This is a genomic window from Kitasatospora sp. NPDC004289, from assembly GCF_053602875.1.
The window spans coordinates 1-56,964 of the sequence record NZ_JBSGEL010000029.1; the positions used below are offsets into that span (position 1 = coordinate 1).

At 72.7% G+C, this 56,964-nt stretch carries 49 protein-coding genes and 3 tRNA genes (1 of these 52 only partly in view); 16 read left to right on the forward strand and 36 right to left on the reverse strand.

Annotation, left to right across the window (positions count from 1 at the left end; genetic code table 11):
* The 3 genes from ACWEPF_RS20570 to pdhA all read right to left on the reverse strand — a co-directional run.
* The coding region (locus tag ACWEPF_RS20570) for a biotin/lipoyl-containing protein (RefSeq protein ID WP_452173715.1) at positions 1 to 417 on the reverse strand (417 nt) is incomplete at its 3' end.
* A gap of 7 nt (positions 418 to 424) precedes the next feature.
* Positions 425 to 1,426 carry an alpha-ketoacid dehydrogenase subunit beta gene (locus ACWEPF_RS20575; protein ID WP_345288873.1) on the reverse strand — a complete coding sequence of 334 codons (1,002 nt, stop codon included), beginning with the start codon at positions 1,424 to 1,426 and terminating at the stop codon, positions 425 to 427.
* Positions 1,423 to 2,562, reverse strand: coding sequence for a pyruvate dehydrogenase (acetyl-transferring) E1 component subunit alpha (gene pdhA, locus ACWEPF_RS20580; protein ID WP_380149518.1), 1,140 nt, complete (start codon positions 2,560 to 2,562; stop codon positions 1,423 to 1,425). The genes ACWEPF_RS20575 and pdhA overlap by 4 nt, the downstream gene beginning before the upstream one ends.
* A gap of 189 nt (positions 2,563 to 2,751) precedes the next feature.
* On the opposite strand from pdhA, the gene ACWEPF_RS20585 reads away from it, so the two are divergent.
* Positions 2,752 to 3,240: an Lrp/AsnC family transcriptional regulator gene (locus tag ACWEPF_RS20585; RefSeq protein ID WP_452173674.1), complete on the forward strand. Its 489-nt coding sequence runs from the start codon at positions 2,752 to 2,754 to the stop codon at positions 3,238 to 3,240.
* Between the two features lie 148 nt (positions 3,241 to 3,388).
* Here the strand turns inward: ACWEPF_RS20585 and ACWEPF_RS20590 are convergent, their stop codons facing one another.
* Together ACWEPF_RS20590 and ACWEPF_RS20595 are read right to left on the reverse strand one after the other, a co-directional pair.
* On the reverse strand, positions 3,389 to 3,931 hold the full coding sequence (locus tag ACWEPF_RS20590) for a DinB family protein (protein ID WP_452173675.1): 543 nt from the start codon (positions 3,929 to 3,931) through the stop codon (positions 3,389 to 3,391).
* Positions 3,932 to 3,956: 25 nt separating this feature from the next.
* A complete protein-coding gene (locus ACWEPF_RS20595; RefSeq protein WP_345288869.1) occupies positions 3,957 to 4,538 on the reverse strand; it encodes a TetR/AcrR family transcriptional regulator in 582 nt (193 codons plus the stop codon).
* Between the two features lie 109 nt (positions 4,539 to 4,647).
* Here ACWEPF_RS20595 and paaN point away from each other — a divergent pair, with 109 nt between their 5' ends.
* Complete coding sequence (gene paaN / locus ACWEPF_RS20600) at positions 4,648 to 6,348, forward strand: phenylacetic acid degradation protein PaaN (RefSeq protein ID WP_452173676.1); 1,701 nt, start codon at positions 4,648 to 4,650, stop codon at positions 6,346 to 6,348.
* Positions 6,349 to 6,395: 47 nt separating this feature from the next.
* On the opposite strand, the gene ACWEPF_RS20605 is transcribed toward paaN, so the two are convergent.
* The gene (locus tag ACWEPF_RS20605) at positions 6,396 to 7,622 is read right to left on the reverse strand and encodes a bifunctional glycosyltransferase family 2/GtrA family protein (RefSeq protein ID WP_345288866.1); all 1,227 of its coding nucleotides are present in this window, start codon (positions 7,620 to 7,622) and stop codon (positions 6,396 to 6,398) included.
* Between the two features lie 120 nt (positions 7,623 to 7,742).
* On the opposite strand from ACWEPF_RS20605, the gene ACWEPF_RS20610 reads away from it, so the two are divergent.
* Positions 7,743 to 9,215 carry an FAD-dependent monooxygenase gene (locus ACWEPF_RS20610; RefSeq protein WP_452173677.1) on the forward strand — a complete coding sequence of 491 codons (1,473 nt, stop codon included), beginning with the start codon at positions 7,743 to 7,745 and terminating at the stop codon, positions 9,213 to 9,215.
* Between the two features lie 179 nt (positions 9,216 to 9,394).
* Here ACWEPF_RS20610 and ACWEPF_RS20615 read toward each other — a convergent pair whose 3' ends face one another.
* Positions 9,395 to 10,117, reverse strand: coding sequence for a TetR/AcrR family transcriptional regulator (locus ACWEPF_RS20615; RefSeq protein ID WP_345288863.1), 723 nt, complete (start codon positions 10,115 to 10,117; stop codon positions 9,395 to 9,397).
* A gap of 134 nt (positions 10,118 to 10,251) precedes the next feature.
* On the opposite strand from ACWEPF_RS20615, the gene ACWEPF_RS20620 reads away from it, so the two are divergent.
* Both ACWEPF_RS20620 and ACWEPF_RS20625 read left to right on the forward strand, forming a co-directional pair.
* Positions 10,252 to 11,748 carry an MFS transporter gene (locus tag ACWEPF_RS20620; protein WP_452173678.1) on the forward strand — a complete coding sequence of 499 codons (1,497 nt, stop codon included), beginning with the start codon at positions 10,252 to 10,254 and terminating at the stop codon, positions 11,746 to 11,748.
* Between the two features lie 303 nt (positions 11,749 to 12,051).
* Positions 12,052 to 13,353 (forward strand): peptidoglycan-binding protein, encoded by a 1,302-nt coding sequence (locus ACWEPF_RS20625; RefSeq protein WP_452173679.1) that lies wholly within the window; start codon positions 12,052 to 12,054, stop codon positions 13,351 to 13,353.
* Between the two features lie 7 nt (positions 13,354 to 13,360).
* On the opposite strand, the gene ACWEPF_RS20630 is transcribed toward ACWEPF_RS20625, so the two are convergent.
* The 5 genes from ACWEPF_RS20630 to ACWEPF_RS20650 form a co-directional block, all read right to left on the reverse strand.
* Positions 13,361 to 14,029, reverse strand: coding sequence for a TrmH family RNA methyltransferase (locus ACWEPF_RS20630; RefSeq protein ID WP_452173680.1), 669 nt, complete (start codon positions 14,027 to 14,029; stop codon positions 13,361 to 13,363).
* Positions 14,026 to 16,152, reverse strand: a complete 2,127-nt coding sequence (locus ACWEPF_RS20635; RefSeq protein ID WP_452173681.1) for an FUSC family protein — start codon at positions 16,150 to 16,152, stop codon at positions 14,026 to 14,028. The genes ACWEPF_RS20630 and ACWEPF_RS20635 overlap by 4 nt, the downstream gene beginning before the upstream one ends.
* Before the next feature lie 10 nt (positions 16,153 to 16,162).
* Positions 16,163 to 17,305: an HTTM domain-containing protein gene (locus ACWEPF_RS20640; protein ID WP_452173682.1), complete on the reverse strand. Its 1,143-nt coding sequence runs from the start codon at positions 17,303 to 17,305 to the stop codon at positions 16,163 to 16,165.
* Positions 17,302 to 17,928, reverse strand: coding sequence for a DUF5819 family protein (locus tag ACWEPF_RS20645; protein WP_452173683.1), 627 nt, complete (start codon positions 17,926 to 17,928; stop codon positions 17,302 to 17,304). The genes ACWEPF_RS20640 and ACWEPF_RS20645 overlap by 4 nt, the downstream gene beginning before the upstream one ends.
* A gap of 71 nt (positions 17,929 to 17,999) precedes the next feature.
* A complete protein-coding gene (locus tag ACWEPF_RS20650) occupies positions 18,000 to 19,127 on the reverse strand; it encodes a rhodanese-like domain-containing protein (RefSeq protein WP_452173684.1) in 1,128 nt (375 codons plus the stop codon).
* Positions 19,128 to 19,341: 214 nt separating this feature from the next.
* Between ACWEPF_RS20650 and ACWEPF_RS20655 the strand changes: the two genes are divergently transcribed.
* On the forward strand, positions 19,342 to 22,125 hold the full coding sequence (locus ACWEPF_RS20655; protein ID WP_452173685.1) for a SpoIIE family protein phosphatase: 2,784 nt from the start codon (positions 19,342 to 19,344) through the stop codon (positions 22,123 to 22,125).
* 153 nt (positions 22,126 to 22,278) lie between these two features.
* On the opposite strand, the gene ACWEPF_RS20660 is transcribed toward ACWEPF_RS20655, so the two are convergent.
* Both ACWEPF_RS20660 and ACWEPF_RS20665 read right to left on the reverse strand, forming a co-directional pair.
* A complete protein-coding gene (locus ACWEPF_RS20660; protein ID WP_345290556.1) occupies positions 22,279 to 23,034 on the reverse strand; it encodes a hypothetical protein in 756 nt (251 codons plus the stop codon).
* A gap of 236 nt (positions 23,035 to 23,270) precedes the next feature.
* Entirely contained in the window at positions 23,271 to 25,058 is a 1,788-nt protein-coding gene (locus ACWEPF_RS20665; protein ID WP_452173716.1) for a phosphatidylglycerol lysyltransferase domain-containing protein, read from the reverse strand.
* Positions 25,059 to 25,377: 319 nt separating this feature from the next.
* Here ACWEPF_RS20665 and ACWEPF_RS20670 point away from each other — a divergent pair, with 319 nt between their 5' ends.
* Positions 25,378 to 26,049, forward strand: a complete 672-nt coding sequence (locus ACWEPF_RS20670) for a response regulator transcription factor (RefSeq protein ID WP_345290555.1) — start codon at positions 25,378 to 25,380, stop codon at positions 26,047 to 26,049.
* Positions 26,046 to 27,215: a sensor histidine kinase gene (locus ACWEPF_RS20675; RefSeq protein WP_452173686.1), complete on the forward strand. Its 1,170-nt coding sequence runs from the start codon at positions 26,046 to 26,048 to the stop codon at positions 27,213 to 27,215. The genes ACWEPF_RS20670 and ACWEPF_RS20675 overlap by 4 nt, the downstream gene beginning before the upstream one ends.
* 107 nt (positions 27,216 to 27,322) lie before the next feature.
* On the opposite strand, the gene ACWEPF_RS20680 is transcribed toward ACWEPF_RS20675, so the two are convergent.
* A tRNA-Leu gene (locus ACWEPF_RS20680) sits at positions 27,323 to 27,406 on the reverse strand.
* 376 nt (positions 27,407 to 27,782) lie between these two features.
* Between ACWEPF_RS20680 and ACWEPF_RS20685 the strand changes: the two genes are divergently transcribed.
* From ACWEPF_RS20685 to pknB, 6 genes are all read left to right on the forward strand, one after another.
* Positions 27,783 to 28,652: a DUF3662 and FHA domain-containing protein gene (locus ACWEPF_RS20685; RefSeq protein ID WP_345290553.1), complete on the forward strand. Its 870-nt coding sequence runs from the start codon at positions 27,783 to 27,785 to the stop codon at positions 28,650 to 28,652.
* Positions 28,653 to 28,662: 10 nt separating this feature from the next.
* Complete coding sequence (locus ACWEPF_RS20690) at positions 28,663 to 29,178, forward strand: FHA domain-containing protein FhaB/FipA (protein ID WP_345290552.1); 516 nt, start codon at positions 28,663 to 28,665, stop codon at positions 29,176 to 29,178.
* A 50-nt stretch (positions 29,179 to 29,228) separates the two neighbouring features.
* A complete protein-coding gene (locus tag ACWEPF_RS20695; RefSeq protein WP_452173687.1) occupies positions 29,229 to 30,647 on the forward strand; it encodes a PP2C family protein-serine/threonine phosphatase in 1,419 nt (472 codons plus the stop codon).
* A gap of 103 nt (positions 30,648 to 30,750) precedes the next feature.
* A complete protein-coding gene (locus ACWEPF_RS20700; RefSeq protein ID WP_452173717.1) occupies positions 30,751 to 32,313 on the forward strand; it encodes an FtsW/RodA/SpoVE family cell cycle protein in 1,563 nt (520 codons plus the stop codon).
* Complete coding sequence (locus ACWEPF_RS20705; RefSeq protein WP_449797542.1) at positions 32,310 to 33,773, forward strand: peptidoglycan D,D-transpeptidase FtsI family protein; 1,464 nt, start codon at positions 32,310 to 32,312, stop codon at positions 33,771 to 33,773. Before ACWEPF_RS20700 ends, ACWEPF_RS20705 begins: the two co-directional genes overlap by 4 nt.
* Positions 33,774 to 34,060: 287 nt before the next feature.
* Positions 34,061 to 36,133, forward strand: a complete 2,073-nt coding sequence (gene pknB, locus ACWEPF_RS20710; RefSeq protein WP_452173688.1) for a Stk1 family PASTA domain-containing Ser/Thr kinase — start codon at positions 34,061 to 34,063, stop codon at positions 36,131 to 36,133.
* Positions 36,134 to 36,190: 57 nt separating this feature from the next.
* Here pknB and ACWEPF_RS20715 read toward each other — a convergent pair whose 3' ends face one another.
* The 6 genes from ACWEPF_RS20715 to ACWEPF_RS20740 all read right to left on the reverse strand — a co-directional run bounded on the left by ACWEPF_RS20715 (position 36,191) and on the right by ACWEPF_RS20740 (position 40,393).
* The gene (locus ACWEPF_RS20715; RefSeq protein ID WP_452173689.1) at positions 36,191 to 36,676 is read right to left on the reverse strand and encodes a hypothetical protein; all 486 of its coding nucleotides are present in this window, start codon (positions 36,674 to 36,676) and stop codon (positions 36,191 to 36,193) included.
* 5 nt (positions 36,677 to 36,681) lie between these two features.
* A complete protein-coding gene (locus ACWEPF_RS20720; protein ID WP_452173690.1) occupies positions 36,682 to 37,425 on the reverse strand; it encodes a class E sortase in 744 nt (247 codons plus the stop codon).
* A gap of 24 nt (positions 37,426 to 37,449) precedes the next feature.
* Complete coding sequence (locus tag ACWEPF_RS20725; RefSeq protein ID WP_452173691.1) at positions 37,450 to 38,628, reverse strand: class E sortase; 1,179 nt, start codon at positions 38,626 to 38,628, stop codon at positions 37,450 to 37,452.
* 4 nt (positions 38,629 to 38,632) lie between these two features.
* Positions 38,633 to 39,295 carry an aminodeoxychorismate/anthranilate synthase component II gene (locus ACWEPF_RS20730; RefSeq protein ID WP_345290545.1) on the reverse strand — a complete coding sequence of 221 codons (663 nt, stop codon included), beginning with the start codon at positions 39,293 to 39,295 and terminating at the stop codon, positions 38,633 to 38,635.
* Positions 39,296 to 39,390: 95 nt separating this feature from the next.
* On the reverse strand, positions 39,391 to 39,567 hold the full coding sequence (locus ACWEPF_RS20735; RefSeq protein WP_345290544.1) for a hypothetical protein: 177 nt from the start codon (positions 39,565 to 39,567) through the stop codon (positions 39,391 to 39,393).
* Positions 39,568 to 39,637: 70 nt separating this feature from the next.
* Entirely contained in the window at positions 39,638 to 40,393 is a 756-nt protein-coding gene (locus ACWEPF_RS20740; protein ID WP_345290568.1) for a DUF881 domain-containing protein, read from the reverse strand.
* 165 nt (positions 40,394 to 40,558) lie between these two features.
* Here ACWEPF_RS20740 and crgA point away from each other — a divergent pair, with 165 nt between their 5' ends.
* Positions 40,559 to 40,813: a cell division protein CrgA gene (gene crgA / locus ACWEPF_RS20745; RefSeq protein ID WP_345290543.1), complete on the forward strand. Its 255-nt coding sequence runs from the start codon at positions 40,559 to 40,561 to the stop codon at positions 40,811 to 40,813.
* A 289-nt stretch (positions 40,814 to 41,102) separates the two neighbouring features.
* Here crgA and ACWEPF_RS20750 read toward each other — a convergent pair whose 3' ends face one another.
* A complete protein-coding gene (locus ACWEPF_RS20750) occupies positions 41,103 to 42,005 on the reverse strand; it encodes a rhomboid family intramembrane serine protease (protein WP_452173692.1) in 903 nt (300 codons plus the stop codon).
* A gap of 54 nt (positions 42,006 to 42,059) precedes the next feature.
* Entirely contained in the window at positions 42,060 to 42,581 is a 522-nt protein-coding gene (locus ACWEPF_RS20755; protein ID WP_345290541.1) for a peptidylprolyl isomerase, read from the reverse strand.
* A 191-nt stretch (positions 42,582 to 42,772) separates the two neighbouring features.
* Between ACWEPF_RS20755 and ACWEPF_RS20760 the strand changes: the two genes are divergently transcribed.
* Positions 42,773 to 43,600 (forward strand): DUF5324 family protein, encoded by an 828-nt coding sequence (locus ACWEPF_RS20760; RefSeq protein WP_452173693.1) that lies wholly within the window; start codon positions 42,773 to 42,775, stop codon positions 43,598 to 43,600.
* A 67-nt stretch (positions 43,601 to 43,667) separates the two neighbouring features.
* Here the strand turns inward: ACWEPF_RS20760 and ACWEPF_RS20765 are convergent.
* The 13 genes from ACWEPF_RS20765 to dnaA form a co-directional block, all read right to left on the reverse strand.
* Positions 43,668 to 43,740 (reverse strand) — tRNA-Ala (locus tag ACWEPF_RS20765).
* Between the two features lie 85 nt (positions 43,741 to 43,825).
* Positions 43,826 to 43,954, reverse strand: coding sequence for a DLW-39 family protein (locus ACWEPF_RS20770; protein ID WP_014137031.1), 129 nt, complete (start codon positions 43,952 to 43,954; stop codon positions 43,826 to 43,828).
* Between the two features lie 199 nt (positions 43,955 to 44,153).
* Positions 44,154 to 44,459 carry a DUF6191 domain-containing protein gene (locus ACWEPF_RS20775; RefSeq protein WP_345290567.1) on the reverse strand — a complete coding sequence of 102 codons (306 nt, stop codon included), beginning with the start codon at positions 44,457 to 44,459 and terminating at the stop codon, positions 44,154 to 44,156.
* 80 nt (positions 44,460 to 44,539) lie between these two features.
* Positions 44,540 to 44,613: transfer RNA gene (locus ACWEPF_RS20780), tRNA-Ile, on the reverse strand.
* 16 nt (positions 44,614 to 44,629) lie between these two features.
* Positions 44,630 to 45,991, reverse strand: a complete 1,362-nt coding sequence (locus tag ACWEPF_RS20785) for a cyclopropane-fatty-acyl-phospholipid synthase family protein (RefSeq protein ID WP_345290539.1) — start codon at positions 45,989 to 45,991, stop codon at positions 44,630 to 44,632.
* A gap of 189 nt (positions 45,992 to 46,180) precedes the next feature.
* Complete coding sequence (locus ACWEPF_RS20790; RefSeq protein ID WP_449797535.1) at positions 46,181 to 46,912, reverse strand: DUF3566 domain-containing protein; 732 nt, start codon at positions 46,910 to 46,912, stop codon at positions 46,181 to 46,183.
* Positions 46,913 to 47,050: 138 nt separating this feature from the next.
* Positions 47,051 to 49,636, reverse strand: coding sequence for a DNA gyrase subunit A (gene gyrA, locus ACWEPF_RS20795; RefSeq protein WP_452173694.1), 2,586 nt, complete (start codon positions 49,634 to 49,636; stop codon positions 47,051 to 47,053).
* Between the two features lie 50 nt (positions 49,637 to 49,686).
* Entirely contained in the window at positions 49,687 to 51,687 is a 2,001-nt protein-coding gene (gyrB, locus tag ACWEPF_RS20800) for a DNA topoisomerase (ATP-hydrolyzing) subunit B (RefSeq protein WP_345290536.1), read from the reverse strand.
* A 273-nt stretch (positions 51,688 to 51,960) separates the two neighbouring features.
* Positions 51,961 to 52,470 (reverse strand): DUF721 domain-containing protein, encoded by a 510-nt coding sequence (locus tag ACWEPF_RS20805; RefSeq protein ID WP_402294081.1) that lies wholly within the window; start codon positions 52,468 to 52,470, stop codon positions 51,961 to 51,963.
* 153 nt (positions 52,471 to 52,623) lie between these two features.
* Entirely contained in the window at positions 52,624 to 53,757 is a 1,134-nt protein-coding gene (gene recF, locus ACWEPF_RS20810; RefSeq protein ID WP_452173695.1) for a DNA replication/repair protein RecF, read from the reverse strand.
* A 59-nt stretch (positions 53,758 to 53,816) separates the two neighbouring features.
* Positions 53,817 to 54,692: a phosphogluconate dehydrogenase (NAD(+)-dependent, decarboxylating) gene (gene gnd, locus ACWEPF_RS20815; protein WP_345290533.1), complete on the reverse strand. Its 876-nt coding sequence runs from the start codon at positions 54,690 to 54,692 to the stop codon at positions 53,817 to 53,819.
* Positions 54,693 to 54,839: 147 nt separating this feature from the next.
* Positions 54,840 to 55,970: a DNA polymerase III subunit beta gene (gene dnaN, locus ACWEPF_RS20820; RefSeq protein WP_345290532.1), complete on the reverse strand. Its 1,131-nt coding sequence runs from the start codon at positions 55,968 to 55,970 to the stop codon at positions 54,840 to 54,842.
* 982 nt (positions 55,971 to 56,952) lie between these two features.
* Positions 56,953 to 56,964, reverse strand: partial view of a chromosomal replication initiator protein DnaA gene (gene dnaA, locus ACWEPF_RS20825; RefSeq protein ID WP_452173696.1) — the 3' portion only. The gene runs 2,055 nt beyond the window's last position; 12 of the gene's 2,067 nt are visible here — the last part of the coding sequence; its start codon lies off the right edge, out of view; its stop codon occupies positions 56,953 to 56,955.

Below are 56,964 nucleotides of genomic sequence, written 5' to 3' on the forward strand. Positions count from 1 at the left end.
GGAGCCGAGCAGGAGCAGCAGCACCGGGAACACCCCCGCCCCGATCGGCACCGCGGCCCCCGCACCGACCCGGGCCCGCCGCGCACCGGCCGGCCGCTCGGCCACCCCGTACCCGACCAACGGCCGCTCCACCGCCGGCTCCTGCTCGGCCAGCGGCTGCGGGCCCTCGCCCGGCGCCACCGCGACCGTCACCAGCGGGGACCCGACCGGGATCTCCTCGCCCTCGGCACCGAACCGGGCCGTCACCACCCCGCCGTACGGGCAGGGCACCTCGACCACCGCCTTGGCGGTCTCCACCTCCACCACGGGCTGGTCCACGGCGATCACCTCGCCGACCTCCACCAGCCAGCGGACCACCTCGGCCCCGGTCAGCCCCTCGCCCAGGTCGGGCAGGGTGAACTCGCGCACCACCGGCATCATCTGGTCAGTCCTCCCACTGCAGCCGCGCCACCGCGTCGAGGATGCGGTCCACACCCGGCAGGTGGTGGTGCTCCAGCATCGGCGGCGGGTACGGGATGTCGAAGCCGGTCACCCGGAGCACCGGGGCCGCCAGGTGGTGGAAGCACTTCTCGGTCAACCGCGCGGCGATCTCCGCACCGGCACCGCCGAAGCCGGAGGCCTCGTGCACCACGACCGCCCGCCCGAGCGAGCGCACCACCTGACAGGCCGTCGCCTCGTCGAAGGGCACCAGCGAGCGCAGGTCCAGCACCGCCAGGTCCCAGCCCTCGGCCTTCGCCGCCTCGGCCGCCTCCAGGCAGACCGGCAGCGAGGGCCCGTAGGTCACCAGCACCGCCGAGGTGCCGGGGCGGCGCAGCACCGCGCGGCCGATCGGCTCCACCGCGGCGGCGGTGTCCAGCCGGTCCTTGCCCCAGTAGAGCCGCTTGGGCTCCAGGAAGACCACCGGGTCGTCGGAGGCGATGGCCTCGCGGAGCAGCCCGTAGGAGTCGGCCACGGTGGCCGGGGTGACCACGTGCAGGCCGGGGGTGTGGGCGTAGTACGCCTCGGAGGAGTCGCTGTGGTGCTCGACCCCGCCGATGCCGCCGCCGTACGGGATGCGGATGGTGATCGGCAGCGGGAGCTTCCCGGCGGTGCGGTTGCGCATCTTGGCGACGTGCGAGAACAGCTGCTCCATCGCCGGGTAGGCGAAGGCGTCGAACTGCATCTCGACCACCGGGCGCAGCCCGTACATCGCCATGCCGACGGCGGTGCCCAGGATGCCGGCTTCGGCCAGCGGGGTGTCCAGGCAGCGGTCCGGGCCGAACTCGGCGGTCAGGCCGTCGGTGATCCGGAAGACGCCGCCGAGCTGACCGACGTCCTCGCCCAGCACGTGCACCGTCGGGTCCTCGCGCATGGCGTCCCGGAGTGCGGTGTTGAGCGCCTGGGCCATGGTGCGGGTCTGGGCCCCGGTGGTGGTGGCGGTGGTCATCGAGAGTGCTCCTCGGCGGCCAGCTCGGCGGCCAACTGATCGGCCTGCTCCCGCAGTTGCTGGGTGGGCTCGGCGTAGACGTGGGCGAACAGCGACATCGGGTCGAGCGTCGCGTCGGCGTGGAACTCGCTGCGCATCCGGGCGGCCAGCGCCTCGGCGGCCTCGGCGGCGTCCCGGGCCAGCGCGTCCTCCATCAGGCCGGCCTCGCGGAGCTGACGCTCGATCAGCAGGATCGGATCGTGGTCCCGCCAGGCGGCGATCTCCTCCTCCTCGCGGTACCGGGTGGCGTCGTCGGCGTTGGTGTGCGCCTCGATCCGGTAGGTGACCGCCTCGACCAGGGTCGGGCCGCCGCCGGAGCGGGCCCGCTCGACCGCCTCGGTGAGCACGGTGTGCATGGCCAGCGCGTCGTTGCCGTCCACCAGCCGGCCGGGCAGGCCGTAGCCGACGGCCTTGTGGGCCAGGCTGGGCGCGGCGGACTGCCGGGTGAGCGGGACGGAGATGGCGTAGCCGTTGTTCTGCACCAGGAAGACCACCGGGGCGTTCAGCACGGCGGCGAAGTTCAGCGCCTCGTGGAAGTCGCCCTCGCTGGTGCCGCCGTCGCCGAGCATGGCCAGCGCGACGGTGTCGTCGCCGCGAAGCCGGGCCGCGTGCGCCAGGCCGACCGCGTGCGGGGCCTGGGTGGCGAGCGGGGTGGAGAGCGGGGCGGTACGGGTGGCCCGGGGGTCGTAGCCGGTGTGCGCGTTGCCGCGCAGCAGGGTGAGCGCCTCCAGCGGGTCGACGCCCCGGCTGACCACGGCCAGGGTGTCCCGGTAGCTGGGGAAGAGCCAGTCGTCCTGACGGAGCGCCAGCGCGGCGGCCACCTGGCAGGCCTCCTGGCCGGTGGAGGCCGGGTAGACCGCGAGGCGGCCCTGCTTGGTCAGCGTGGTGGCCTGCTGGTTGTAGCGGCGGCCCGCGACCAGGCGGCGGTAGAGCTCGGTGAGCAGCAGCGGCTCGGCCTTCTCGGCGGCCGGGGTGCCCAGCATCCGGTAGGGCTCGTGGTCCGGCAGCAGCGGAGCCGGGTCGATCCGCGGGCCGGAGGCGCCGGGGCGCCAGCCGGGTACGTCGCCGGCCAGGTGTCGGTGGTCGAGAACGGTCATCTCGGGCACCTCCAGAGGGTGGGGGAGGGTGCGGCAGGGGCGGGGTCATGCCGGTGGTGCACGAGGGGTGGCAGGGCTGGTCGCCGGAGCGCCCTCTCCCTACCGATTGTTCGGTTGTCCGTTCAATCTGGCCACAGCTGTGCCGTAGTGGTGGACAATCGGCCCGAACAGCAGTCTTCTGGTGACAGCATGTCCACAGCGGGAGGGTCGGGGGCCGTGTCCACTGAACAGACGTCCAACCTGGACCGGATCGACCGGTCCATCCTGCGGCTGCTCCAGCAGGACGGACGGGCCTCGATACGCTCGGTGGCCGAGCGGGTGCACGTCTCCCGGGCCAACGCCTACGCGCGGATCTCCCGGATGGTCGAGGACGGCGTGATCCGCGGTTTCTCCGCCAGGGTCGACCACGAGCGGGCCGGGCAGGGCGCCTCCGCGTACATCACCCTGAAGATCGTGCAGAACTCCTGGCGGACCGTCCGCGAGCAGCTGCTCGCCCTCCCCGGTGTGGCGCACATCGCCCTGGTGGGCGGCGAGTTCGACGTGCTGCTGCTGGTCCACACCGCCGACAACCGGGCCCTGCGGGAGCTGGTCCTCGGCCAGATCCAGAACATCCCGCAGGTGCTCGCCACCCAGACCCTGCTGGTCTTCGAGGAGACCGACCAGGTACCGCCGGTCTAGGACACCGCTTGCGCCCCGCAGGGGCGCGGGGAACTGCGCGCGGGGGAACGGCAACACGTGCAACTGGCTCGCGTGCCCCGATCTCACGCTGGTCCGCCTTCCGATTCGCGCAGTTCCTCGCGCCCCCGGGGTGGCCGCGGCGCGGCTGTCAGTAGCCGGTGGTGCCGTCGAGGCGTTCGCGGAGGAGGTCGGCGTGGCCGTTGTGGCGGGCGTACTCGGCGAGGGTGTGGATCAGGATGCGGCGCAGCGAGATCGGCTGCCCGGAGGCGCGGTGGGTACCGGTGACGTCGAGCGAGGCGGCCTCGGCGGTGATCCGGCGGGACTCCGCGACCTCGGCGCGCCAGGCCTCGACGGCCTCGGCCACGCTGCCGTCCAGGTGCTCGAAGTCCTGGTCCGGGTCCTCGTCGGAGTAGTACAGGAGCGGCAGCTCCTCCCCCGCGAACTGGATCCGGAACCACCAGCGTTCGACGCCGGTGAGGTGGCGCAGCAGGCCGTGCAGGCTCAGGGTGGAGGGCTCGACCGGCAGCGTGGAGAGCTCGGCGTCGGTCAGGCCGGCGCACTTGAGCAGGAAGGTCTCCCGGTGCCAGTCCAGGAACGCGGTGAGCAGTTCGCGCTCGGAGCCGGTGAGCGGCAGCGGCTCGCGCGGGTCGGCGGCGAGCGGCGGGGCGAGGTGTGCGGGCATCTCGGTCATGCCCGCAGCCTGCCACCCCCCACCGTCAGCCGCGGAGCCCGTCGAAGGCCAGGTGGACCAGTGCCTCGGCCACCCCGTCGGTGTGCTTGCCGCCGGGCCGGTACCACTCCACGATCGAGTTGATCATCCCGAACAGCAGCCGGGTGGCCAGCCGGGGCTCCACGTCCGAGCGCAGCTCCCCCGCGGCCACCGCCTCGCGGACCAGCTCGGCCACCTGGTGGTCGAACTCGCGCCGCCGCTCCAGTGCCCACTGCTCGGTCGCGGTGTTCCCCCGGACCCTCAGCAGCAGCGTGACGTACGGGAGTTCGGTGATCAGCACCTCGGCGGTGCGGCGCACCACGTGCTCCAGCCGGTCCACCGCACGGCCCGTCAGCGCCTCCGGCTCGGCCAGGATGCCGAACAGCGCGTCCAGCGCGCGGCCGACGGCGAGCTTCAGCAGCTCCTCCTTGCCGCGCACGTGGTGGTAGATCGAGGACTTGGAGATCCCGGCGGCCCGGGACAGGTCCTCCATCGAGGTGCCGTCGTACCCGCGCTCGTTGAAGACCCCGACCGTGACGGCGAGCAGCGAGTCGACGGTGTAGGCGGTGCGGGTGGTGTTCTCGGCCATGTGAACGAGTATCACCCGTGCGCCCCCGGGTCACTCCACCGCCCCATTGACCCGACCGATCGTTCGGTTACCCTGAGGGGTGACCAGTCCGCCCCAAAAGGAGCGCGTCATGACCGCAGCGGCCAGCCACCCCGTCGTCGCCGAGCTGATCGAACGTCACCAGGCCACCCTCACCAGTGCGGTGGAGGCCACCAGGTCCCGCGACTACTGGTCGCCGTACCCGGAGTTCCCCAAGGCGTACGGCGAGACCGGGCAGGCCGACGGGCAGGCCGCCTTCGAGGCGCTGCTCGGCACCTCGCTGACCCTGGAGGGGCAGCCCGGCGACGGCTCCACCGTCGGCGGCGAGACCTCCCCGTACGGCCCGGAGCTGGGCGTTCGCTACCCGAAGGCCGAGGCCGAGGCGCTGATCGGCGCCATGGAGCTGGCCCGTCCCGCCTGGGCGGCGGCCGGGCCCGAGGCCCGGGCGGCCGTCAGCCTGGAGATCCTGGCCCGGATCAACGCGCGCTCGCACGAGTTCGCCCACGCCGTGATGCACACCACCGGCCAGGCGTACGGGATGGCCTTCCAGGCCGGCGGCCCGCACGCGCAGGACCGCGGTCTGGAGGCGGTGGCCTACGCCTACGTCGAGCAGACCCGGCTGCCCGCCCAGGCCCAGTGGACCAAGCCGCAGGGCAAGCGGGACCCGCTCTCGATGGTGAAGGACTTCGTGCCGGTGCCGCGCGGCCTCGCGCTGCTGGTCGGCTGCAACACCTTCCCGACCTGGAACGGCTACCCCGGCCTGTTCGCCTCGCTGGCCACCGGGAACCCGGTGCTGGTCAAGCCGCACCCCCGGGCCGTCCTGCCGCTGGCGCTCACCGTGCAGGTCGCCCGCGAGGTGCTGGCCGAGGCCGGCTTCGACCCGAACCTGGTCACCCTGGCCGCCGAGGACGAGGGCGGCACGCTGGCCGCCACCCTGGCCGTGCGCCCGGAGATCAAGCTCATCGACTACACCGGCTCCACCCAGTTCGGCGACTGGCTGGAGGAGAACGCCAAGCAGGCGCTGGTCTACACCGAGAAGGCCGGCGTCAACTCGGTGGTCGTCGAGTCCACCGACAACTACCGCGGCATGCTCGCCAACCTGGCCTTCGCGCTCTCGCTCTACAGCGGCCAGATGTGCACCACCCCGCAGAACGTGCTGATCCCGCGCACCGGCGTGCGCACCGACGAGGGCGGCAAGTCCTACGACGAGGTGGCCGCCGACCTGGCCCACGCGATCGAGAAGCTGCTCGGCGACGACGCCCGGGCCGCCGCCATCCTGGGCGCCGTGGTCAACCCCGGCGTGCTGGGCCGCAGCACCCGGGCCGCCGACGGCGAGTACGGCGAACTGGCCCTGGCCCCGCGGGCGGTGGCCTCCGAGGAGTTCCCCGGCGCGACCATCCGCACCCCCGCGCTGGTCAAGGTGGACGCGGACAAGCCGGACGACCGGACCGCCTTCGCCGGCGAGTGCTTCGGCCCGGTCTCCTTCCTGGTCGCGGTCGAGTCCGCCGAGGCCGCGGTGGAGCTGCTGGCCCGCACCGTGCGCGAGCAGGGCGCGATGACCGCCTCCGCGTACACGGTGGACGCCGAGGTGGAGGCCGCCCTGGTCGCCGCCGCCCTGGACTCCGGGGTCTCGCTCTCGCTCAACCTCACCGGGGGCGTCTACCCGAACCAGACCGCCGCCTTCTCCGACCTGCACGGCACCGGCGCCAACCCGGCGGCCAACGCGGCCTACTGCGACGGCGCCTTCGTGGCCTCGCGCTTCCGCACCGTCGAGGTCCGTCGCCACAACTGACCGGTCCGCCGGCCCCGGAGCCCTGCACGGCTCCGGGGCCGGCGCCCTCACCTCCCCTGACGACGGCGGGGGTTGAAGACCCAGACCCGCAGCAGCACGAAGCGCACCAGCGTGGCCAGCGCGTTGGCCCCCACCAGGGCGGCCAGTTCGGCCGGGTGGGAGGCGCCGTCCGGCAGCAGGGCGATGGCGCCGCTGCTCAGCGCCAGGCCGATCAGGAAGGCGGCACCGCCCTCGACCTGGTGCTTCAGGGCGTCCTGACTCCCCGTCACGCCGAAGGTGAAGCGGCGGTTGAGCGCGGTGTTGCCGACCGCCGTGACGGCCAGGGCGAAGGCGTTCGCCCAGAAGGCGGGCGCGAGTTGACGGGTCAGCAGGTAGAGCAGCAGATAGGCCAGGGTGGACAGGGTGCCGACCACCGCGAAGCTGGCCAGCTGCCAGCCGAGTGCGGCCGGCATCCGGGCCTGCCGGACCCTGGTCGGCAGCTGCTCCGCCCGCTCGGCACCGCTCAGCGAACGGCGCGCCACCCGGACCATGCCCCGCAGGTCGTCCAGCGCGGTGCGGACGATGTCCACCCGGCTGTCCGGGTCGTCCACCCAGTCCACCGGCACCTCGTGGATGCGCAGCCCGGACCGCTCGGCCAGCAGCAGCAGTTCGGTGTCGAAGAACCAGGCGTTGTCCTCGACCGAGCCCAGCAGCCGCTGCACCACCTCGGTCCTGGCCGCCTTGAAGCCGCACTGGGCGTCCGAGAACTTGGCCGCCATGGTGGCCCGCAGCAGCACGTTGTAGGTGCGCGAGATGAACTCCCGCTTGGCGCCCCGCACCACCGCCGAACCGCGGTGCAGCCGGCTGCCGATGGCCAGGTCGCTGTGGCCGGAGAGCAGCGGGGCGACCAGCGGGAGGAAGGCCTCCAGACCGGTGGAGAGGTCCACGTCCATGTAGGCCACCACATCGGCCTCGCTGGCGCCCCAGACCTGACGGAGCGCCCGGCCCCGGCCCTTGAGGTCCAGGTGCACCGCGCGCACCCCGGGCAGCTCGGCGGCCAGTCCGGTGGCCGCCTCCCAGGTGCCGTCCGTGCTGGCGTTGTCCGCCACGGTGATCAGGAACGGGTAGGGGAAGGTCTCGGAGAGGTAGTCGTGCAGCGTACGGACGCACTTCTCCACCGTGTGCTGCTCGTTGTAGACCGGGACGACCACCTCGACCAGCTTGGTCCGGGTCGGGGTGGCGCTGGCGGGAGCGGGGCCGACCACGGTCGTGCCCCGAGCTGCGGGCTCAGTCATGTCAGTGAGATTCACAGGGACTGATGGGCCCGCGATGATGGAAGGCTGAGAGGAAGCTTAGAAGGCCCGGGCAGTGTGCGGGCCCGGCTCGAACGCTGGTCCGATCAACGGGAGATGGGCATGTCCGAGAAGCAGCTGGCATCCGATGTGGTGGTGGTCGGCGCGGGCCCGACCGGGCTCCTGCTGGCCGGGGACCTGGCCACCGCCGGGCTGCGGGTGACGGTGTTGGAGAAGCGGACCACCGAGTCCAACCTCACCCGGGCCTTCGCCGTGCACGCCCGCACCCTGGAACAGCTGGACGCCCGCGGCCTGGCCGACGAGCTGATCGCCACCGGCACCACCCTGGACCACCTGCGGCTGTTCGGCGGCCTGGAGGCCCGGCTGGACCGGCTGCACTCCCGCTTCCCGTTCGTCCTGATCACCCCGCAGTACAACGTCGAACGGCTGCTCCAGGAGCGGGCGGTGAAGGCCGGGGCGGTGATCGTCCGGGGCGCCGAGGTCTCCGACCTGCGGCAGGACGGGCAGCGGGTCGAGCTGGACACCCGCGACGGCCGGACGTACACCGCCGCCTACGCGGTCGGCACCGACGGCGTCCGCTCCGCCGTCCGCGACCTGCTGGGCATCCCCTTCCCCGGCCAGTCCGTGGTCAACTCCGTGCTGCTCGCCGACGTCCGACTGGAGCGGCCGCCGGCCGACACCCTGAACGTCGGCGCGGGGGAGAACGGCTTCGCCTTCCTGGTCCCGTTCGGCGACGGCTGGTACCGGGTGATCGCCTGGGACCGCAACCACCAACTCCCGGACGACGCACCGGTCGAGCTCGAGGAGATCGCCGCCATCACCCGGGAGGCCTTCGGCGAGGACCACGGCCTGCACGACGCCCGCTGGCTCTCCCGCTTCCACAGCGACGAGCGCCAGGCCCCCAACTACCGATCCGGGCGCGTCCTGCTGGCCGGCGACGCCGCCCACTGCCACTCCCCGGCCGGCGGCATGGGCATGAACACCGGCCTCCAGGACGCCGCCAACCTCGGCTGGAAGCTGGCCGGAGCCGTCCGCGGCTGGGCCCCTGACGCCCTGTTGGACAGCTACCAGACCGAACGCTGGCCGGTCGGCCGGGCCGCCGTGCTCAGCTCCGGCGCCCTGGTCCGGGTCGCCCTCGGCGGCTCGGCCCCGGCCCGGCTGCTGCGCGGCGCGGTCGGCATCCTCGGCGACCGCCTCGGCCCGGTCGGCGAGGCCGGGGTCAAGCGGATCTCCGGCATCGGCATCGACTACCCCGCCCCCAGCGGCACCCACCACCTGACCGGCCGTCGGATCCCCGACCTGCGCCTCGCCGTCGACACCCCCGGCGCCCCCACCCGGCTCTACGAGGCCCTGCGCGGCGGCAAGGCCGTCCTGGTCTCCAACGACGACCTCAGCACCGTCCTCGAACCCTGGGCCGACCGCGCGGTGGCCGCCGCCCCCGCCTCCCCGCACGGCAAGCTCCGCGACACCACCCTGCTGGTCCGCCCCGACGGCCACGCCGCCTGGGCCGGGGTCGACCCCAGCCGCGCCGAGATCCGCCGCGCGCTCGCCGCGCTGCTCGGGCCGGAGGACTGACGGAGCCTGCGGCCCGCACGGCCCGAAGGGCCGTCAGGGGCGCGGGGAACTGCGCGAATCGGAAGAAGCCGACCTCCAGCCGGGTACGGAGACCCACGTGCAAGTGGCCGTCCGTACCCGGCACCCGGGCCACGTTCTTCCGATTCGCGCAGTTCCTCGCGCCCCCGGCGGCGTAGCCACTAACGCCTTGCGTTCAGCCTGCCTTCGAGGCCGTCCAGGATGATCTCCAGGCCGTCGGTGAACTTGTCCTCGCGGATGGCGACCGGGTCGGGGGCGACCGTCCCGTAGGCCGCCGTCAGGTGTGCGTGGTCCGAGGCCGCCACGAGGGCGGCCGGCATCCGGTTGGCGATGAACTCCGCCTCGGTCTCGCCCGAGCGGGCGATGGTCGCCAGCCAGGCCGACTCGGTGGTGGTCATGCCGATGACGTAGGCGAACACCACGTCGATGGCCCGTGAGGGCTCCTCGAAGCCGACCACGGTGACCAGCGCGGCGAGCTTCTCAGAATAGGCCATCAGGTTCGGCCCCAGGTAGGCCAGCCCGGCCTGGCCGAGCTGCGAGGACAGCCACGGGTGCCGGAGCGAGGCGTCCCGGAAGGAGCGCGCGGCGGCCGTCACGTCGGCCCGCCAGTCCGCCCCGCCGGGCGGCGGCACCGAGATCTCGGCCGCGACCTCGTCCACCGCGAGCTCCATCAGCTCGTCCTTGGTGGCGACGTGCCGGTAGAGCGAGGTGGCCCCGGCGTTCAGCCGGGCGCCGAGCTTGCGCATGCTGAGCGCCTCCACGCCCTCCGCGTCGAGCATCGCGATCGCCTCCCGGACGATCCCGGCCCGGCTCAGGCCCGGCTGGTCGGGTTCGCGCTGCTCCCGGGCCCAGACCGATGCGACGGGTGCGGCCTTGGCTGCCATGCGTCCTCCTCCGTCTTCTCCGTGCGTACGGCGTTCGCTCCAGCGTACACAGCTCGCCTCTTGCGAACACTGTACGCAGCTGCGTACAGTGTTCTCACCGAAGGAACAGTGTGCGCAGCCGAGAGGGCAGAGTGATGGAATCCCGCAATCCCCACCGCTGGTGGATCCTGGTCGTGCTCTGCCTGGCGACCCTGGTGCTGGTGGTCGACAGCATGGCGCTGACCGTGGCGGTGCCGGCGATGACCGCCGAGATCGGGGCGAGCGCCCAGGACATCCAGTGGATCCTGGACTCCTACGTGCTGGTCTTCGCGGGCCTGCTGCTCACCTCGGGCAGCCTGGGCGACCGCTTCGGGCGCCGCAAGGTGATGATCACCGGTCTGCTGCTCTTCGGCCTGGCCTCACTGGCCGCGACGGTCTGCACCAACCCCGGAGAGGTGATCGCGGCCCGGATCGCGATGGGCGTCGGCGGCGCGCTGATCATGCCGTCCACGCTCTCCATCCTGATCACCGTCTTCGACGAGGACGAGCGCGGCAAGGCGATGGCGGCCTGGGGTTCGGTCTCGATGCTCGGCCTGGTCGGCAGCCCGGTGCTGGGCGGTTTCCTGATCGACCACTTCTCCTGGCACTCGATCTTCTTCGTGAACGTCCCGGTGGTGGCCGTGGCGATCGCCGCCGCCCTGCTGCTGATGCCCGAGTCCAAGGGCCCCTGGCGCAAGCCCGACCCGATCGGCGCGGTGCTGTCGGCGGTCGGCATGACGGCGCTGATCTGGTGGATCATCGAGATCCCGCAGCACGGCGCGTTCGACGGCCGCGGTCTTCTCACCCTGCTGGTCGCGGTCGCCGCCCTGGCCGGGTTCGTGGTCTGGGAGAACGTCCACCCGGAGCCGATGGTCCCGCTGGTGCTGTTCAAGCAGCGCAACTTCAGCGGTGGCTCGCTCTCCCTGACGCTGGTTCAGATCGGCAACGGCGGCCTGCTGCTGGTGCTCACCCAGTACCTGCAGTTCGTGCTGGACTACTCGCCGGTCGAGGCCGGTCTGGCCTTCCTCCCGCTGGCCGTGGCCGCGCTGATCGGCAACGGCGCCGGCGCCGGCCTGGCCGCCAAGCTCGGCAACCGCCCGGTGGTGGTGACCGGCCTGCTGGTGATGGCCTCCTCCTTCCTCCTCTTCACCACCGTCGACGCCGACAGCGGCTTCACCGTCCCGGCCGTGGCGCTCGGCCTTCTCGGCCTCGGCGCCGGGCTGGCGATGCCCGCGGCGATCAACGCCCTGATGGGCACCATCCCCGAGGAGCAGGCCGGCGTCGGCTCCGCCCTGAACGACACCATCCAGCAGTCCGGCACCGCGCTCGGCATCGCCATCCTCGGCTCGCTGCTGACCAGCCGGTTCGCCGCCGAGATGCCGGCCGGCTCCTCGGACCTGGCCAAGGGCTCGATCTCCGGGGCGCTGGCCGCAGCCGGGGGCGACGCGGGTCTGGTCCGGACCGCCCGGGAGGCCTTCACCGCCTCGATGTCCACCACCCTCACCATCAGCGCGGTCGGCGTGCTGGCCGCCGCCCTGCTGGCCGGGCTGGTGATGCGGGACAGGAAGAAGGACGCCTCCGCCCCGGCCGCCGAGCCCGAGCTCGCCGCCTGACCCCACCACCCCGCCACGGAGGCCGGCCCCACCCCGGGGCCGGCCTCCGGGCGTCCCCCCACCCGCTCTCCGGCTCCACCCCTCATCCCACCCCTCACCCCACCTCCCGGCAGCTCTCCACCCGATCCCCAGCCCCCACCCCTCACCCCACCTCCCGGCAGCTCTCCACCCGATCCCCAGCCCCCAACCCCCATCCACCTCCGGCCCACTCTCACCAAATTCACAGCTTTTCAGGTGATATGTCGCAATCTGACGGTGGAACACATCCCCTCCGGTACACCCGAGGAGAGGAAGGCTCCGACCGTGCTGATCGAGTTCACCGAGATAGAACCGGACCGGGACTGCCGCTGCGGCGGCTGCTCGGCCCGCCGACTGGCCAGGCTGCACGCCGCCCCGGTCGCCGAGGGCGGCCACCGCTCCGCCCACGGGGCGCGCCGGGCGGCCCTGCTGTTCGCGGCCGTCGGCTCCGTGCTCGGCGGCGGCTCCGTCGCCGCCGCCGCGCCGTCCCCCTCCCCCGCCCCCGCCCCCGCCGGGACGGAGAGCGGCTCCACCCCGCAGGGTTCGGTCGCCCCGCTGCGCGGCGGCGCCGCCGCCGAGACCCGGTCGCTCCGCACGGTGCGCGCCACCACCCGGGCCGAGATCATGGCCCGGGCGCAGCGCTGGATCGACCAGCAGGTGCCGTACAGCATGGGCAGCTACTGGTCCGACGGGTACCGGCAGGACTGCTCCGGCTACGTCTCGATGGCCTGGGGCCTCGGCAGCAGCCAGACCACCTGGACCCTGCCGGACTACGCGACCCGAATAGCGCGGGCCGACCTCCAGCCGGGCGACATCCTGGTCTACAACAACGCGGCCGACCCGGCCGGCGGCTCGCACACCGTCGTCTTCGGCGGCTGGGCCGACTCCGCCCGCACCAAGTACCTGGCCTACGAGCAGACCAGGCCGGCCACCCGGAAGCGGACCACCCCGTACGCGTACTGGAACAACGCCTCCTCCTACGTGGCCTACCGCTACCTCGGCCTGGACGGCCCGGCCCCGGCGCCCGACCCGTCCCCGGACGCCTTCCCCGGGGCGGAGAAGTTCGGGCCCGGGCAGTCCAACCCGTACGTGAAGCGGCTGGGCGAGATGCTGGTGCAGCGCGGCGGCACCCGGTTCTACGCCGAGGGCCCCGACCCGAGCTGGGGCGAGGCCGACCGGCGGGCCACCGAGGCCTTCCAACTCGCCCAGGGCTGGCGCGGCTCCGAGGCCGACGGCTACCCCGGCAAGGACACCTGGGAGCTGTTGGTCCGTCACCAGGGCAAGGACATCCCGCCCGCCGCCGGCCAGCCGGCCCCGCCGCCCGCGCAGCCGGCCCCGTCCCCGGCCGCACCGCCGTACCCGGGCGCGGAGAGGTTCGGCCCCGGGCAGTCCAACGAGTCCGTCCGGCAGCTCGGCGAACAGCTGGTCAGGAAGGGCTACGGCCGCCACTACACCGAGGGCCCCGGCCCGGAGTGGGGCGAGGCCGACCGGCTCAACGTCGCCGACTTCCAGCGCGCCCAGGGCTGGAGCGGCAGCGAGGCCGACGGCTACCCGGGCCCGCACACCTGGAAGCTGCTCTTCGGCTGACGGGCCCTCAGGCCCCCGAGGCGTGCCGGCGGATCCAGGTGTGCATGGCGATCGCCGCCGCGGCGCCCGCGTTGATGGAGCGGGTGGAGCCGTACTGGGCGATCGAGCAGACCGCCGTCGCGTGCTCCCAGGCCTCGGGGGTCAGGCCGGGGCCCTCCTGGCCGAACAGCAGCACGCAGCGCTCGGGCATCTCGAAGGTCTCGATCGGGACGGCACCCGGCAGGTTGTCGATGCCGATCACGGCCAGGCCCTGCTCCGCGGCGTAGGCGGCCAGGGTGGCCACCGAGTCGTGGTGGCGGACGTGCTGGTACCGGTCGGTGACCATGGCGCCGCGGCGGTTCCAGCGGCGGCGGCCGACGATGTGGACCTCGCCGGCCAGGAAGGCGTTGGCGGTGCGGACCACCGAGCCGATGTTGAAGTCGTGCTGCCAGTTCTCCACCGCGACGTGGAAGCCGTGCCGCCGGGTGTCCAGGTCGGCGACGATCGCCTCCCGGGTCCAGTACCGGTACCGGTCGGTGACGTTGCGCCGGTCCCCGTGGGCGAGCAGCTCGGGGTCGTAGTGCGGGCCGGCGGGCCAGGGCTCCGGGTGCGGGCCGACCCCGATCTCGCGGTCGTCGGAGGCGGTGAAGGCGTCGTCGTACTGCTCGCCCGTGTGCGGGCTACCCGTGCTGCTCACGCCCCCGAGGGTACGCGCCGGGCCTTGGTGGCCTTCTCCAGGTCGGTCAGGGCGGCGAGCACCATCCGGCTGCCGGCCCGGGCCACCTCGATCCGGTCGGCGGGCGGGAGGTCGGCGAGTTCGGCGTCCCAACGGCGGTGCAGGGCGCGCAGGGCGGCGAACTCCACCTGGTCTCCGACCAGCAGCGCCCCGGCCGCGATGGCGGTGGCGTCCCGCAGCTCCTCGGCGAACTCGGCCGCGCCGGGCACCGGATCGGCGTCGGCGGGCGGCAGGTGAGCCTCCATCAGGACGGTGGAGCGGCCGAGCATGCCGACCGCGGCCCGGGCCTTGTCGATCTGCTTGCGGGTCAGCTCGGGCAGCTGGCCCTCGTGGCGGACGGGCTCCGCGTCGGCCCGCTCCATCGCCTGGAGCAGCTCGGAGCGGGCCTCCCGGGAGTCCAGCAGGGCCGAGCGGACGTCCTCGCCGCCCCGGGCCGGCTCACCGAAGACGGTGAGCACCGAGGCCCCGTACCGTCCGGCCGCCGCCAGCCACTCGGCGAGGCGCTCGGCCAGCCGGGCGGTCTGCCAGGTGGGGAAGAGCGCGTAGGCGAGCAGGGCGATGCCGCCGCCGATCAGGGTGAGCAGGATCCGGTCGGTGGCGGTGCGCACCGGGTCGCCGGGCTGCAGGCCGAGCAGGAAGACCACGTAGGAGGAGACGCAGGCGGTCATCACCGCGTAGCCCGTACGGAGCGTCAGGTAGGCGCCGCCCATGAAGACCACCGCGAGCAGGGCGGAGAGCCACTGCCCGGGGTGGAAGAGCTGCACCACGGTGGTGGAGACCGCGACCCCGACCACCGTCCCGGCCAGCCGGGCCACCCCCCGGCTGAAGGTCTGGGCGAAGTCCGGCCGCATCACCATGGCGGCGGTGAGCGGCGCCCAGTAGCCGTGGTGCAGGTCGAGCACCTTGGCGGCCAGGTAGGAGAGGGTGACCACGGCGGAGAGCCGGACGGCGTGCTGGAACACCGCCGAGTGCGGGTCGAGCTGGCGCCGCACCGCCTGCAGGGCGGCCGGGGCCAGCCGGAACAGCGGGGGCCGGCGCAGCCCGGGCCCGGCCGTCGCGCTGGAGATCGTCTCCTTGTCCTCGCGGTCCAGGGTGTCCACGGCCTTGCGCAGCAGCGAGGTGAGCCGCCGGGAGGAGCGGGCGGCCGCGCCGGTGAGCACCGGGTGGTCCTGGTCGGCGGTCCGGCGGTCGCGGGCGGTGAGGGTCAGCGCGGGGGAGGACTTCGGGGAGCGGTACGGCTCGCCGCTGCGGACCGCCCTGGCCAGCGCGTCCATGGTCTCGGCGGCGGCGGCCAGCAGTTCCAGCGCCCGGTCCCGCTCCGGCCCCTCGGCGGCGGCGCCCACCTTGGGGTCGGCCAGCGCGGCCAGGGTGGGGCGGATCCGCTCCGCGATGCCGCGCAGGCCGCGCAGTTCGGGCGGGCGGTGCCGGGCCTGCCAGGGCGTCAGGGTGGCGGCGTGCCGGGCGGTGATGAACGGGGCCGGGTCCACGTGGGCCACCGGGTCCTGGCGCAGCCGGCGGGCGTAGTGGGCGAGTTCGGCGTACGCGTCGGCCAGCGCGTCCCGCTGGGCCCGCCAGGAGTCGATCGGCCAGAGCGTCACCACCAGGGCCTGGCTGGCGCCGCCGAGCGCGCAGAGCAGCCCGTGGCCCAGCGCCGTGGGGACGCTGACGGGCAGTTGGACGACGACCAGCATCACCGAGACGGTGGTCGCGGCCACCACCCCGGCGCTCGGCCCGATCGACCAGGCCAGCCCGGCGCCGAAGGCCCAGAGCGCCAGCAGCACCGGAAACGCCCCGGGGATGCCGACCGCCAGGTACCCGAGGAAGGTGCTGACGCCCAGTCCGATCCCGGCCGCCACCGCCAGCGAGACCCGGGGGCGGAAGCTGCGCTGGAAGGTGGCCGTCCCGGCGATGAAGGCGCCCATCGCGGCCGAGGTGGCGGAGCCCGGGCCGAGCAGGGCCAGGGTCGGGAAGACCACCAGGGCCGCGGCCACCGCTCCGCGCAGCGCCCGGCGGGGACTGCTGAGGCTCCGGTCCACCTTCAGCCCGGCGCGCACGCTGTCGCGCAGGGCCGCAAACCAGGACATAGGGCACAGCTTAGACCGGGGTACTCCTCAGTCCCCGGATTCTCCGTCCGCACCACAGGAGCGCGGCGGTGGGCAGGAAGACCGCGTCCGCCGCGATCATCGTGAGGGAGAAGAAGGGCAGGCCGAGCAGGACCGCGATGCCCAGGTGCTCGGCCGCCAACAGGACCAGCAGGACGTTCTTCAGACGGCGGTTCAGCAGGGTGAAGGGGAAGGCCACCTGGAGGATCACCGTGCCGTAGGTGAGCAGGAAGACCAGCACCAGGGAGCCGCCGGCTAGGGCCGAGAGGGCGGGCCAGGGGGTGAAGTAGTCCAGGTGGAGCGGGTAGTGCAGGGCGGTGCCGTCCTGCCAGCGCGAACCCTGCACCTTGTACCAGCCGGCCGTGGCGTACACCAGCACCACCTGGGCGCCGATCACCAGCAGGGCACAGTGGTGGGTCATGTTCGCCAGCGCGTCCAGCACCGCCCGCGGCTCGCCCTCCGGGGCGCGGCGGTCGACGGCCCACCAGAGGGCGGCGGTCAGCCAGAGCAGGAGCAGCAGCCAGCGCGGCCACGGCCACGGACCGGGCCCGAGCAGCAGCGGCACGCCGAGCAACGCCCAGAGCCAGGGCGCGCCCCGCCGCCGGCCGGCCCGGGCGGTGCGGCGGGCGTCCAGCGACCAGACCTCGGCGCAGCGGGTGAAGACCAGGTAGAGGGCGAGCAGGTGGATCACGTTGTCCCCGCCGTCGCCGACGAAGACGTTCCGGTTCTGCAGCGAGACCACGGTGGCCAGGTACACCGCCCCGCTGGCCCTGGTCCGCCAGCCGAGCGCGAACAGCACCGCCGCCACGATCGCCAGGTGGTAGAGCAGCTCGAACCAGAGCCGCCCGGAGTACCAGGTCTGCACCGAGAAGGCGTCGTTCTCCGCCAGCAGACCGGCCGCCAGCCGGTCCGACCAGGGGGAGAGGTCGCCGTACAGCACCCGGCGGTCGGGCCACTCGCGGAGCAGGAAGGCCGCCCAGACCAGGCCGAAGCCGATCCGCACCACCGCCGCCTGGTGGCGGCCCAGGGTACGGGCGGAGAAAGCTTCCGCCGCGCGCCGCCAGGCGGGCGGGGGCGGTGGCTCGGGCTGCTGACCCTCGGTCAGCTCTTCGGGCGCCAGGTCGGTCGAGGTCACCGGAGCCCCCGCAGGTCGTCCTCGTCCACCGGCCACCAGGGCAGCTCACGGACCTTCGGGGCGGTGTCCACCTGCTCCCGGCTCCACGACGGCGGAGCCAGCACGGTGGTGACCACCCGCACCTGCACCTCGTACGGCCGGCGCCCCTCGGGGGACGGGCCGATCCGCTGCAGGGCGGTGCGCTTCAGGTAGAGCTCGGAGGGCTTGGCCCGGGTGCCGGGCGCGGTGCCGTCCTCCGGGTGGGCGGAGTCGTAGAAGTCCCAGGCCCGGCGGAGCTGGTTCTGGTCCAGGTGGCTGGGCGCCGGATTGCCCCGGACGGCCGCGATGTCACGGGCCGTCAGCCCGAGCCACTCGCCGGTGGACTCGGTGCCGTCCGCGGCCACGGTGCGCAGCCTGGCCTCCAGGGAGACGTTCTGCTGGAGCGGGTCGGGCGCGAAGAGCTTCCAGTTCTGCTCGAACTCCGGGTAGACCACCGCGTCCAGCTGCGGCCGGTACCGGTCGGAGAGGGCGTTCGGCGGCGCCGAGTTCAGGAACAGCACGGCCAGGAACAGGCCGGTGCCGCCGAGCAGCGCCGCACCCGCGAGCACGAGCACGGCGGCCGCCGGGGTGGACCAGGTACGCACGGCAGCAGCTCCCCTCCGGCACGGGCGTGCCGGGGGTCATCCTGCCGCAGCGCCCACCTGGGCGGAAGGCACTACAGGACGAAGGCGTCCCGGCCGTCGCTGCTGACCATCGGGCGGCCGGCCGCCTCCCAGGCGAACATGCCACCGTCCACGTTGACCGCCTCGCGGCCCTGCTGAACCAGGTACTGCACGACCTGAGCGGAGCGGCCGCCGACCCGGCACATCACGTACAGCTTCTCCGCCGGCAGCTCGTCCAGGCGGGCCACCACCTGGCCGATCGGGATGTGCAGCGCGCCGTCCACGTGCCCGGCGTCCCACTCGTCCTGCTCGCGGACGTCGAGCAGCGGGGCGTCGGCGGGCACCGAGGCGGCATCGGTGGTGGGGAGCTGGGCGAACATCTCGGTCTCCTGGGTGCGTCGGCGGTCCCCGCCATTCTGCCCCGCCGCGGCGCCCGCGGTGGCCTCGGACAGCAGCCGGTCCAGTTCGGCCTGCTTGGCGGCGGCCCGGCCGAGCAGCTGCTCGGCCAGCTCCTCCAGCAGCCGCTCCGGCTCCTGCGGGGCCAGCCGGAGCAGCTCGCCCATCGAGCTGTTCTCCAGCCGGACCTGCTCGACGGCCAGGTTGCGGATCCTGACGGTCAGCCAGTCCAGCCGCTGGAGCAGCCACCCCTCACGCTCCGGGGCGCCCGGGGCGGGGGCCGACTCGGGAGCGGTCGACCACTCCTCGGCCAGCTCCTCCAGACCCTTGGCGTCGCCCTGCGCGTAGGCCTCGTTGACCCGGGCGATGAAGGCCGCCCGGCGCTGCTGCTCGGCCGGGTCGGTGGTCAGGTCGGGGTGGGCCCGGCGGGCCAGCTCGCGGTACAGCCGCTGCGCCTCCCTCCCCGGGCGGACCCTGCGCGGCTGCTCCGGCGCGGCGGCCGGGGCCTCCGGCGGCAGCTGGTCGAAGAGGGCGTCCAGGTCCGGGAGTTCGGCGACCCGGTGGCGGGCCTCGGCGGCCCGGCGGATGTCCTCGTGGAGCCCGGTGCGGGCCGCGACGGTCTCCGCGACCAGGGCGTCCAGCTCGTCGAGCCGGGCGTACAGCGGGCCGAGCAGCTGATGGTGGATCAGCGCGAAGTTGTCGATCTCCACCCGTAGCGTCTCGACGTCCACCTCCAGGGTCAGCCACGCCAACTCCGCAGCGGCGACCCGCTCCTCCAACTCCACCGCAGCCTCCAACCCGGTCGGACGACTGGCCAGCCTACCGACCGGGTAAGGGAGGGGCTGGTGGTGCGCAGGGGGCGCGCGTGAGGTGACACGCAACTGATACTTACGAATCTCCCCGATTCGCTTTCAGTCCCGCCCCCCACCGTGCTTCGCTGGAAGGTGCAGCGGGAACGACCACACAGGAGCGGCAGCCAGGCGGGAGCAGACGTCATCCATGGTGCACGAGCCCAACTCCACACCGTCGGCCGATCAGCCGTCAGTCTCCGCACTGGTCAGACTGGCCGCCCTGCTGGTCGACCCCGACGGTCGGATCGCGCACTGGAACCGCGCCGCCGAGGAGCTGTTCGGCCACCGCGCCGAAGTCGCCCACGGCCGCACCGCCTCCGGCCTGCTGCCCGCCGTCGAACCGCGCCCCGAGACCGCCCTCCCCCGCCCGGCCGGCACCCCGCCGCGCCGCTGCGACGCGCTGGACACCCTGGACGACCTGACCCAGACCGGCCCCGCGCCGTGGGCCGGGGCGATGCCGGTGCTGGACCGCGAGGAGCGGCTGCGGGACGTCCTCTGGTGGGCCTGGCCGCTGACCGAGCCGTCCGGCCGCAGCCTGCTGGTGCTCGCCGCCGACGCCCGCCCGCTGCGCACCGGCGGCCCGCGGATCGCGCTCGGCGCCCGGCAGCTGCCGTTCGCCCCCGCCCCCGGGCCGGTCGGCGGGCTGCACCGCGCCACCCCCGACTTCACCCCCGCCGGCCCGGCCGGCGCCGCCGCCCTGGCCGGCCTGCTGCCCCCGCACTCCTCCGAGACCCGCCGGGCCCGCCTGCTCACCGCCCTCACCACCGCCGGGCTGCCCGCCCTCTGGGTCGACCCGACCACCCGGCTCCCGGTCCTCCCGTACGAGCCCTCCGGCGCCCGGGCCGCCTCCGGCCTCGGCCGCCGCTACCCGACCCCGCAGCAGCGCGGCGCCCAGCAGCGGACCGAGCGGCCGCGGGCGCTGCGCCGCCCGCCCGAACCCCAGCGGCCCGCCACCGGCAGCCTCCAGGTGCTGACCGGCGGCGCCGTGCCGCAGCCCCGCGACCCGGCCGCGCCCGCCGCCGGTGAGCCCGCGGCACCGTCCGCACCGTCCGTACCGATCCAGGGCACCGCACCGAACGGCAACCGGGCCGCCACCGCCGCGGCCGACACCCCCTCCACCGGCCCGACCCCGGGAGGCCCCGCCATCGAGTCCGCCGCCGACCGCACCGACCCCCAGCCCGCCGACGCGCGGCAGAACGGGCACCGCCCGCACCAGCTGCCCGCCCAGCCCGCCGCACCCTCCCCCGCCGTGGAGGTGCTGACCACCAGTCAGGCCGGGGAGCAGCTGGCCCTGTTGAGCGAGTTCGGCAGCCGGGTCGGCACCACCCTGGACCTGGACGCCACCGCCCGCGAGCTGTGCGACGTCCTGGTGCCGAGGATCGCCGACTTCGCCTGCGTGGACCTGCGGGACGGCCTGATCTCCGACTCGGTGCTCCCGTCCACCCCGCCCTCCGACACCACCACGCTGCGCCGGGTCGCCCGCGCGTACAACGCCACCGCGGGGGAGTGGGAGCACGTGCTGGAGGAGGGCGCGCTGCTCCAGATGCCCCGCTCCACCCCGCCCGGCCTGGCGCTCCAGGAGAACCACCCCGTACTGGTCCCGGTGATCAACCCGGACGTGGCGGTGGACTACGCGGCCTCGCTCGGCGGGCCCGAGCTGGTGCCGGTGGTGATGGACCGTTCGATGCTGGTGCTGCCGCTCTCCGCCCGCGGCACCGTGCTCGGCATCCTCAAGCTGCTCCGGCTGCCCGACCGGGCCCCCTTCGACCACAGCGACGCCGCCACCCTGCGCGAGCTGGCCGCCCGGGCCGCCCTCTCACTGGACAACGCGCGCGCCCACCGGGCCGAGCAGAAGACCGCCACCACCCTCCAGCGCTCGATGATCCCGACCAGGCCGCCGCGGATCCCCGGCGTCCAGATCGCCCACCGCTACCTGCCGGGCGACCCGAAGGCCGAGGTCGGCGGCGACTGGTTCGACGCGATCCAGCTGCCCGGCAGCCGGGTCGCCCTGGTGGTCGGCGACGTGATGGGCCACGGCCTGCTCTCGGCCGCCGCGATGGGCCGCTTCCGCACCGCGATGCAGACCCTGGCCGCCCTCGACCTGCCGCCCGGCCAGCTGCTCCGCCACCTGGACAACCTGGCCCACAAGCTCGGCGACGACCACCTGGCCACCTGCCTGTACGCGGTCTACGACCCGATCAACCGCACCTGCGAGCTGGCCAGCGCCGGCCACGTCCCCCCGGTGCTGGTGCACCCGGACGGCACCGGCGAGCTGCTGGAGATCCCGGCCGGCGCCCCGATCGGGGTCGGCGGGGTGCCCTTCGTGGCCAAGCGGATCGACGTCTCGGACGGCTCGATGCTGGTGCTCTGCACCGACGGTCTGGTCGAGGTCAGGGGCGGGGACATAGGGGCCGGCCTGGCCGCCCTGTGCGGGAACCTGATCGACCCCAAGCAGACCCCCGAGGAGGCCTGCGACGTGGTCCTGGAGCGGCTCCACTCGGAGGACCGCCAGGACGACATCGCCCTGCTGGTGGCCCGCTTCGACGGGGTCGCCCCGACCGAGGTGGCCACCTGGGAGCTCAACGTCGGCGAGGCGGAGGTCCGCCGGGCCCGTCGGCTGGTCCGCGAGCAGCTCGCCGCCTGGCAGCTGGAGGGGCTCACCGACACCGTCGAGCTGCTGGTCAGCGAGCTGGTGACGAACGCGGTCCGGGTGGCCCGGGACCACGTCCAGCTCCAGCTCATCCGGGTGGACAAGCTGCTGGTCGAGGTCAGCGACGACAACCACAACCTGCCCTCGCTGGAGCCCTCCGAGGAGATGGACGAGAACGGGCGCGGGCTCAACCTGGTCAGCAAGCTCGCCGAGAAGTGGGGCACCGCCCGCAAGGCGGTCGGCAAGGTCGTCTGGTTCGAGATGGCCCTCCCCCGCAGTTAGGGGGACAACGTGATGCTTTCTGGGGGCGCGGGGAACTGCGCGAGTACGGAAGGCGGACCAGTGCTAGGTCGGGGCATGCGAGCCAGTTGCAGCACGTGCCGTTCCCCTGCGCGCAGTTCCCCGCGCCCCTGAAGGCCCCTCCGGGGCCCAGGCTCAGGGAGCGACCGGCGCGCGGCGGCGGCGGGCCTCGGTGGCCACGGCGGTGGCGGCGGTGACGCCGGCCAGCACCCGCGGCCAGAAGTCACCGAAGACCTCCATCGCGGCCGCGATCAGCACCGCGGCGACCAGCGCGGCCACGTGCTCCAGCCCCGCCAGGTTCGGCAGCACGATCGCCTCGCCGATCATCACCGCGGCCACCAGCCCGCCGGTGAACCAGGCCCGGCAGCGGATCGCGATCACGATCGCCAGCGCCACCACGGCGGCCGACGGCCCGGTGTCCCGGACGTGCGCCACCTCGGGCGGGAAGCCGAACAGGTGGTCCGGGCCGATCGCCACCCCGATCCGGGCGAACAGCGTCCCGGCCAGCGTGCAGGCGTAGGCCACCACCAGGGTCAGCCGCCGCCCGAGCACCAGCTCGGCGAGCCCGAAGACCAGGAAGACCTGTGCCAACGCGCCCCAGACCGGCAGGTCCAGCGCCGGGACGTACAGCGAGAGGGGGGTGCGCAGCAGCGAGACGTCCAGCGGGAGGGCTGCCTTGACCACCCCGACGTGGGTGACGAAGCGCCCTCCGCCGGGCAGGTGCTGGACGATGCTGAACAGCAGCACCAGCAGGGTCGCGGTGGTGGCGAGCGGGACGGCGGCGAACTTCTTGCGGGCCAGCTCGGTGCGGACGGTGGAGTACAGCTGACCCCACTCCGCGACGGCGGCCCGCCGCACGTGGCCCATCGGCCCCGTTCGCTGTTCGTTCACTGACGTCCCCGTTCACTGCGCAACGCCGACACGGAATGCCGACTCCGTATTGTCGACAACGCATTGCCGACGGCCACCAGACTTTCGCGGCCCACTACATCCACAGTAGGTATCCGCTAAACGGACCGCATCAGCTCACGAGCCGAATCGGGGTCATCCTCCAGGCGGATATCGACCCCCGGACATCCCCCGGTCGGGGGTCCATTGCGGCTTCCCTCCGCCCCCCGGCGGAGGGCTTACCGCTCCCCGTCGCGTTCCGGCGCCGGCAGCGCGGCGGGACCTCCGGCTGCGGCGATGGCCGGCCGGGCGTGCCGGCGGCGGAACAGGGCGGGAAGGCTCGGTGCGGTGATGAAGCCCTCGGCCCGGGCACTCGCGATGCCGATCCGGGGAATCTCACCGCTCTTCTCGAAGAGCAGATAACGCGGTTCCCAGATCGGGCGGTACTTCGCATTCGCCCGGTAGAGCGACTCGATCTGCCACCAGCGGGAGAAGAAGCCGAGCACGGAACGCCACAGCCGGAGCACCGGCCCGGCACCGAGCTTGGAGCCGCGCTCGAAAACGGAACGGAACATCGCGAAGTTCAGCGAGACCCGCTGGAGGTCGACGGTCTTCGCCTGCTGGAGCAGTTCGATCACCATGAACTCCATCAGGCCGTTCTCGGTGTCCCGGGCCCGGCGCATCAGGTCCAGCGAGAGCCCGTTCGCGCCCCAGGGCACGAAGCTCAGCAGCGCCTGCAGCTCGCCCTCGGCGTCGTGGCACTCCAGCATCACGCAGCGGCCGTCGCCCGGATCGCCCAGGCGGCCGAGCGCCATCGAGAAGCCGCGCTCGGTGGCGCCGTCCCGCCAGTGGTCCGCCTTCTCCACCAGCTCGGCCATCTCGGCCTCGGGGATCTCCTCGTGCCGGCGGATCCGGACGGTGTACCCGGCCCGCTTGACCCGGTTGTACGCCTGCCGGACCACCCGCATCGCGCGGCCGTCCAGCGAGAACTCGTCCAGCTCGACGATCGCCTCGTCACCCAGCTCCAGCGCGTCCAGCCCGTGCCGGGCGTAGATCACCCCGGCCTCCTCGGAGGCGCCCATCACCGCCGGGGCCCAGGCGTGCTCGCGGGCCTCGGCCAGCCAGCACTCGATCGCCCCCGGCCAGGCCTCCGGATCGCCGATCGGGTCGCCGGAGGCCAGCGAGACGCCACCGACCACCCGGTAGGTGACGGCCGCCTTGCCGCTCGGCGAGAAGATCACCGCCTTGTCCCGGCGGAGCGCGAAGTAGCCCAGCGAGTCCCGCTCGCCCTGCTTCTCCAGCAGCGCGCGCAGCTTGGCCTCGTCCTCCGGGGTCTGCAGCTCCTGGCCGCGCGGCGAGCGGAACGCCACGTACAGCACCAGCAGGAAGAGCACCGCGCCCATCGCGTTGATGAAGCCGTTCACCCAGGTGGGGGCGGAGATCACCCGCTCCATGTGGGCCGAGGGCTCGACCGTGATCATCCGGGCGATCGAGTACCGGAAGCGGTCCCCGAAGTCGGCCCCGGTGATCTCGTTGGTCCAGCCGACCAGCAGGGCGCCGATCCCGCCGCCGACCAGCAGGCCGCCGACGAAGGCCGCCACCGCCGACTTGGGGTTGGAGCGGTCGCCCTTGGAGGTGAACTCCCGCCGGCCGAGCAGCAGGGCGAAGAAGAACAGCCCGGTCAGCACGGCGGAGAAGTAGTTGAAGGGGTGGCGGTTGAAGTGCAGGCCGTCCGGCGAGACCGCCAGCAGCAGCACGTAGGCCGTGAAGAAGACCCCGGACAGCACCGTGTTGAAGATCCACGCGGCCCGCTTGCGGCGGCGCATCGCCACCGCGAGCAGCAGCGAGAGCACCACCGAGGTGAGGCCGGCCGTCATCAGGTACGGGGTGAAGAACTCGCCCTCGTTGTGGGTGCGCACCTGGTCCTTGAACGGGACGGCGAGCACCGCGACCAGGTTCAGCAGCGCCAGCAGCCGCAGGTACCAGACGGTGAACGCGGCGGCCCGGGGCCGCCAGCGGGCCAGCAGCCTCCCGAGGGCGCCGGTGTGCTCGGCTGGCGTGGTCGCGGGCTCCGGCTTCACGGTGGAGGACACAGCTCAATTCCAAACGATCAGGTGACGGGGCGCATCCGCACGCACACGGGCCGACGGCCAGGGCCTGTCCCCGCAGACCATGGTTGCTCACCGGAGATGAGAAATACGTGAACCCGGTAGCGGATTCGCGACCCCCCCGAACGGCGGGGGTGCTCTCCCCCCGACCGACGGCACGGCCGCCCCGGCCTGCCCCTAGGCTCGAATCGCACGCGCTCCCACACCCTCATACCCGCGCGCGCGAGGAGGCACGGCCATGACGGCCATCCGCGTACTGATCGTGGACGACGAGATCCTGGTCCGCTCCGGCCTCGGCCTGATCGTGGGCTCCGCCCCCGACCTCGAGGTGGTCGGCGACTGCTCCGGGGCCCAGGCCGAGGACCGGGTGACGGCGCTGCGGCCGCACGTGGTGCTGCTGGACATCCGGATGCCCGACCTGGACGGCATCTCGGTGCTCCGCAGGCTGCGCGCCCTGCCGTACCCCCCGGCCGTGGCGATGCTGACCACCTTCGACACCGACGAGTACATCGGCACCGCGCTGCGGGCCGGCGCGGCCGGCTTCCTGCTCAAGGACACCGCCCCCGAGCAGCTGGTGCACGCCGTCCGGGTGCTGGCGGCCGGCGGCAGCGTGCTCTCGCCGACCGTCACCCGCACGGTGATCAGCGGCTACGTCGAGGGCGGCGGCCCGGACGCCGAGGCGGCCGCCCTCACCCGCGGCCTGACCGGCCGCGAGCTGGACGTGCTGGCCCTGCTCGGCGAGGGTCTGTCCAACGCCGAGATCGCCGACCGGCTCTTCCTCGGCACCGGCACCGTCAAGGACCACATCAGCGCCATCCTCGGGAAGCTCGCCGCCGCCAACCGGGTGCAGGCCGCCGTGGTGGCCAACCGGGCCGGGCTGGTCCGCACCCCGCCCCGGCCCGAGGCGTGACCACCCCCGGCCGGGCCCGCCCGGCCTGGCTCAGCGCCCCCTGGACCACCGCGCCCTGGCTGATGCTGCTGCTCCCGGTGCTGGCGGCCGCGGCGGACGCCGCCCTGGTGGCCAGGGACTCCCCCTGGTGGGAGCTGGTGCTCTCGGCCCTCTCCACCGGTGCGCTGGTGCTGCGCCGCCGCTTCCCGGTGCTCACCCTGCTGCTGGTGCTGCCCGGCACCTTCGTCAACTACATCTGGATCGCGCCGATGACCGCGGTCTACTCGGTCGCCGCACACCGGCCCGGGCTGCGCGCCCCCGTCATCAGCGCCACCGTCCTCTCGCTGGTGGAGTTCTTCCACTGGCCGCTGACCGACCACCCGCTGGCCCTGGACCAGGACAACGCGCTCTACGCCATCCAGTGCGTGATGGTCGGCGCCGGGCCCGCAGCCCTCGGCCTGCTGGCCCGCACCCGGAAGGAACTGGCCGACCGGCTGGCCGAACTGACGGAGGGCCGGCAGCGCGAGCACCGGCTGCTGGCCGAGCGGGTGCTCTCCACCGAACGGGCCCGGCTCGCCCGGGAGATGCACGACGTGGTCTCGCACCAGGTCAGCCTGATCTCGATCCAGGCCGGGGCCCTCCAGGTCTCCGCCACCGACCCGGCCACCCGGGCCACCGCCCGCACCATCCGGGAGCTCTCGGTCCGCACCCTGGACGAGCTGCGCCAGATGGTCGGCGTGCTGCGGGCCGCCGCGCAGTCCCCCGGCGGCGACCGCCTCGCCGAACCGCTCTCCCCGCAGCCCCGGCTGGCCGACCTGCCCCGGCTGATCGAGGGCAGCGGACTGCCCGTCACCAGCGAGCTGGCGGCGGGGGACCGGCCCTGGCCGGAGTCGGTGGAGCGGGCCGCCTTCCGCACCGTGCAGGAGGCGCTCACCAACATCACCAAGCACGCGCCGGAGGCCGCCGTCGAGGTCCGGCTCTGCACCGCGGGCAGCCGGCTGCTGGTCGAGGTCCGCAACGGCCCGCCCGGCCGGCACCCCGAACCCTCCGAGACCCTGCCCGGCGGGGGCCACGGACTGGTCGGCCTGCGCGAGCGGGCCGAGCGCCTCGGCGGCACGCTGACCGCGGGGCCCACGCCCGAGGGCGGCTTCGCGGTCCGGGCGGAGCTCCCGGTCGCGGGGGAGTGAGCCCACCGGGGTGACCCTGGTCACAAGGGCGGCCCTCCGGGGCCCGCCCCTGTGCACCGGAGAACGAGAAAGCCCCGCAGATCCTGAGGATCTGCGGGGCTTCGCTGTGCGCGAGGGGGGAGTTGAACCCCCACGCCCTTTCGGGCACTGGAACCTGAATCCAGCGCGTCTGCCTATTCCGCCACCCGCGCAAGGGTGTTTGTCTTCCGGTCTTCCGACCCGCTCGGCCTGGGCCTTGCTGGTCTTCCGTTCGGCTCCCTCTCGGGCGCCCCTTCCGACATGAGAAACATTAGCACGCCTCCGCCCGAACCTACGAATCCCTTCCCGCGGCACCCCGCAACCGGAGCGGTCGCCCTTCCCGCAGCGCCGCCGGTCGGGGCCGGTCGGGTGCAGGCGAACGGGTGATCGAGGGATGACCACGGGCCCCTGCGGGTAGCCCTGGCTTGCGCCCCGCCGCGCCGGGGGAACCGTGGGGACGGCCCCGGCGTGGATACGATCAGTACGGAAGTACCGCTATCGCGCCCGCGGGCGGCCGGACCGAACGCCCTTGGAAGGGGGTGCCCCACGGTGGGAGTACTGAAGAAGTTCGAGCAGCGGCTCGAGGGTCTCGTGAACGGCACCTTCGCCAAGGTGTTCAAGTCCGAGGTGCAGCCGGTGGAGATCGCCGGAGCGCTCCAGAGGGAGTGCGACAACAACGCGACCATCTGGAACCGCGACCGCACCGTGGTGCCGAACGACTTCATCGTCGAGCTCTCCCCGCACGACCACGAGCGCCTCAGCCCGTACGCCGGGCAGCTGGGCAGCGAGCTGGCCGGCATGGTGCAGGAGTACGCCGAGGCACAGCGGTACAGCTTCATGGGCCCGCTCCAGGTGTCGCTGGAGAAGGCCGACGACCTGGACACCGGGCTCTACCGGGTGCGCAGCCGCACGCTGGCCTCCGAACAGCCGCCGGCCCAGCCCGCGCCGCCCCAACAGCAGCAGGGCTACGGCCGCCAGCCCACCCCGCCGGCCCCCGGCGCACCGTGGCAGCAGCAGGGCGCGGCTCCGTACGGGGCGCCGCCCCCGCCGGCCGCACCCCCCTCGATGCCCCCGACGCCCCCGCAGGCGGGCGGCGGCAACGTCCGGCCGTTCCCCGGTGCGGGCCACGGTGGCCCGGCCACCCGGCGCTGGATCGAGGTGAACGGGCAGCGGCACCAGATCACCGGGAACGCCTGCGTGCTCGGCCGCTCGACCGAGGCCGACATCCGGATCGACGACCCCGGGGTCTCCCGCAAGCACGCCGAGATCAGGCCCGGGACCCCGGCCATGGTGCTCGACCTGGGATCGACCAACGGCATCGTGGTGGACGGACAGCACACCCAGCGCGCTACGCTCCGCGACGGCTCCAGGATCGTCCTGGGCAGCACCACCATCGTCTACCGACAGGTCGAAGGGTGATCGCCCGGTCATGTCAGAACTGACCCTGACGGTCATGCGGCTGGGTTTCCTCGCCGTGCTGTGGCTGTTCGTCATCGTCGCCGTCCAGGTGATCCGCAGTGACCTGTTCGGCACCAAGGTGAACCAGCGCACCGCCGCGCGCCGCGCGGCCGCGCCGGCCTCCGCCGCCCCCGGCGGGGGGCACCCCGCCCCGCCCCCGCAGGCCGCCCCCGGCCCCGGCCGCCGCCGCGGTGCGCCGACCCAGCTGGTCGTCGTGCAGGGCTCGCTGGCCGGCACCACGGTGGCGCTGCAGGGGCAGACCATCACGCTCGGCCGGGCCCACGACTCCACGATCGTGCTGGACGACGACTACGCCTCGTCCCGGCATGCCAGGATCTACCCCGATCAGACTGGGCAGTGGACGGTGGAGGATCTAGGCTCCACCAACGGCACCTATCTGGACCGGCAGCGGCTCACCGCGCCCACCCCGCTCCAGCCGGGGATGCCGATCCGTATCGGCAGGACCGTCATCGAACTGCGGAAGTAGCGGCGCATGAGGGACAGCACACCGTCCACCCGAAGGAGGGCTCGGACCGCATGACTCTCGTGCTGCGCTTCGCCGCCGGATCGCACAAGGGACTGATCCGGGAGGGGAACGAGGACTCTGGCTACGCCGGCCCCCGGCTGCTCGCGGTCGCCGACGGCATGGGCGGCGCCGCCGCCGGTGAGGTCGCCTCCTCCGAGGTGCTGGGCTCCATCGTCCGCCTGGACGAGGACGTGCCCGGCGCCGACCTGCTGACCCTGCTGAACGACGCCGTGCAGGGCGCCAACGAACGCCTGCGGCAGATGGTCGAGGACGACCCGCACCTCGAGGGCATGGGCTGCACGCTCACCGCGATGCTCTGGACCGGGCAGCGGATGGGCATGGTGCACATCGGCGACTCCCGGGCCTACCTGCTCCGGGACGGCTCGCTGGCCCAGATCACCCAGGACCACACCTGGGTGCAGCGGCTGGTCGACGAGGGCCGGATCACGCCCGAGGAGGCCGAGACCCACCCGCAGCGCTCGCTGCTGATGCGGGCGCTGGACGGCCGCGGCCAGGTCGAGCCCGACCTGTCGATCCGTGAGGTCCGGGCCGGCGACCGCTACCTGATCTGTTCCGACGGTCTGTCGGGACCGGTCAGCCACCAGACCCTGGAGGAGACGCTCGGGAGCTTCTACTCCCCCGAGCAGACCGTCCAGGAGCTGATCCAGCTGGCGCTGCGCGGCGGCGGCCCGGACAACATCACCTGCGTGGTGGCGGACGTCATCGACGTCGGCGCCACCGACCCGCACAGCGCCGGCTACGCCGACGTCCCCGTGGTGGTCGGCGCGGTGGCCGACGCCCCGCCCGCCAACGACCACGCCCTTCCGAACACCGCGGCCGGCCGGGCCGCCGGACTGGGCCGCCCGCAGGGCGCGTTCGGACCGGCCAGCGGCTACGGCCAGCAGGCCGGCTTCGGCCCCGCCGAGGGCTACGGGGCGGGCGAGGGCGCACCGGACGCGCACGAGCACGGCGGCTACGAGGAGGAGGCGGCGCAGCCCGCCCCGCCCTCGCGGCGCCGGAAGAAGAAGTTCGGCTGGTTCAAGCTGACCCTCACCCTGCTGGTGCTCCTGGGCCTGCTCGGCGCCGGCGGCTACGCGGGCTGGCGCTGGACCCAGGGCCAGTACTACGTGGGCGCCTCCGGCGACTCCGTGGCGGTCTACCGGGGCATCAACCAGAACCTGGCCGGCCTCGGACTGTCGAAGGTCTACCAGGCGCACGCCGAGGTGCAGCTGAAGTTCCTTCCGCCGTACCAGCAGACCCAGGTGTCCAACACCATCCAGGCCAGCAGCCTGGCGGACGCCGAGGAGCAGGTGAAGAAGCTGGGCGCCCAGGCGGAGGTCTGCAAGAAGGTCGCCGCCACCCCGGCCGGCACCGCCCCGACCCTGACCGAGCAGGAGCAGAAGCTGGCCGCCTCCTGCCCGACCCCGTAGTGGCGCCCGCCGCCACCGCGACCCTGATGACCGCAGCGACACCGGCCCCTCCAGCGGGTCCCACAGCCGTCGGGGAGCGGCCGTCAACGTGAGCAGTTTCGACCTGAGCAGTAGTCAGACCGGTGGTGAACAGCGCTCCCGGCGCCGGGAGAACACCACCATCACGCCCCAGGGCGCGCCCAACCGCCGCAACACCGAGCTGGCCCTGCTGGCCTTCGCGGTGCTGCTGCCGATGCTGGCGTACGCCAACGTCGGCCTGGCGATGGACGGCACCCTGCCCGCCGGCATGCTCGGCTACGGCCTGGGCATGGGCGCGCTCGCGCTCGTCGCCCACCTGGTGATGCGGAAGTGGGCGCCGTACGCCGACCCGCTGCTGCTGCCGCTGGCCACCCTGCTCAACGGCCTCGGCGTGGTGATGATCTGGCGGCTCGACAAGGCCGGCAAGGTGCTCTCCAACAACTTCGCGGCCGCGCCCAACCAGCTGATGTGGTCCGGGCTCGGGGTCGCGATGTTCATCGGCGTGATCCTGCTGCTCAAGGACCACCGGATCCTCCAGCGGTACACCTACATCTCGATGGTGGTGGCCCTGGTGCTGCTGGCCGCGCCGGCCTTCTTCCCGAGCCGGGCCGAGGACTTCGGCGCCAAGATCTGGATCCGCTTCGGCGGCTTCTCGATCCAGCCGGGCGAGTTCGCCAAGATCATCCTGACCGTGTTCTTCGCCGGGTACCTGATGGTCAAGCGGGACGCGCTGGCGCTGGCCAGCCGCCGCTTCATGGGCCTCTACCTGCCGCGCGGGCGCGACCTCGGGCCGATCATCGTGGTCTGGCTGCTCTCCATCCTGATCCTGATCTTCGAGACCGACCTCGGCTCCTCCTTCCTCTTCTTCGGCCTCTTCGTGGTGATGCTCTACGTCGCCACCGAGCGGACCAGCTGGATCGTCTTCGGCCTGCTGATGTCGGTCAGCGGCGCGGCCCTGGTGGCCACCTCCGAGCCGCACGTGAAGACCCGCATCGACGCCTGGCTCGACCCGATGGCCGCCTTCAGCCCCACCCCGCCGAAGGGCGCCACCGAGCAGATCGGCCAGACCCTGATGGCCTTCGGCTCCGGCGGGGTCACCGGCAGCGGGCTCGGCCAGGGGCGGTCCTGGCTGATCCAGTTCGCCGCCAAGAGCGACTTCATCCTCGGCTCCTTCGGCGAGGAGCTCGGGCTCACCGGCCTGATGGCGCTCTTCCTGCTCTACGGCCTGGTGGTCCAGCGCGGCCTGCGCACCGCGATCGCCGCCCGCGACCCGTTCGGCAAGCTGCTCGCGGTCGGCCTCTCCTCCGCCTTCGCGCTCCAGGTCTTCGTGGTGGCCGGCGGCGTCACCGGACTGATCCCGCTGACCGGCATGACGATGCCCTTCCTCGCCCAGGGCGGCTCCTCGGTGGTGGCCAACTGGGCGCTGATCGCCGTCCTGCTCAAGATCAGCGACTCCGCCCGGCGCCCGGCCGCCGAACCGCAGCCGCAGCCCTCCGGCGGCGAACCCCTGGCCCGTCCGGCGGCCGGCGCACCGCAGCCGACCACCCCGCCGCTCGGCACCCCGCAGCCCGGCACCCCGTCGCTCGGGGGCCAGGCCGGACCCGGCCCCGAAGGCGTGACCGAACCCATCCGGGGAGCCCACTCGTGAACAAGCCGATCCGCCGGGTCTCGATCTTCTGCCTGGTCCTGGTGCTGGCCCTGATGATCCGGGTCAACTGGGTCCAGGGCGTCCAGGCCGACAGCCTGGCCAACCACCCCAAGAACCTGCGCACCAAGTTCGACCGCTACGCCTACCCGCGCGGCAACATCGTCGTGGCCGGGGGCCAGCCGGTCACCAAGTCGGACTTCGTCAACGGCTACCGCTACAAGTACAAGCGCGCCTGGGTGGACGGCCCGATGTGGGCGCCCGTCACCGGGTACTCCTCGCAGGCCTTCGACACCAGCCAGCTGGAGAAGCTGGAGGACGGCATCCTCTCCGGCTCCGACTCCCGGCTGTTCTTCCGCAACACCCTGGACATGCTGACCGGCAAGGAGAAGCAGGGCGGCGACGTGGTCACCACCCTCAGCCCCAAGGCGCAGAAGGCCGGCTTCGAGGGGCTCGGCGACAAGAAGGGCGCCGTGGTCGCGCTCGACCCGCGCACCGGCGCGATCCTCGCGCTGGTCTCCACGCCCTCCTACGACCCCGGCAGCTTCGCCGGCACCGGGGACGCCGACTCCAAGGCCTGGAACGCGCTGCAGGCCGACGCCAACAAGCCGATGCTCAACCGCGCGCTGCGCGAGACGTACCCGCCCGGCTCGACCTTCAAGCTGGTCACCGCCGCGGCCGCGTTCGAGAGCGGCAAGTACCAGAACGTGACCGACGTCACCGACACCCCGGCCAAGTACCTGCTGCCCGGCACCAACACCGAGCTGAAGAACGCCAGCGCCAACGAGCCCTGCGCCAACGCCACCGTGCAGGACGCCATGGACCTGTCCTGCAACACGGTCTTCGGCAAGATCGGCGCCGAGGTCGGCGGCGACAAGCTGCGCGCCCAGGCGGAGAAGTTCGGCTTCAACAACGACCAGGTCGACGTCCCGATCCGGGCCGCCGAGTCGACCTTCCCCACCGGCTCCAAGCCGGACGGCACCGCGATGGACGCGATCGGCCAGCACGACACCCGGGCCACCCCGCTCCAGATGGCCATGGTCGCCGCCGCCATCGCCAACGACGGCCGGCTGATGCAGCCGTACATGGTGGACGAGGAGCGGGCGGCCAACCTGACCACCATCTCCAAGCACACCGAGCGCCAGCTGGGGCAGGCCGTCACCCCGTCCACCGCGCAGAAGCTCCAGCAGCTGATGGAGAGCGTGGTCGCCAACGGCACCGGCACCAAGGCCCAGATCAAGGGCCTGAAGGTCGGCGGCAAGACCGGCACCGCGCAGCACGGCGTGGACAACAAGGGCCTGCCGTTCGCCTGGTTCATGTCCTACGCCAAGGCCGACGACGGCCGCTCGGTCGCGGTCGCGGTGGTGGTCGAGGACGGCTCCAACGAGCGCGACGAGATCTCCGGCGGCGGTCTCGCCGCGCCGATCGCCAAGGCCGTGATGCAGGCGGCGCTGGAGCGCTGACCCGGGGGTGTCGGCGTGGTCGGAACGAGGCCCGTTCCGACCACGCCCCTGTCAGAATGGGGCCCGGCCGGAGGATACCGGTCTGGTCTCATCCGGCAGCCCGTTCCGGTCGCCCCAGGTTGGGCAGGTAGCGTATCCGCAAGCAGCGGGTCTACCCGCCGCCCGTCCGCGGCCCCGGCCGTGGGGTCGGTCACGGAAACCGGCACGGCGGCGCAGGCGTCCAACACAGCGTGCGGGGACAACCTACGTGACATCCTCACCGGCCGGTGAGGGAGAGGGTCGGAACTATGGAAGAGCCTCGTCGCCTCGGCGGCAGGTACGAGCTCGGCGGCGTCCTAGGACGCGGCGGCATGGCCGAGGTGTACCTCGCCCATGACACCAGGCTCGGCCGCTCCGTCGCCGTGAAGACGCTCCGTGCCGACATGGCCCGCGATCCGTCGTTCCAGGCCCGGTTCCGCCGCGAGGCCCAGTCCGCGGCCTCCCTGAACCACCCCGCGATCGTCGCCGTGTACGACACCGGCGAGGACTACATCGACGGGATCTCCATCCCGTACATCGTGATGGAGTACGTCGAGGGCTCCACCCTGCGCGAGCTGCTGCACTCCGGGCGGCGGCTGCTGCCCGAGCGCGCGCTGGAGATGACCATCGGCATCCTCCAGGCCCTCGAGTACTCGCACCGCGCCAACATCGTCCACCGCGACATCAAGCCCGCCAACGTCATGCTGACCCGGCAGGGCAACGTCAAGGTGATGGACTTCGGCATCGCCCGCGCCATGGGTGACGCCGGCATGACGATGACCCAGACCTCGGCCGTCATCGGCACCGCCCAGTACCTCTCCCCGGAGCAGGCCAAGGGCGAGACCGTGGACGCCCGGTCCGACATCTACTCCACCGGCTGCCTGCTCTACGAGCTGCTGACGCTCCGTCCGCCGTTCGTCGGCGACTCCCCGGTCGCGGTCGCGTACCAGCACGTCCGGGAGGAGGCCATGCCGCCGTCCTCCTACGACCCCGAGGTCCGCCCCGAGGTCGACGCGATCGTGCTGAAGGCGCTCACCAAGGACCGCGAGTACCGGTACCAGAGCGCCGCCGAGATGCGCGACGACATCGAGCGCTTCCTCGACGGCCTGCCGGTCGCCGCCGCCCAGCAGGCCGCCGCCTTCGGCATGGCCGGCCAGGGCTACGGCTACGACCAGCAGGGCTACCCCGCCGGCCAGCACGACCCGTACGGCCAGACCAACCTGCTGCCGCAGCAGGGCGCGGCCGGCCCGACCACCATGCTGCCGCAGGTCGGCAACCAGCAGCCCGGGTACGACAACTACAACGGCGCGGGCGGCAACGGCGGCTACGACGAGTACGGAAGCGGCGGAGGCGGCGGGCGGCGCTCCGAGCAGCCGCGCAAGAGCAGCAACACCTCCTGGGTGCTGCTGGCCATCGCGGCCGTGCTGGTGCTGGTCGGCGCCTACTTCGTGGTGGACGCCGTCATGCTCAAGCCCGGTGGGCGCAACGGCGACAAGGTCGCGGTGCCCAACCTGGTCGGCCAGACGCTGGACGACGCCAAGCTCAAGGCCGCCAACGTCAACAGCAAGCTCGTGGTGGTCACCGGGTCCGAGATCGCCTGCCCCGACGCCTCGGTGAAGAAGGGTCAGGTCTGCACCCAGAACCCGACCGCCACCACCCAGGTCGCGCCGGACACCCAGATCACCGTCCAGCTCTCCACCGGGCCGACCGCCGCGGACCTCCCCGACGTCACCGGCAAGGACCTGGACGTCGCCAAGGAGACCATCACCAAGGCCGGCTTCACCGTCGGCAAGGTCAGCTACGAGAACAGCGACACCGTCCAGCAGAACAAGGTCATCTCCCAGGACCCCTCCGCGGGCAAGGCCACGCCCAACAGCGCGATCAACCTGACCGTCTCCTCCGGCCAGACCAAGGTCGCCGTCCCCGGCGTGATCAACCAGACCGAGGCCGCCGCCCGGCAGGCCCTGGAGGGCGCCGGCTTCACGGTGGAGGTCAAGAACACCCCCACCCCGGACACCACCAAGATCGGCCAGGTCTACAACCAGGACCCCAAGGGCAACCAGAAGGCCGCCCCCAACTCCAAGGTGACGATCTTCGTCTACAAGGCCCAGGACAAGGTCACCGTCCCGCCGCTGGAGAACGTCGTCCTCAAGGACGCCATCAAGCAGCTCGACCAGGCCGGCCTGGGCTACGACTTCCTGTTCGGCCCCCAGGACCCGACCGCGATCGTCGTCAGCGCCACCCCCGGCGCCGGCACCCAGGTGGACCCGAACACCAAGATCATGCTCACCACCAAGGCCGCACCCCCCAAGCCCACGAACTCCTCGTCCCCGCCCCGCTGACCCACCCCGAGGGGCCCGCCGCACCCACCGTGCGGCGGGCCCCTCGGCGTTCCACCACTACCGCCGCCTACGCCGCCGCTCCCCCGGCCCGCGCGCGGCGAGCACGGGGAGCATCACCAGCTGCAGCTCCCGGATCTCCGCCAGCTCCTCCCGCAGCCCGGACAGCTCGTACCGCCACTCGGCCGCACCCGCCACCGCCCGCTCCGCGAGGTCCAGCAGCTCCCGGCGGACCGCCTTCGCCGCCGTGCTCCCGCGCAGCAGCATCCCGACGACGAGGACGGCCCTGCGGGGGAAAATCCCAACCCCGCGTCCCGGCACCGACCGTTCCTTCAAGTTGAAGGAAAGAAACTCTCGCAGGTCAGCGCCCTTGAGCACGCGGTGACCGTGCTCGGCCAGCTCCGCCCGGTGCCGGTACACCAGGCTGTCCACAGCCTTTTCCCCAACCCCGTAGTAGTCGGCGATCATCCTCGCCGTCACGTGCACGCCGTCCGGGAGCAGCACCAGCGCCTTCACCCGGTCCAGCGCCTCGACCCGGTCGGCCATCCAGGTCAGCGCAGTTCCGGTGGCGGGGTGCGGTGGCCGTCCACGGGGTCGGTGCGGACCAGGGAGCCCCAGACGGCCATGCGGTAGCGGGAGGTGTAGACCGGGGTGCAGGTGGTGAGGGTGATGTAGCGCCCGGGGGCGGTGTAGGGGGAGCCCTTGGGGACGGGGGCGACGATGCCGGTGTCGTACTTGGAGGTCTGGGGGAGGAGGCCGTCGACGCGGTAGACGTACCAGGCGTCGCGGGTCTCCACCACGATCGGGTCGCCGACGGCGAGCTTGTCGAGGTCGTGGAAGCGGGCGCCGTGCCCGTCCCGGTGCGCGGCGAGCGCGAAGTTGCCCTCCGGGTCCCAGGGCATCGCGGAGCGGTACGGCTGGTCGTAGACCCCGGCCACGCCCTCGTTGAGGACGTCCGGTTCGGTGCCCATCCGGATCAGGGTCTGCCGGGCCGCCCCGAGGGCGGGGACGTGCAGGAAGCCGATGCCGTCCCCGGCCGCGTACACGGGCGGTGCGGGTTCGGCCCCGGGCGTGGCGGGGGCGGCCGCGGTCCAGCTGTCCCTGAGCCGGTCCCCCGCGGCGCCGGCCTGACGGTCCGCCACCACCCCGGTCCACCAGAGGGAGTAGCCGACGAAGAGGCCGAGCACCAGTCCGGCGGTGATCAGCAGTTCCCCGACCACCCCGAGCAGGGCGGCCGTGCGGCCGCGCCGTCGCGGGGGTTCGGCGGCGGTGGCCCCGTCCGGCTGGATCTCCACCGCGCGCCTCCTCCTGACGACCGGTCAGCCGGTCAGTGCGGCGGGCTGCCCCTGACTCCTCGGCTTCTCCTCGACCATCTTGCCAAAGACGATCAGCCGTCCCCGGGCACTGAACTCCGGCGTGCATGTCGTGAGGGTGATGTACCGCCCGGCCTCCTTGAACGGGGAGCCGTTGGGGATCGGACGGATCACCGAGACGTTGGTCGGCGGGGTCTCCGGGATGCCCCCGGCCACCTGGTACGTGTAGTACGCCGTCGCGGTCTCCACCACGATGCTGTCCCCCGGCACCAGTTCGCCGATCTTCCGGAACGGCTGGCCGTGGGTGGTGCGGTGCGCGGCGACGGCGAAGTTGCCCGCCTTGTCGGTGGGCATCGCGGTGCCGGTGTAGTGGCCGACCAGGCCCTTGTCGAGGACCTTCTGCTTGTCGGTGCCCTCGGCGATCGGGTACGTGAGGCCGAGCTTGGGGATGTGGATGATCGCGAAGCCCTTGCCGGGCTCGAAGGCGGTGGGCTGCGGTGCCGGGGCGGCACCGGAGGCCGGGGCGGTGCCCTGCTGGCCGGCGGCCTGGTCCCACTGCTGGGTGAGGGCGTCGCGCTCGCCGCTGGCGGCGTTGTCGGCCTGCACGTTGGTCCACCAGAGCTGGTACGAGACGAAGAGCAGCATCACCAGCCCGAGGGTGATGAAGAGCTCGCCGAGCACCCGGGCGGCGACCACCCGCTTGCGCTCCGGGGGCCGGGCGACGGGCGTCGCGGGACGGCCCGCGGCCCGCCGCCGGCCGTTGCCCGAGCCGACGGTGGTGCGGCGCCGGTCGGCCCGGCGTCCGGGCGGCGGCAGCACGGCACCGCCGTCCGGCACCACCCGCAGCTGCATGGTGGAGTCGTCCGCCACCGGCCCCGGCTGCCCGTACGGGGCGCCCTGCGCGGCCCCGGCGCCGGCGGCAGGCCCGTACGGGGCACCGCCTCGGCCGTACGGAGCGTCCTGCCCGTGGGGGGCTCCCTGCCCGTGGGGGGCTCCCTGCCCGTGGGAGGCACCGCCCGGCCCGTACGGGGCAGCGCCCGGCCCGTGCGGCGGCTGCCCGCCCCAGCCCTGCCCGTCCCGGCCCGGCCCGGCCGAGGGCGGAGCGGCCTGCTCGTAGACCCCCCAGTCGCCCGGCCCGCCGTCGGCGCCGTCCGGTGCGCGCCCCTCCGGGCGTACCGCCGTCACGGCCTCAGCCCCGGCCGATCACCGGGGCGAGGCCGGCCGAGCGGCCGACCGCCTCCGGGAATCCGCACTCGGCCAGCCAGTTGGCGAGCATCCGGTGGCCGCCCTCGGTGAGCACCGACTCGGGGTGGAACTGCACGCCCTCGACCGGCAGCTCCCGGTGCCGCAGGCCCATGATCACTCCGCTCTCGGTCTCGGCGGTGACCTCCAGCTCCGCGGGCACGGTGCCGGGCTCGACCGCGAGCGAGTGGTAGCGGGTGGTGGTGACGGGCGAGGGCAGGCCGGCGAAGACGCCGCCGTCCCGGTGGGTGACCGGGGAGGTCTTGCCGTGCAGCAGTTCGGGCGCCCGCCCGACCACCGCGCCGTAGGCGACCGCGATGGACTGCAGGCCCAGGCAGACCCCGAACAGCGGCAGCCCGACGGCGGCGCAGTGCCGCACCATGTCGACGCAGACCCCGGCCTCCTCCGGCGAGCCGGGGCCGGGGGAGAGCAGCACCCCGTCGTAGCCGGTCTCCCCGTCGCGGTGGACGGCCCGGTCGACGGTCAGCTCGTCGTTGCGGACCACCTCGCAGGTGGCGCCGAGCTGGTACAGGTACTGGACCAGGTTGAAGACGAAGCTGTCGTAGTTGTCCACCACGAGAATCCGGGGCGGGCTGCCTGCGGCGGTCATCCGTGCACTACTCCTGGGCTGGGTGCTGGTGGGGCGGGCCGCCCGGCCCGCCAAGCGGTCCGGTGGGTGCTGTCCGGTGGGGTGCTGACGGCGGCTCAGCCGACGCCCGCGCCGCCCTCGTCCACTGTGACGTCGCCGAAGGGGAGCAGCGGTTCCGCCCAGGGGAAGACGTACTCGAAGAGGACGTAGACGGTCCCGAGCACCAGCAGGAGGGCGAGCACGGCCTTGACGAAGGCGTTGCCCGGCAGCAACCGCCAGATCCAGCCGTACATGGTGCTCCTCCGGGTATCGGGTCCGGTACAGATTAGACGGCCGACGCGGGGCGGAAGGCGGCCAGTGCCATTACTGACCGGAAGCGGTGTGCAGGTCGACCGTTCCGGTGTACCCCGGGACCGTCAGGTCGCCGCTCTCCTGGACCTTCCAGCCCAGTCCGTAGGCGGCCACGTAGCCCAGGTAGTTGGCGATGGTCGGGTCGGCGTCCACGGCGGAGCGCAGCCTGTCGGTCCTCCCGACCGCCTTGACGACGTACGGCGGGGAGTAGACCCGGCCCTGGAGCAGCAGGGTGTTGCCGACGCAGCGGACGGCGCTGGTCGAGATCAGCCGCTGGTCCATCACCTGGACGCCCTCGGCGCCGCCGCGCCAGAGCGCGTTCACCACCGCCTGGATGTCCTGCTGGTGGATCACCAGGTCGTTGACGCCCGGCTCGGGGATGCCGGGCAGCTTGGCGGTGGCGCCGGGCGGGGCGTCGTTGAGGGTGACGGTGAGCCCGGGGCCGCGCAGCTCCTGGAGGCCCGCCTGCTGCTGGAGCAGGGCGAGCCGGTTGCTCTCGGCCGGGCTGGGGTTGCGCTGGGCGGTGAGCTCGTCCACCCGGTTCTGGAGTCCGGCCAGCTCGCTCTGCGCCGCCTGGTTCTGCGAGGAGCGCTGCTCTATGACGTCGCTGAGCCGCAGCAGGGAGTTGTCGGTGCGCAGATCGGTGCCCCGGGCGGTGTCCGCGCTGATGTAGAAGAGGAGACCGGCCATCGCGAACACGGTGCAGGTCAGGGCACGTCCGACAATTCGGGTGCGCGGAGGGCGTCCGGACGCATCGGGGGAGGGAATCGTGGAATTCGGCACCGTACCCTTATCTCCTTACGACCCGGCGAGCCACTACGCTAACGGACGCCGGAGGCGCGTGCGGAGCACCCCACGCGCGGGCCGGCCCCCACAGTCGCCCATCCCCGCTGCACCCTGCGCGGTCACAGCGCATCGACAGGAGAGCCTCTCGTGCCGAAGTCTCGACTCCGCAAGAAGTCCGACTACACCCCGCCGCCGTCCGGCACGACAGCGGTGAAGATCAGTTCCGGACGCGGCTGGGTGGCACCGCTGATGCTCGTGCTGTTCCTGGTGGGTCTCGTCTGGATCGTCACCTACTACGTCACCAGCGGCACCTGGCCGGTGAGCAGCTGGGGCAACTGGAACATCCTGGCCGGCTTCGGCTTCATCGCGGCGGGCTTCGGCGTCTCCACCCAGTGGAAGTGACGTCCCACCGCTGACGAATCGTCAGGCACCGCTCCGGGGCGCCCCGGAGCGGTGTTTCGCGCTGCCCCGACCCGGGCCGCCCGTCCATACCATCGGGTTGTCCACACGGTTATCCACACTGGGGAAAAGTCACCCACACCTGTGGATAACTTTTCTGTTCGAGGCCCGTCAGATTCTCCGAATTCCCCTCGAATTCCCAGCGGGACGCGCGTAGACCGACCTTTCCCCAGCCCCCTGCCGCACCGGCTGTGCACAGCCCGGTGCGCTCTGTGGACAACCGTGCGCGCCGTCAGCCGCTCAACTGCGCCGTGTGGACCACGACCACCAGCAGCGCGGCCGCCACCACCCCGGCCACGGTCAGCCCCTGCACCAGGTTCCGGTGGGCCCGGGGGGCGTACATCAGCCCGACCCCGGTGACCACGCCGGCCAGCAGGCCGCCGACGTGCGCCTTCCAGTCGATGACGACCCCGGAGAGGTTGGGCCGGGCCAGCGCGAAGGTGATCACCAGGTTGACCACCAACAGGGTCATCACCGGGCGCAGCGGGGCCCGGTTCGCCTTGAACAGCACCACCGTCGCGCCCAGCAGCCCGAAGATCGCCCCCGAGGCCCCGACCGACTCCACCCGCACCCCGCCGAGCGCGTAGGTGCAGGCTCCCCCGGCCAGGCCGGAGGCGACGTACAGCCCGAAGAAGCGCCACCGCCCGAGCACGTGCTCCAGCTGCGGCCCCAGCACCCAGAGCGAGACCATGTTCAGCGCCACGTGCATCACCCCGGCGTGCACGAACATCGCCGTCACCAGCCGGTACCACTCGTGCGGCCCGGCGGCCAGGCCGTCCGGGCGGAACGGGTAGGAGACGCTCCACAGCTCCAGGTCGGCGCCCAGCTCCGGCAGCAGGTACTCGGTGAGCAGGAAGACCAGCAGGTTGAGCCCGATCAGCACCTTGGTGACCAGCGCCCGGTCCAGGGCGAGCGCCCCGCCGTACCGGGTCCGCGCCTCGCGGGCGCCCTGGTGGCCCTCCCGGACGCACTCCGGGCACTGGAAGCCCACCGAGGCGCTCACCATGCAGTCGGGGCAGATCGGCCGCCCGCAGCGGGTGCAGCCGATGCCGGTCTCCCGCTCGGGGTGCCGGTAGCAACCGGGCAGCCGGTGGCCCTCCTCCGGTGCCGCTCCGGCCGGTACGTCGGGACCCATCACGCTCTCCTCGCTCGCCGCCGCCGGAACTGCCAGGCTACTGCTGACGCCCCGTCAGCCCCTCGTGATCGTGACCGACTCGATCACCACGTCCTCGACCGGGCGGTCGTCGCCGCCGGTCGCGGTGCCCGCGATCTCCAGCACGACCTTCCGGCTGTCCGGGTCGGTGACCTCGCCGAAGATCGTGTGCTTGCGGGTCAGCCGGAGGGCCGGCTCGACGGTGATGAAGAACTGGGAGCCGTTGGTGCCCGGCCCGGCGTTGGCCATGGCCAGCAGGAACGGCTTGGTGAAGGCCAGTTCGGGGTGGAACTCGTCGGCGAAGGCGTAGCCCGGGCCGCCGGTGCCGGTGCCCAGCGGGTCGCCGCCCTGGATCATGAAGCCCTTGATCACCCGGTGGAACACGGTGCCGTCGTACAGCGGGGCCGAGGACGGCTGCCCGGTGCGCGGGTCGGTCCACTCGCGGGTGCCCTCGGCCAGCTCGACGAAGTTCGCCACGGTCTTCGGAGCGTGGAACGGCAGGAGCTTCACCACGATGTCGCCGCGGTCGGTCCTCAGGGTGGCTATCAGGTCTCCCACGGCGCGGCGCTCCTCGTCTGTGCGGATCGGACCCCGGAATCATCCCACGGTCCGTCAGCCGTACGGCCTCGCCGGACCGGTCCGCCGACCCGCGTCCGGACCAACCCGACGCGCCACGGAACAGAACGACATGCATGATCTCGAAACAGGTGGAAATGTGCATAACGGACGCCACCGAGGAGGAGAAACCCGTGACCCGTTTGGACACCGCCCGAGAAACGGCCGACAAGGCCAGGGAGACCCTCGCGCCCTATGCCGCCACCGCCAAGGAGACCGCGCTGACCTACGCGGAGGAGGCCAGGCACCGGATCGGCCCGCACCTGGAGGCGATCGGCCCCAGGGCGAGCGAGAAGGCGGGCCAGGCCGCGCAGGCCGCCCGGGTGCAGTACGCCAAGCACCTCGCCCCGCAGCTGGAGCACGCCTTCGGCGCCCTCCCGCCGCACGCCCAGCAGTCCACCCTGAAGGCCGTGCACCGGGCCCAGGAGGCCGCGCTCTCCGCCAAGCTCTCGGCCGGCAAGGCCGTCGACCAGGCCCGCGGCGCGGTGCTTCCCCGGGTCGCCGACGCCCGGGCCGCGCTCGGCCCGGCCGCCCAAGAGGCGCAGAACCGCGGTGCCGCCGCCCTGACGGCCCTTCAGGGCCACGTCAGCTCGGCCGAGATCAGCGACCTGGCGGCCCGCAACGTCAAGCGCGAGCAGCACCCGCACCGGGGCCGCGGCCTCGGTCTGGCGCTGACCGGGCTGCTGACGATCGCCGCCGGCCTGGCCGCCTGGAAGTGGTGGCGCGGCCGCGGCGAGCCCGAGTGGCTGGTCGAGCCGCCCGCCGCCGCGCGCGAGGAGGAGCACCTGAACGGCGCCTCGGCGGCCCCCAAGCCCGGCCCGCCGCCCGGCCGCCACGCGGCGCCCGCCCCCGGCCCCGCGCCGGAGGCCCCGGCGGCCCCCGCGGCCCCCGAGGACCACCCGAAGGGCTCCCCCGTCCCGGACGACCGCCCCAAGCCGCACGACCCGCGCAAGCCGCACTGACGGGCCGGGGAAACGCGGAAGGCCGCTGACCTGATACCGGGTCAGCGGCCTTCCGTCCTACGCACGGTGGAGCTTAGGAGACTCGAACTCCTGACATCTGCCTTGCAAAGGCAGCGCTCTACCAACTGAGCTAAAGCCCCGTGCAGCGAAGTGCTGCGCACCAGAGTACCCGCTCCCCGGGCCGGCCGGGCCTCTCGCCCGGACCGGCCTCGCGGGAGCGTCGCGTCAGCGGCCGGCCGGGACCGGGTCGGTGGCCTCGGTCCACAGGTCCTGCTCGGCGCGGTCCGCCTGCACCTGACGGTAGACAAAGAAGCCGCCGAGGGCGACCAGGGCGACCAGGAGGAGCTTCTTCACCGCGGGACCTCGTCCTTCTTGCTGGGGAACGGGCCCTGACCACGGACCCTCGGATGTTGCGGGCACCTACCGGCGGTCTCGCCGTTCGGACCGCCTCCGGCCGATGATACACATCGGTAACCACCTCCCGGGCGCCCCCGCGAGTCGTCAACCGCCCGGCCCGCGCCAGGGATTGACGCCGTGCCTCCTGTCGTACCAACTACCGCTCGGGCATCCTCAGCACCGCGCGGCCGCCCTCCAGGTCCACCGTGGAGCGCGGCGGCGCCCCGTCGCCCTCCTCGTCGCGCAGCATCAGCGTGCTCCGGCGCTGCTCGAGCTCGTGCTGCTTGCCGGCGGCGAACTGCGCGTGCAGCTGCTCGAATCCGGTGGCCGAGACCTGCCCCTCCCGCCCCGTCCCCCGCCACGGCAGCCAGGACGCCCGGCGGGCCCGCAGCGCCAGCTGGTCCACGAAGGCCAGCAGCACCAGCCCGACCACCAACCCGGGAAGGCTCATCACCCAGAACATCTCCACCCGGCCAGCCTACGGACCGGGCGGGAACGTCAGAAGGCCCGGAGTGGAAATCCACTCCGGGCCTTCTGCGCCGGTGGGCCTAACAGGACTTGAACCTGTGGCCTCTTCCTTATCAGGGAAGCGCTCTAACCGTCTGAGCTATAGGCCCTTGCCGCACTCAAAGATTAGCGGACCGTCGGCCGATCTCCCAAATCCGGGTCGGCGGGGTGCAGCTCAGGGGCCCCGGAGAGCCACTGCGGACGGGTGGCGGGCAGGTGGCTGGCGCCCTCCGGAGTGGTCCGGACGGCGAGCACCTGGTTGATCCCGATCCGGTTCTGCTCGAAGGCCAGCGCGGAGGCGGCCATGTACAGGCGCCAGACCCGGGCCCGCCCCTGGCCGGCCAGCCGGACCGCCTGCGGCCAGTTCGCCTCCAGGTTGGCCACCCACTCGCGCAGCGTCAGCGCGTAGTGCTCGCGCAGCGACTCGACGTCCCGGACCTCGAAGCCGGCCTCCTCCAGGGCGGAGACGGTGGCGCCGACCGGCGAGAGCTCGCCGTCCGGGAAGACGTAGTGCTGGATGAACGGGCTGGGCCGGTACGGCTCGCCGGGCCGGTCGGGGCGGCGGGCGATCTGGTGGTTCAACAGGCGGCCGCCCGGGGCCAGCAGTTGCAGCAGGCCCTCGGCGTAGACCTGGTACTGGGCGGTGCCGACGTGCTCGGCCATGCCGACGCTGGAGACGGCGTCGAAGGGGCCGTCCGTGATCTCCCGGTAGTCCTGGAGGCGCACCTCCACCCGGCCGCCCAGACCGGCCGCCAGCACCCGCTGGCGGGCCAGCGCGACCTGCTCCTCGGAGATGGAGACGCCGACCGCCCTCACGCCGTAGTGCTCGGCCGCGTGCAGCAGCAGCGAGCCCCAGCCGCAGCCGACGTCCAGCAGCCGCATCCCGGGCCGCAGGCCCAGCTTGCGGCAGATCAGGTCGAGCTTGGCGGTCTGGGCCGCCTCCAGGCTCTTGGCCTCGGGCTCCCAGTAGGCGCAGGAGTAGACCATGGTGGGGCCGAGCACCAGGCCGTAGAACTCGTTGCCCACGTCGTAGTGGTGGCTGATCGCGGCCCGGTCGCGGCCGCGGCTGTGCAGCCGGCCGCCGCCGAGGCGGGCCTCCTCGGCCGGGGGAGCGGGCTGCGGGGCCAGCACCCCGGCGCGCAGCAGCAGGCCCAGCAGGCGGCGCCCGGCGGGGCCGAGGGCGTCCTTGGGGCCGAGGGCCAGGGTGGCGATCTCGGGGCGCTCGGCGAAGCGGGCGGCCAGCGAGAGGACCTCGTACAGGTCGGTGCCGGGGGCGGTGTCCAGGTCGCCGGAGACGTAGGCCCGGGCGAGGCCCAACTCACCGGGCTGCCAGAGCAGGTGACGGAGCGCCCGGCGGTTGCGCAGGACCAGCTGCGGGGCGTCGGCGGGGCCGGCCTGGCTGCCGTCCCAGAGCCTGATCCGGAGCGGGATCCGGGAGCCGAGGACATCCTCGACCGAGCCGAGCAGTTGTGTGGCGAGCTGAGCCATGGCACGCACCTCCGACCGACGGGCAGGACGTTGCTGAGTCTGCCCCGTGTCGGCTCCAAGCCAACACAGCCCGGCCGGGACTCCGTCAGGTGACGCGCCGTGTACGAGGCGCCTGTCACCCGAACGCTCCGGGCCGGGCTGGTGCGGGTGCGAACTGACGGATGGTCAGCGCACGGACGGACGTCCGGGTCAGTCCTCCTCGGCCAGGGTCAGCTCGACCCCGCCGGTGAAGCCGGCCGCGGTGTTGTAGATGAAGGCGGAGAGGGTGGCCAGCGCGGTCATCAGGACCACGTCCACCACGGCGATCAGCGAGGTGAACATCATGACCTTGCCGAAGCCGATGTAGTCCATGAGGTCCACGCCACCGGTGGTGTCCGACCCGGTGACGTCCTTCAGGGTGCCGCCGAGCGAGTCGAAGACGCCCAGGCCGTCCAGGGTCATCCAGAGCACCGCGGTGGCGACGATGATGATCACGCCGACCGCCAGCGAGAGCAGGAAGGCGACCTTCATCACCGACCACGGGTCGGCCTTGGTGATCCGCAGCCGGGCCTTGCGGGTCCGCCCGGTGGCCGAGGGCGGCGCCTGGCCGGGGCGGCGGGCGGCGCCGCCCACCTTGGTGCCCCGGGGCGGGGTCTGCTGGCCCTTGGTGTAGGTGGTCGGCTGGGAGAAGCCGCCCGCGCCCGGGGCGGGCTGCGCGGGCGGCGGCGGGACCGCCCCGGCCTGCCCGGCCGCACCGTAGGACGCGCCGCCCGCCACCGGCGGCATCAGCGAGGTCGAGGCCGAGGAGTGTCCGTCCGGCGCGCCGGGGACACCCGTCGGGCGGGGCGGCACACCGGCCACGCCGCCGGCCCCGCCGTAGGACGCACCGCCACCCGGCAGCCCGCCCCCGGCACCGCCCGCAGCACCCGTGGCTCCACTCACCCTGGTCCTCCCGCAACTCACCCGTCAGGACGGGTGTCCGCCCTGCTCATGTACGTCTCCAGCGCCCGGCGGGATTGCCCGGAACTGTTCGGCGGCCGGTGCCCTCCCGGCAGGGGAGGGCACCGGCCACCGGGGCGGTCAGTCCTGCTCGGCCGGACCGTCCGCCGTGGTCTCCGCCTGGGCCGTTCCGTCGGGCTCGGTGCCCTCCTCGACGGCCTCCTCGTCGTCCGCCTCCGCGTTGCGGGCCATGCCCACCACCGCGTCGCGCTTTCCGAGGTTGATCAGTTGGACGCCCATCGTGTCACGTCCGGTTTCACGGACTTCGGAAACCCTGGTCCGGATGACGCCGCCCGAGAGGGTGATCGCCATGATCTCGTCGCTCTCCTCGACCACCAGGGCACCGACCAGCGAGCCCCGGCCCTCGACGATCTTCGCCGCCTTGGTGCCGAAACCGCCGCGGCCCTGGACCCGGTACTCGTCCACGCCGGTGCGCTTGGCGTAGCCGCCGTCGGTCGCGGTGAAGACGAAGGTGCCCGGCCGGACCACGTTCATCGAGAGCAGCTCGTCGTCCTCGCGGAAGGCCATGCCCTTCACGCCCGAGGTGGCCCGGCTCATCGGCCGGAGCGCCTCGTCGGTGGCGGTGAAGCGGATCGACTGGGCCTTCTTGGAGACCAGCAGCAGGTCGTCCTCGGCGGAGACCAGCTCGGCGCCGATCAGCTCGTCGTCCTTGCCGTTCTCGTCCTGCCGCAGGTTGATCGCGATCAGGCCGCCGGAGCGGGGCGAGTCGTAGTCCTTGAGCGGGGTCTTCTTCACCAGGCCGCCGCGGGTGGCCAGCACCAGGTACGGCTTGTCCTCGTAGGTGCGGACCGCCATCACCTGGGTGATGTGCTCCTCCGGCTGGAAGGCCAGCAGGTTGGCCACGTGCTGCCCGCGGGCGTCCCGGCCGGCGTCGGGCAGCTCGTAGCCCTTCGCCCGGTAGACCCGGCCCTTGTTGGTGAAGAACAGGATCCAGTTGTGCGTGGTGGTCACGAAGAAGTGGTCGACGATGTCGTCCTGCTTCAGCTGCGCGCCGCGCACGCCCTTGCCGCCGCGCTTCTGCGAGCGGTACAGGTCGGACCGGGTGCGCTTGACGTAGCCGCCACGGGTGATCGTGACGACGATGTCCTCCTCCGCGATCAGGTCCTCGACGGACATGTCGCCGTCGAAGGGGATCAGCGTGGAACGCCGCTCGTCGCCGTACTTCTCGACGATCGCGGTCAGCTCCTCGGAGATGATCTCGCGCTGACGGGCCGGCGAGGCCAGGATCGCGTTGTACTCGTTGATCTTGGCCTGCAGCTCGTCGTGCTCGCTCAGGATGCGCGCGCTCTCCAGCGCGGCCAGGCGGCGCAGCTGCATCTCGAGGATCGCGTTGGCCTGCAGCTCGTCGATGTCGAGCAGGTCCATCAGGCCGGTGCGGGCCGCGTCGGCGCTGTCCGAGGCCCGGATCAGCGCGATCACCGCGTCGATCTGGTCCAGCGCCTTGAGCAGCGCGCGCAGGATGTGGGCGCGCTCCTCGGCCTTGCGCAGCCGGAAGGTGGTCCGGCGGACGATGACCTCGACCTGGTGGTTGACCCAGTGCCGGATGAAGGCGTCCAGCGACAGCGTGCGCGGCACCCCGTCGACCAGGGCCAGCATGTTGGCGCCGAAGTTGGTCTGCAGGTCGGTGTGCTTGTACAGGTTGTTCAGCACGACCTTGGCGACCGCGTCGCGCTTGAGCACGACCACCAGGCGCTGAGCGGTCCGCGAGGAGGACTCGTCGCGGACGTCGGCGATGCCGGCCACCCGGCCGTCCTTGACCAGGTCGGCGATCTTCAGCGCCAGGTTGTCCGGGTTCACCTGGTACGGCAGCTCGGTGATCACCAGGCACTGGCGGCCCTGGATCTCCTCGACCTCGACCACCGCACGCATGGTGATCGAGCCGCGGCCGGTGCGGTACGCGTCCTCGATGCCGCGGCGGCCGACGATCAGCGCGCCGGTCGGGAAGTCCGGGCCCTTGATCCGCTCGATCAGGGCGTCCAGCAGCTCCTCGTTGGAGGCCTCGGGGTTCTCCAGCGCCCAGAGCGCGCCGGAGGCCACCTCGCGGAGGTTGTGCGGCGGGATGTTGGTGGCCATGCCGACCGCGATGCCGGTGGCGCCGTTGATCAGCAGGTTGGGGATGCGGGCCGGCAGGACGGTCGGCTCCTGCGAGCGGCCGTCGTAGTTGGCGGCGAAGTCGACGGTCTCCTCGTCGATGTCGCGCATCATCTCCATGGCCAGCGGCATCATCTTGCACTCGGTGTAGCGCATGGCCGCGGCCGGGTCGTTGCCCGGCGAGCCGAAGTTGCCGTTGCCGTCGACCAGCGGCATCCGCATCGACCACGGCTGGGCCAGCCGGACCAGGGTGTCGTAGATCGAGGTGTCGCCGTGCGGGTGGTAGTTGCCCATCACGTCGCCGACCACGCGGGCGCACTTGTAGTAGCCCTTCTCGGGCCGGTAGCCGCCGTCGTACATCGCGTACAGCACCCGGCGGTGCACCGGCTTGAGGCCGTCGCGCACCTCGGGCAGCGCGCGGCTGACGATCACGCTCATCGCGTAGTCGAGGTAGGAGCGCTGCATCTCGGTCTCGAGCTCGATCGGCTCGATCCGCAGCACGGTGCCGGTGCTCTCCGGCGCTTCGTCGCCCTCGGGACGGTTGTCGTCGACCACTGGTCGTCAGGTTCCTTTCGCGTGTGACTGGTTCGTGGGACGGCGGGGCGTCACACGTCCAGGAAGCGGACGTCCTTGGCGTTGCGCTGGATGAAGGAGCGCCGGGCCTCCACGTCCTCGCCCATCAGGACGGAGAACAGGTCGTCGGCGCGGGCCGCGTCCTCCAGGGTGATCTTCTGGAGCAGGCGCAGGCCCTGGTCCATGGTGGTCACCCGCAGCTCCTCGGCGTTCATCTCGCCGAGACCCTTGAAGCGCTGGATCGCGTCGTCCTTGGGGAGCCGGCGGCCGGCCGCCACGCCCGCGGCGATCACCGCGTCGCGCTCGCGGTCCGAGTAGACGTACTCGAAGTCGTCCTTGCCCCACTTGATCTTGTACAGCGGCGGCATGGCCAGGTAGACGTACCCGGCCTCGACCAGCGGCCGCATGAAGCGGAACAGCAGGGTGAGCAGCAGGGTCCGGATGTGCTGCCCGTCGACGTCGGCGTCCGCCATCAGGACGATCTTGTGATAGCGGAGCTTGGACTCGTCGTAGTCCTCCTGGATGCCGCAGCCGAACGCCGAGATCAGCGCCTGCACCTCGGTGTTCTGGAGGACCTTGTCGATCCGGGCCTTCTCGACGTTCAGGATCTTGCCGCGGATCGGCAGGATGGCCTGGACCCGCGGGTCACGGCCCTGCTTGGCGGAGCCGCCGGCCGAGTCGCCCTCGACGATGAAGATCTCGCACTCGGCCGGGTCCTTGGACTGGCAGTCGCTCAGCTTGCCGGGCAGCGAGGCGGACTCCAGCAGGCCCTTGCGCCGGGTCAGGTCGCGGGCCTTGCGGGCGGCGACGCGCGCGGTGGCGGCCTGGATGGACTTGCGGATGATGTCCGAGGCCTCGACCGGGTTCCGGTCCAGCCAGTCGTTCAGGTGCTCGTGGACGACCTTCTGGACGAAGGTCTTGACCTCGGTGTTGCCCAGCTTGTCCTTGGTCTGGCCCTCGAACTGCGGCTCGCCGAGCTTGACCGAGATGATCGCGGTCAGGCCCTCGCGGATGTCCTCGCCGGAGAGGTTGTCGTCCTTCTCGCGGAGCAGCTTCTTGTCCCGCGCGTAGCGGTTCACCAGGCCGGTGAGCGCCGCGCGGAAGCCCTCCTCGTGGGTGCCGCCGCCGTGGGTGTGGATGGTGTTGGCGAAGGAGTAGACGCTCTCGGTGTAGGAGCTGTTCCACTGCATGGCGATCTCGACCGAGATCTTCTTGTCCTTGTCCTCCGCCTCGAAGTCGATCACCGAGGGGTGGACGACCTCGCCCTTGCGGGAGTTGAGGTGGGTGACGAAGTCGGCGATGCCGCCGTCGTACTTGTAGGTGATCGAGAGCGGCTTGCCCTCGTCGTCCTGGTGCTCCGGACGCTCGTCGGTCAGCGCGATGGAGAGGCCCTTGTTGAGGAAGGCCATCTCCTGGAAGCGCCGGGAGAGCGTCTCGAAGGAGTAGACGGTGGTCTCGAAGATGTCGCCGTCGGCCCAGAAGGTGACCGTGGTGCCGGTCCTCTCGGTGGCCTCGTGCTTCGCCAGCGGGGCGGTCGGGGCGCCCGCCTTGTAGTCCTGGGTCCAGCGGTGGCCGTCGGTGTGGATCTCGACCGAGAGCCGGGTGGAGAGGGCGTTCACCACCGAGATGCCGACGCCGTGCAGACCGCCGGAGACGGCGTAGCCGCCGCCGCCGAACTTGCCGCCCGCGTGCAGCACCGTGAGCACGACCTCGACGGCCGGCTTGTCCTGCCCCGGCATGATGCCGACCGGGATGCCGCGGCCGTTGTCGGTGACCCGCACGCCGCCGTCGGCCAGGATGGTCACGTCGATGGTGTCGGCGTGACCGGCCAGCGCCTCGTCGACGGAGTTGTCCACGATCTCCTGCACCAGGTGGTGCAGGCCGCGCTCGCCGGTGGAGCCGATGTACATGCCCGGGCGCTTGCGGACGGCGTCGAGGCCCTCGAGCACCTGGATCGCGTTCGCGTCGTAGGAGCTGCCGGCCTGCTGGTCGGCGGGGTCAGGGGTCTGGCTGGAGTTGCCGGAATCGGCCACGAAGCGCCCTCTCTGGCACAGCGCGGGCCGCAGACCCACCCCCTGTCCGGGAGGGCTTGCGACCACGGCGTTTCGACTCGGTTGCTGCGAGCAACGGTGTTTGCTCCTCAGTCTACCGGTACGACTGACATAGATGGCCGTTTGGCAGCCTCAGAAGGCAGATGTGCCGCTCTGAACCCCCGGCGGACATGTCCCGATACTCGCCAGGGGGGCTCAGAAGCCTCAGAAGGGCCGTCAGCGGTTCCGGAAGATCGGCTTCCCGTACGCCCGGGCTCACCCCCAGGTGTCGCCCGGCCCCTTGCTCCCCGGAGCGCGCAGCCGGCCGTACCCGCGCTGCGGGGCGGCCGGCCCCAGCACCTTGATCACCCGGACCGTGCCGTGCCCCAGCTCGTGGTTCAGGCGCGCCACCAACTGCCGTGCGAGCAAGCGGAGTTGAGTCGCCCACGCGGTGGAGTCGCACTGCACGGTGAGCACCGCCTCGGCCTCCTCGAAGCTCTTCGGCACGCAGTGCGCGGCGATGTCCGGCCCGACGATCTGCGACCAGCGGCCCATCACCCCGCCCACCGCGGCCGGGGCCTCCCAGCCCCGCTCGGTGATCAGCCGGTTGAGCGCCGCCCCCAGCGGCACCGGGTCGCGGCCGTCCGCCCGGGCCCCGCTGCGCAGGCCGTGCTTCTTCGCCTCGCGCTTCTCCCGCACCTGCTCGCCCCGCAGCCGGGCCTGCTCCTTGGCCGCGCGCAGCGCGACCCGGGCCAGGTCCACCCCGGAGAGCTCCGGTTCGCTCATCGCGGCGGCCCCTTTCTCTGTCCCCAGGCTGTGGACGGACGGGGAGCTGTCCAGAATACGGCGGTCCGGGGACGCCGCGGACGCCACCCGGGCCCTCGGCGCGGGCCGGCGGATCGCGGCAGGTCGTGCGGGGTGGGGGAGTGGAGGGGAGGGTCAGGCGCCGAGGCGGGTGACGGTGCCGTCGGAGACCGCGAACCGGGTGCCGCTGAGCGCCTTCGGGACGTCCTCCGGCACCGCCGCCGTCACCAGCACCTGCTCGGCCCCGGCCACCAGCTCGGCCAGCCGCTCCCGGCGGCGGGCGTCCAGCTCGGCGAAGACGTCGTCCAGGACCAGCACCGGCTCGCCGCCGTCGGCGCGCAGCAGCTCGTACGAGGCCAGCCGGAGCGCCAGCGCGAACGACCAGGACTCGCCGTGGCTGGCGTAGCCCTTGGCGGGCAGCGGACCGAGCTTCAGGCCCAGCTCGTCGCGGTGCGGGCCGACCAGGGTCAGGCCGCGGGCCACCTCCTGGGAGCGGACCTCCGTCAGGGCCGCGAGCAGCTGCTGCTCGGCCTCCTCCCGACTGGTCGGCAGGGCGCCCTCGAAGGAGCTGCGGTACTCCAGCGCCGTCTCCCCGCCGCCCGGCGCCAGCTGCTCGTAGGCGGCGGCCACCAGCGGCTGCAGGGCGGCCACCAGCTGCAGCCGGAACGCGGTCAGCTCGGCCCCGGCCCGGGCCAGGTGACCGTCCCAGATCTCCAGGGTGGAGAGGTCGGCGCCCTTGCCGCCGCCGCCCCGGCGGGCCTGGGCGGCGGTCTTCAGCAGGGCGTTGCGCTGCTTGAGCACGCGCTCGTAGTCCGAGCGCACGCCCGCCAGCCGGGGGGCGCGGGCGGTGAGCAGCTCGTCCAGGAAGCGCCGGCGCTCGCCCGGGTCGCCCTTCACCAGGGCCAGGTCCTCGGGGGCGAACAGCACCGTGCGCAGCAGGCCGAGGACGTCGCGCGGGCGGACGTTGTCGGAGCGGTTGATCCGGGCCCGGTTGGCCTTGCCGGCGGTGATCTCCAGCTCGACCAGGGTGGAGCGCTCGTCCCGGACCACACTGGTGCGGATCACCGCCCGCTCGGCGCCGAGCCGGATCAGCGGGGCGTCGGTGGCCACCCGGTGGCTGCCCAGGGTGGCCACGTAGCCGACGGCCTCGACCAGATTGGTCTTGCCCTGGCCGTTCGGCCCGACGAAGGCCGTCACGCCCGGGTCGAGGGCCACCTCGGCCCGGGCGTACGAACGGAAGTCGGCGAGCGACAGGTGCGCTACGTGCATGCTGTGGACTACGCCGCCTTCTTGTGGACAACTCCCCTGTCGGGCAGGGGAGTCGGGGCTTACTTCGACTCGACCGCGTGGCCGCCGAACTGGTTGCGCAGGGCGGCGATCATCTTCATCTGCGGCGAGTCCTCCTGGCGCGAGGCAAAGCGAGCGAACAGCGAGGCGGTGATCGCGGGCAGCGGCACCGCGTGGTCGATCGCGGCCTCCACCGTCCAGCGGCCCTCGCCCGAGTCGGCGGCCCAGCCCTTGAGCTTGGCCAGGTGCTCGTCGTCGTCCAGCGCCCGGACGGCCAGGTCGAGCAGCCAGGAGCGGATGACCGTGCCCTCCTGCCAGCTGCGGAAGACCTCGCGCACGTCGGTGACCTCGGGGGCCGCCTCCAGCAGCTCCCAGCCCTCGGCGAAGGCCTGCATCATCGCGTACTCGATGCCGTTGTGGACCATCTTGGCGAAGTGGCCGGCGCCGACCTTGCCCGCGTGCACCGAGCCGAAGTCGCCCTCGGGCTTCAGCGCGTCGAAGACCGGCTGGACCTTGGCGACGTCGGCCGCCTCGCCGCCGTACATCAGCGCGTAGCCGTTCTCCAGGCCCCAGACGCCGCCGGAGACGCCGCAGTCGACGAAGCCGATGCCCTTCTCGGCCAGCGCCTCGGCGTGCTTGACGTCGTCCGTCCAGCGGGAGTTGCCGCCGTCCACCACCACGTCGCCGGGGGAGAGCAGCTCGGCGAGGCGGTCCACGGTGTCCTGGGTCGGGCCGCCGGCCGGGACCATCACCCAGACCACGCGGGGCGCCTCCAGCTTGGAGACCAGCTCCTCGAGGCTGTCGACGTCGGCGAGTTCCGGGTTCTGGTCGAAGCCGATGACGGTGTGCCCTGCGCGGCGGATGCGCTCGCGCATGTTGCCGCCCATCTTGCCGAGACCGATGAGGCCGAGCTCCATGCCAAGTCCTTACCTGTGGTGACGTGCCTGATCGGCGGCGCCATTGCCGCACAGGCTGAGCCTACGCCGCCGGGAATGCCGCCTCCCCCGGCCGGAGCTGACCGGGGGAGGAGTCGTCCACAGCTGTGGACGGGGACCGACGGTCCGTCAGCCGGAGAGGCGGACCGGCATGATCAGGTACTGGTAGGCCTCGTCGGCCTCGGCGTCCACCGCGGGCTTGCCGCTGAGCAGGGCCGGCTTGGTGGCGGTGGTGAAGCTCAGCTGCGCGTACGCGGCGTCGATCGCCTTCAGACCCTCCTCCAGGTAGCCGGGGTTGAAAGCGATCGAGATGTCGTCACCTTCGAGGTCGGCCTCGATCCGCTCGGTGGCCTGGGCGTCGTCGCCCGAACCGGCCTCCAGGGTGAGCACGCCCTGCTCGAAGCTCAGCCGGACCGGCGTGTTCCGCTCGGCGACCAGCGAGACGCGCTTGAGCGCCTCCAGGAAGGGCTGCGTCTGGATCGCGGCGACGGCGCTGAACTCCGTCGGGAAGAGGCTGCGGAACTTCGGGAACTCGCCCTCGAGCAGGCGGGTGGTGGTCCGGCGACCGGCGCCCTCGAAGCCGATCAGACCCTCGCCGGCGCCGCCGGAGGCCAGCGCGATGGAGACCGTGTCCCCGCTGCCCAGCGACTTGGCGATGTCCTGCAGGGTGCGGGCGGGCACCAGGGCGACGGCCGAGATGTCGTCCTGCTCCGGCTTCCACATCAGCTCGCGGACCGCGAAGCGGTAGCGGTCGGTGGCGGCCAGGGTGATCTTGTCGCCCTCGATCTCCACCCGGACGCCGGTGAGCACCGGCAGGGTGTCGTCGCGGCCGGCCGCGACGGCGGCCTGGCTGACGGCGGAGGCGAAGACGTCACCGGAGACGGTGCCGGTCGCGGTGGGCATCTGCGGCAGCGCCGGGTACTCGTCCACCGGGAGGGTGGGGAGGGTGAACCGGGAGGAGCCGCAGACCACGCTGACCCGCTGGCCGTCGGTGGAGATCTCCACAGGCCTGTTGGGAAGGTTGCGCGAGATGTCGTTCAGCAGGCGGCCGGAGACCAGGACGGTGCCGGCCTCCTCCACCTCGGCCGCCAGCTCGACCCGGGCCGAGACCTCGTAGTCGAAGCCGGAGAGGGCCAGGCTGCCCTCCTGGGCCGTCAGCAGCAGGCCGGCGAGCACCGGCACCGGCGGCCGCGCCGGGAGGCTGCGGGCAGCCCAGGCCACCGCCTCCGCGAGGACGTCACGCTCCACCCGGAACTTCACCGGTAACCGCCTCCTGGGTCCTGCTGTCGTCTGCGTCTGGTCGGCACCGGGCGCTCCGGTTGCCGGAGAACAGTCTGACGTACTCGGCCGACAGTCGGGGCACAAGGGCGGGGACGGGCCGAACACACGTCGGAGATCGGCTGTCCACAGATTTCGGGCCCACCCACCATTTTCCGGATCGATCGCTCTATAGGTGTAGTGGTAGTAGTAGGGCCTGTGGATACAGTGGAAAACCTTGTTTCCGCAGGTCAGACCCGGTTTTCTGTCCACAGGCGCTGTGGATGCGGAGTGTGGACAACCAGGGCCCGCTGTGGACGACGGAGCGTTACCCACAGGGCACGTTGAGTATCCACAGGTTATCCCCAGGCTCGTCCCCAGATCATGGACGGGTTATCCACCGGCCCCGATCAACATCACGTGACGCCTTTCACACGGGGCGGTGAACTGTGCACCAAGGTTGTCGAACTGTGGACTCAGCTGTGGAGAACCTGGGGATAACCCACCTTTTCCTGGGGACAAGCGGTGGACAACTCTCGGGTCCCCCTGATGGCCCATCAGATGTCCACAGCCTGTGGAAAACCGTTGTGCACAAGTCCACAGGGGGCTGACCTGCGCGGAAGAGCGTAGCCCGGGCGGGCCTGTGGAGGAATTCTGGATAACTCGGCGGCTGTGCACCTGTGGACGGGGCGAACCCACCCGTCCCTGTGGAAATCCGCCTCGCGGACCGGCGCCGTTCGAATTGCTGCTCACTTGTTCGGCGCGGTAACGGATCTGGCGGAGCGTCACTCGGTGCATTACTGCCCCGCCTCCGCGCCTTCCACACCTGTGGAGGGGCCGGACGTGTGACACCGGGTGCCCCGGGCCGGCGCTCGCGGGGCCGCGGACGGGCCCGCCGGCGGGCCCGGGGACCGTCCGGGAACGCCGGACGGGGAGCCGGCCCCGTAGGGCCGACTCCCCGTCAGTTGTCCTGTGGAGCCCGGACTCAGCTCTTGAT

Coding starts and splice junctions, on each gene's coding strand:
- ACWEPF_RS20575 (WP_345288873.1), bottom strand. CDS start 1,426: ATGACCACCGCCACCACCACCGGGGCCCAGACCCGCACCATGGCCCAG.
- pdhA (WP_380149518.1), bottom strand. CDS start 2,562: ATGACCGTTCTCGACCACCGACACCTGGCCGGCGACGTACCCGGCTGG.
- ACWEPF_RS20585 (WP_452173674.1), top strand. CDS start 2,752: ATGTCCACAGCGGGAGGGTCGGGGGCCGTGTCCACTGAACAGACGTCC.
- ACWEPF_RS20590 (WP_452173675.1), bottom strand. CDS start 3,931: ATGACCGAGATGCCCGCACACCTCGCCCCGCCGCTCGCCGCCGACCCG.
- ACWEPF_RS20595 (WP_345288869.1), bottom strand. CDS start 4,538: ATGGCCGAGAACACCACCCGCACCGCCTACACCGTCGACTCGCTGCTC.
- paaN (WP_452173676.1), top strand. CDS start 4,648: ATGACCGCAGCGGCCAGCCACCCCGTCGTCGCCGAGCTGATCGAACGT.
- ACWEPF_RS20605 (WP_345288866.1), bottom strand. CDS start 7,622: ATGACTGAGCCCGCAGCTCGGGGCACGACCGTGGTCGGCCCCGCTCCC.
- ACWEPF_RS20610 (WP_452173677.1), top strand. CDS start 7,743: ATGTCCGAGAAGCAGCTGGCATCCGATGTGGTGGTGGTCGGCGCGGGC.
- ACWEPF_RS20615 (WP_345288863.1), bottom strand. CDS start 10,117: ATGGCAGCCAAGGCCGCACCCGTCGCATCGGTCTGGGCCCGGGAGCAG.
- ACWEPF_RS20620 (WP_452173678.1), top strand. CDS start 10,252: ATGGAATCCCGCAATCCCCACCGCTGGTGGATCCTGGTCGTGCTCTGC.
- ACWEPF_RS20635 (WP_452173681.1), bottom strand. CDS start 16,152: ATGTCCTGGTTTGCGGCCCTGCGCGACAGCGTGCGCGCCGGGCTGAAG.
- ACWEPF_RS20655 (WP_452173685.1), top strand. CDS start 19,342: ATGGTGCACGAGCCCAACTCCACACCGTCGGCCGATCAGCCGTCAGTC.
- ACWEPF_RS20670 (WP_345290555.1), top strand. CDS start 25,378: ATGACGGCCATCCGCGTACTGATCGTGGACGACGAGATCCTGGTCCGC.
- ACWEPF_RS20690 (WP_345290552.1), top strand. CDS start 28,663: ATGTCAGAACTGACCCTGACGGTCATGCGGCTGGGTTTCCTCGCCGTG.
- ACWEPF_RS20695 (WP_452173687.1), top strand. CDS start 29,229: ATGACTCTCGTGCTGCGCTTCGCCGCCGGATCGCACAAGGGACTGATC.
- pknB (WP_452173688.1), top strand. CDS start 34,061: ATGGAAGAGCCTCGTCGCCTCGGCGGCAGGTACGAGCTCGGCGGCGTC.
- ACWEPF_RS20715 (WP_452173689.1), bottom strand. CDS start 36,676: ATGGCCGACCGGGTCGAGGCGCTGGACCGGGTGAAGGCGCTGGTGCTG.
- ACWEPF_RS20730 (WP_345290545.1), bottom strand. CDS start 39,295: ATGACCGCCGCAGGCAGCCCGCCCCGGATTCTCGTGGTGGACAACTAC.
- ACWEPF_RS20735 (WP_345290544.1), bottom strand. CDS start 39,567: ATGTACGGCTGGATCTGGCGGTTGCTGCCGGGCAACGCCTTCGTCAAG.
- ACWEPF_RS20750 (WP_452173692.1), bottom strand. CDS start 42,005: ATGGGTCCCGACGTACCGGCCGGAGCGGCACCGGAGGAGGGCCACCGG.
- ACWEPF_RS20775 (WP_345290567.1), bottom strand. CDS start 44,459: ATGTTCTGGGTGATGAGCCTTCCCGGGTTGGTGGTCGGGCTGGTGCTG.
- ACWEPF_RS20785 (WP_345290539.1), bottom strand. CDS start 45,991: ATGGCTCAGCTCGCCACACAACTGCTCGGCTCGGTCGAGGATGTCCTC.
- ACWEPF_RS20805 (WP_402294081.1), bottom strand. CDS start 52,470: ATGAGCGAACCGGAGCTCTCCGGGGTGGACCTGGCCCGGGTCGCGCTG.
- recF (WP_452173695.1), bottom strand. CDS start 53,757: ATGCACGTAGCGCACCTGTCGCTCGCCGACTTCCGTTCGTACGCCCGG.
- gnd (WP_345290533.1), bottom strand. CDS start 54,692: ATGGAGCTCGGCCTCATCGGTCTCGGCAAGATGGGCGGCAACATGCGC.